General features: G+C 61.9%; 58 protein-coding genes, 1 tRNA gene and 3 pseudogenes (2 of these 62 cut by a window edge). 42 read left to right on the top strand and 20 right to left on the bottom strand.

Annotated features, from left to right (window positions below):
- On the top strand, positions 1-418 hold the 3' portion of the coding sequence (gene mobA / locus GM909_RS03095) for a molybdenum cofactor guanylyltransferase MobA (RefSeq protein WP_157014741.1). It extends 212 nt beyond the left edge of the window; only the last 418 of its 630 coding nucleotides appear in the window; the start codon falls outside the window, past its left edge; it ends in the stop codon at positions 416-418.
- 2 nt (positions 419-420) lie between these two features.
- On the opposite strand, the gene GM909_RS03090 is transcribed toward mobA, so the two are convergent.
- The 3 genes from GM909_RS03090 to GM909_RS03080 all read right to left on the bottom strand — a co-directional run bounded on the left by GM909_RS03090 (position 421) and on the right by GM909_RS03080 (position 4,654).
- Positions 421-2,370 carry a molybdopterin biosynthesis protein gene (locus GM909_RS03090; protein WP_157014740.1) on the bottom strand — a complete coding sequence of 650 codons (1,950 nt, stop codon included), beginning with the start codon at positions 2,368-2,370 and terminating at the stop codon, positions 421-423.
- Entirely contained in the window at positions 2,367-3,500 is a 1,134-nt protein-coding gene (locus GM909_RS03085; RefSeq protein WP_157014739.1) for a molybdopterin-binding protein, read from the bottom strand. The genes GM909_RS03090 and GM909_RS03085 overlap by 4 nt, the downstream gene beginning before the upstream one ends.
- A gap of 62 nt (positions 3,501-3,562) precedes the next feature.
- On the bottom strand, positions 3,563-4,654 hold the full coding sequence (locus tag GM909_RS03080; RefSeq protein ID WP_157014738.1) for a COX15/CtaA family protein: 1,092 nt from the start codon (positions 4,652-4,654) through the stop codon (positions 3,563-3,565).
- A 168-nt stretch (positions 4,655-4,822) separates the two neighbouring features.
- Between GM909_RS03080 and GM909_RS03075 the strand changes: the two genes are divergently transcribed.
- Positions 4,823-5,035 (top strand): DUF2842 domain-containing protein, encoded by a 213-nt coding sequence (locus GM909_RS03075; RefSeq protein ID WP_157014737.1) that lies wholly within the window; start codon positions 4,823-4,825, stop codon positions 5,033-5,035.
- A gap of 9 nt (positions 5,036-5,044) precedes the next feature.
- On the opposite strand, the gene GM909_RS03070 is transcribed toward GM909_RS03075, so the two are convergent.
- Entirely contained in the window at positions 5,045-6,103 is a 1,059-nt protein-coding gene (locus GM909_RS03070; RefSeq protein WP_157014736.1) for a polysaccharide deacetylase family protein, read from the bottom strand.
- A gap of 87 nt (positions 6,104-6,190) precedes the next feature.
- Between GM909_RS03070 and GM909_RS03065 the strand changes: the two genes are divergently transcribed.
- The gene (locus GM909_RS03065) at positions 6,191-7,387 is read left to right on the top strand and encodes a GNAT family N-acetyltransferase (protein WP_157014735.1); all 1,197 of its coding nucleotides are present in this window, start codon (positions 6,191-6,193) and stop codon (positions 7,385-7,387) included.
- A gap of 24 nt (positions 7,388-7,411) precedes the next feature.
- On the opposite strand, the gene GM909_RS03060 is transcribed toward GM909_RS03065, so the two are convergent.
- Complete coding sequence (locus tag GM909_RS03060) at positions 7,412-9,232, bottom strand: hybrid sensor histidine kinase/response regulator (RefSeq protein ID WP_235911600.1); 1,821 nt, start codon at positions 9,230-9,232, stop codon at positions 7,412-7,414.
- An 82-nt stretch (positions 9,233-9,314) separates the two neighbouring features.
- Between GM909_RS03060 and GM909_RS03055 the strand changes: the two genes are divergently transcribed.
- On the top strand, positions 9,315-9,974 hold the full coding sequence (locus GM909_RS03055) for a response regulator (protein ID WP_157014734.1): 660 nt from the start codon (positions 9,315-9,317) through the stop codon (positions 9,972-9,974).
- A gap of 84 nt (positions 9,975-10,058) precedes the next feature.
- Here the strand turns inward: GM909_RS03055 and GM909_RS03050 are convergent, their stop codons facing one another.
- Together GM909_RS03050 and GM909_RS03045 are read right to left on the bottom strand one after the other, a co-directional pair.
- Complete coding sequence (locus GM909_RS03050; protein ID WP_157014733.1) at positions 10,059-10,274, bottom strand: hypothetical protein; 216 nt, start codon at positions 10,272-10,274, stop codon at positions 10,059-10,061.
- Between the two features lie 183 nt (positions 10,275-10,457).
- The gene (locus GM909_RS03045; protein WP_157014732.1) at positions 10,458-12,587 is read right to left on the bottom strand and encodes a GumC family protein; all 2,130 of its coding nucleotides are present in this window, start codon (positions 12,585-12,587) and stop codon (positions 10,458-10,460) included.
- Between the two features lie 206 nt (positions 12,588-12,793).
- Between GM909_RS03045 and GM909_RS03040 the strand changes: the two genes are divergently transcribed.
- The 5 genes from GM909_RS03040 (at position 12,794) to GM909_RS03020 (ending at position 17,677) form a co-directional block, all read left to right on the top strand.
- Positions 12,794-13,354, top strand: a complete 561-nt coding sequence (locus tag GM909_RS03040) for a polysaccharide biosynthesis/export family protein (protein WP_157014731.1) — start codon at positions 12,794-12,796, stop codon at positions 13,352-13,354.
- 20 nt (positions 13,355-13,374) lie between these two features.
- Positions 13,375-14,550, top strand: coding sequence for a glycosyltransferase family 4 protein (locus GM909_RS03035; RefSeq protein ID WP_157014730.1), 1,176 nt, complete (start codon positions 13,375-13,377; stop codon positions 14,548-14,550).
- A 173-nt stretch (positions 14,551-14,723) separates the two neighbouring features.
- Positions 14,724-16,259 carry an undecaprenyl-phosphate glucose phosphotransferase gene (locus GM909_RS03030; protein WP_157014729.1) on the top strand — a complete coding sequence of 512 codons (1,536 nt, stop codon included), beginning with the start codon at positions 14,724-14,726 and terminating at the stop codon, positions 16,257-16,259.
- Between the two features lie 9 nt (positions 16,260-16,268).
- Complete coding sequence (locus GM909_RS03025; protein WP_157014728.1) at positions 16,269-17,519, top strand: O-antigen ligase family protein; 1,251 nt, start codon at positions 16,269-16,271, stop codon at positions 17,517-17,519.
- An 81-nt stretch (positions 17,520-17,600) separates the two neighbouring features.
- A tRNA-Pro gene (locus GM909_RS03020) sits at positions 17,601-17,677 on the top strand.
- Positions 17,678-18,031: 354 nt separating this feature from the next.
- Here GM909_RS03020 and GM909_RS03015 read toward each other — a convergent pair.
- Entirely contained in the window at positions 18,032-18,442 is a 411-nt protein-coding gene (locus tag GM909_RS03015; protein ID WP_157014727.1) for a hypothetical protein, read from the bottom strand.
- A 252-nt stretch (positions 18,443-18,694) separates the two neighbouring features.
- Between GM909_RS03015 and GM909_RS26240 the strand changes: the two genes are divergently transcribed.
- A complete protein-coding gene (locus tag GM909_RS26240; protein ID WP_268890729.1) occupies positions 18,695-18,826 on the top strand; it encodes a hypothetical protein in 132 nt (43 codons plus the stop codon).
- Between the two features lie 65 nt (positions 18,827-18,891).
- The gene (locus GM909_RS03010; RefSeq protein ID WP_157014726.1) at positions 18,892-19,284 is read left to right on the top strand and encodes a hypothetical protein; all 393 of its coding nucleotides are present in this window, start codon (positions 18,892-18,894) and stop codon (positions 19,282-19,284) included.
- On the opposite strand, the gene GM909_RS26235 is transcribed toward GM909_RS03010, so the two are convergent.
- On the bottom strand, positions 19,272-19,394 hold the full coding sequence (locus tag GM909_RS26235; RefSeq protein ID WP_268890728.1) for a hypothetical protein: 123 nt from the start codon (positions 19,392-19,394) through the stop codon (positions 19,272-19,274). The genes GM909_RS03010 and GM909_RS26235 overlap by 13 nt on opposite strands.
- A 754-nt stretch (positions 19,395-20,148) precedes the next feature.
- Here GM909_RS26235 and GM909_RS03005 point away from each other — a divergent pair.
- From GM909_RS03005 to GM909_RS02985, 5 genes are all read left to right on the top strand, one after another.
- Positions 20,149-20,412, top strand: coding sequence for a hypothetical protein (locus GM909_RS03005; RefSeq protein ID WP_157014725.1), 264 nt, complete (start codon positions 20,149-20,151; stop codon positions 20,410-20,412).
- Positions 20,409-20,765, top strand: a complete 357-nt coding sequence (locus GM909_RS03000; RefSeq protein WP_157014724.1) for a hypothetical protein — start codon at positions 20,409-20,411, stop codon at positions 20,763-20,765. The genes GM909_RS03005 and GM909_RS03000 overlap by 4 nt, the downstream gene beginning before the upstream one ends.
- Before the next feature lie 107 nt (positions 20,766-20,872).
- Positions 20,873-21,076, top strand: coding sequence for a hypothetical protein (locus tag GM909_RS02995; protein WP_328600440.1), 204 nt, complete (start codon positions 20,873-20,875; stop codon positions 21,074-21,076).
- A 33-nt stretch (positions 21,077-21,109) separates the two neighbouring features.
- The gene (locus GM909_RS02990; RefSeq protein ID WP_157014723.1) at positions 21,110-21,430 is read left to right on the top strand and encodes a hypothetical protein; all 321 of its coding nucleotides are present in this window, start codon (positions 21,110-21,112) and stop codon (positions 21,428-21,430) included.
- A gap of 2 nt (positions 21,431-21,432) precedes the next feature.
- Entirely contained in the window at positions 21,433-21,696 is a 264-nt protein-coding gene (locus GM909_RS02985; RefSeq protein ID WP_157014722.1) for a DUF1488 family protein, read from the top strand.
- Here the strand turns inward: GM909_RS02985 and GM909_RS26460 are convergent.
- The 3 genes from GM909_RS26460 to GM909_RS02970 form a co-directional block, all read right to left on the bottom strand.
- On the bottom strand, positions 21,590-22,435 hold the full coding sequence (locus GM909_RS26460; protein WP_407941244.1) for a phage portal protein: 846 nt from the start codon (positions 22,433-22,435) through the stop codon (positions 21,590-21,592). The genes GM909_RS02985 and GM909_RS26460 overlap by 107 nt on opposite strands.
- Positions 22,436-22,511: 76 nt before the next feature.
- Positions 22,512-22,931, bottom strand: coding sequence for a hypothetical protein (locus GM909_RS02975; RefSeq protein ID WP_157014720.1), 420 nt, complete (start codon positions 22,929-22,931; stop codon positions 22,512-22,514).
- A gap of 294 nt (positions 22,932-23,225) precedes the next feature.
- Entirely contained in the window at positions 23,226-24,215 is a 990-nt protein-coding gene (locus GM909_RS02970) for a hypothetical protein (RefSeq protein WP_157014719.1), read from the bottom strand.
- A gap of 56 nt (positions 24,216-24,271) precedes the next feature.
- On the opposite strand from GM909_RS02970, the pseudogene GM909_RS02965 reads away from it, so the two are divergent.
- Positions 24,272-24,557, top strand: a pseudogene (locus GM909_RS02965) (hypothetical protein).
- A gap of 337 nt (positions 24,558-24,894) precedes the next feature.
- Complete coding sequence (locus tag GM909_RS26230; protein ID WP_268890727.1) at positions 24,895-25,020, top strand: hypothetical protein; 126 nt, start codon at positions 24,895-24,897, stop codon at positions 25,018-25,020.
- A 21-nt stretch (positions 25,021-25,041) separates the two neighbouring features.
- On the opposite strand, the gene GM909_RS02960 is transcribed toward GM909_RS26230, so the two are convergent.
- A complete protein-coding gene (locus GM909_RS02960; protein ID WP_157014718.1) occupies positions 25,042-25,512 on the bottom strand; it encodes a RidA family protein in 471 nt (156 codons plus the stop codon).
- A 451-nt stretch (positions 25,513-25,963) separates the two neighbouring features.
- Positions 25,964-26,929 carry a LysR family transcriptional regulator gene (locus tag GM909_RS02955; RefSeq protein ID WP_157014717.1) on the bottom strand — a complete coding sequence of 322 codons (966 nt, stop codon included), beginning with the start codon at positions 26,927-26,929 and terminating at the stop codon, positions 25,964-25,966.
- 142 nt (positions 26,930-27,071) lie between these two features.
- On the opposite strand from GM909_RS02955, the gene GM909_RS02950 reads away from it, so the two are divergent.
- The 9 genes from GM909_RS02950 (at position 27,072) to GM909_RS02910 (ending at position 35,401) form a co-directional block, all read left to right on the top strand.
- A complete protein-coding gene (locus GM909_RS02950; protein ID WP_157014716.1) occupies positions 27,072-27,752 on the top strand; it encodes a Rieske (2Fe-2S) protein in 681 nt (226 codons plus the stop codon).
- Positions 27,753-27,774: 22 nt separating this feature from the next.
- On the top strand, positions 27,775-28,650 hold the full coding sequence (locus GM909_RS02945; RefSeq protein WP_157014715.1) for an aromatic ring-hydroxylating oxygenase subunit alpha: 876 nt from the start codon (positions 27,775-27,777) through the stop codon (positions 28,648-28,650).
- Between the two features lie 6 nt (positions 28,651-28,656).
- Entirely contained in the window at positions 28,657-29,286 is a 630-nt protein-coding gene (locus GM909_RS02940) for a glutathione S-transferase family protein (RefSeq protein ID WP_157014714.1), read from the top strand.
- Positions 29,286-30,260 carry a PDR/VanB family oxidoreductase gene (locus GM909_RS02935; protein ID WP_157014713.1) on the top strand — a complete coding sequence of 325 codons (975 nt, stop codon included), beginning with the start codon at positions 29,286-29,288 and terminating at the stop codon, positions 30,258-30,260. Before GM909_RS02940 ends, GM909_RS02935 begins: the two co-directional genes overlap by 1 nt.
- Positions 30,261-30,331: 71 nt before the next feature.
- Entirely contained in the window at positions 30,332-31,912 is a 1,581-nt protein-coding gene (locus tag GM909_RS02930; protein WP_157014712.1) for an ABC transporter ATP-binding protein, read from the top strand.
- Positions 31,909-33,003 (top strand): ABC transporter permease, encoded by a 1,095-nt coding sequence (locus GM909_RS02925; protein ID WP_157014711.1) that lies wholly within the window; start codon positions 31,909-31,911, stop codon positions 33,001-33,003. The genes GM909_RS02930 and GM909_RS02925 overlap by 4 nt, the downstream gene beginning before the upstream one ends.
- Positions 33,003-33,923 carry an ABC transporter permease gene (locus GM909_RS02920; RefSeq protein WP_157014710.1) on the top strand — a complete coding sequence of 307 codons (921 nt, stop codon included), beginning with the start codon at positions 33,003-33,005 and terminating at the stop codon, positions 33,921-33,923. The genes GM909_RS02925 and GM909_RS02920 overlap by 1 nt, the downstream gene beginning before the upstream one ends.
- A 112-nt stretch (positions 33,924-34,035) precedes the next feature.
- Positions 34,036-35,034 (top strand): BMP family ABC transporter substrate-binding protein, encoded by a 999-nt coding sequence (locus GM909_RS02915; RefSeq protein WP_198174106.1) that lies wholly within the window; start codon positions 34,036-34,038, stop codon positions 35,032-35,034.
- Between the two features lie 55 nt (positions 35,035-35,089).
- Positions 35,090-35,401: an acylphosphatase gene (locus tag GM909_RS02910; RefSeq protein WP_198174105.1), complete on the top strand. Its 312-nt coding sequence runs from the start codon at positions 35,090-35,092 to the stop codon at positions 35,399-35,401.
- A gap of 223 nt (positions 35,402-35,624) precedes the next feature.
- On the opposite strand, the gene GM909_RS02905 is transcribed toward GM909_RS02910, so the two are convergent.
- Positions 35,625-35,936 (bottom strand): hypothetical protein, encoded by a 312-nt coding sequence (locus tag GM909_RS02905; RefSeq protein ID WP_157014707.1) that lies wholly within the window; start codon positions 35,934-35,936, stop codon positions 35,625-35,627.
- Positions 35,937-36,061: 125 nt separating this feature from the next.
- Here GM909_RS02905 and GM909_RS02900 point away from each other — a divergent pair, with 125 nt between their 5' ends.
- Together GM909_RS02900 and GM909_RS25965 are read left to right on the top strand one after the other, a co-directional pair.
- Positions 36,062-38,029, top strand: a complete 1,968-nt coding sequence (locus GM909_RS02900) for a nucleoside-diphosphate sugar epimerase/dehydratase (protein ID WP_157014706.1) — start codon at positions 36,062-36,064, stop codon at positions 38,027-38,029.
- Between the two features lie 19 nt (positions 38,030-38,048).
- Positions 38,049-38,291 (top strand): annotated as a pseudogene (locus tag GM909_RS25965) (hypothetical protein); the annotation flags it as partial.
- A 15-nt stretch (positions 38,292-38,306) separates the two neighbouring features.
- On the opposite strand, the gene GM909_RS02890 reads toward GM909_RS25965, so the two are convergent.
- The gene (locus tag GM909_RS02890) at positions 38,307-39,332 is read right to left on the bottom strand and encodes a LacI family DNA-binding transcriptional regulator (protein ID WP_157014705.1); all 1,026 of its coding nucleotides are present in this window, start codon (positions 39,330-39,332) and stop codon (positions 38,307-38,309) included.
- 155 nt (positions 39,333-39,487) lie between these two features.
- Here GM909_RS02890 and GM909_RS02885 point away from each other — a divergent pair, with 155 nt between their 5' ends.
- From GM909_RS02885 to GM909_RS02825, 13 genes and pseudogenes are all read left to right on the top strand, one after another.
- Complete coding sequence (locus GM909_RS02885) at positions 39,488-40,507, top strand: TRAP transporter substrate-binding protein (protein WP_157014704.1); 1,020 nt, start codon at positions 39,488-39,490, stop codon at positions 40,505-40,507.
- Positions 40,508-40,601: 94 nt separating this feature from the next.
- Positions 40,602-41,048 (top strand): TRAP transporter small permease, encoded by a 447-nt coding sequence (locus GM909_RS02880; RefSeq protein ID WP_235911629.1) that lies wholly within the window; start codon positions 40,602-40,604, stop codon positions 41,046-41,048.
- The gene (locus GM909_RS02875; RefSeq protein ID WP_157014702.1) at positions 41,045-42,322 is read left to right on the top strand and encodes a TRAP transporter large permease; all 1,278 of its coding nucleotides are present in this window, start codon (positions 41,045-41,047) and stop codon (positions 42,320-42,322) included. The genes GM909_RS02880 and GM909_RS02875 overlap by 4 nt, the downstream gene beginning before the upstream one ends.
- An 8-nt stretch (positions 42,323-42,330) precedes the next feature.
- A complete protein-coding gene (locus tag GM909_RS02870) occupies positions 42,331-42,870 on the top strand; it encodes a VOC family protein (protein WP_157014701.1) in 540 nt (179 codons plus the stop codon).
- Between the two features lie 8 nt (positions 42,871-42,878).
- Positions 42,879-44,153, top strand: a complete 1,275-nt coding sequence (locus tag GM909_RS02865; protein WP_157014700.1) for a ribulose-bisphosphate carboxylase large subunit family protein — start codon at positions 42,879-42,881, stop codon at positions 44,151-44,153.
- Positions 44,068-45,396 (top strand): four-carbon acid sugar kinase family protein, encoded by a 1,329-nt coding sequence (locus tag GM909_RS02860; protein ID WP_157014699.1) that lies wholly within the window; start codon positions 44,068-44,070, stop codon positions 45,394-45,396. Before GM909_RS02865 ends, GM909_RS02860 begins: the two co-directional genes overlap by 86 nt.
- 27 nt (positions 45,397-45,423) lie before the next feature.
- Positions 45,424-45,621, top strand: a pseudogene (locus GM909_RS26375) (polysaccharide biosynthesis protein); the annotation flags it as partial.
- A gap of 37 nt (positions 45,622-45,658) precedes the next feature.
- Complete coding sequence (locus tag GM909_RS02855; RefSeq protein ID WP_328600439.1) at positions 45,659-46,414, top strand: polysaccharide biosynthesis protein; 756 nt, start codon at positions 45,659-45,661, stop codon at positions 46,412-46,414.
- Positions 46,415-46,433: 19 nt separating this feature from the next.
- Positions 46,434-46,724, top strand: a complete 291-nt coding sequence (locus GM909_RS02850) for an ATP-binding cassette domain-containing protein (RefSeq protein WP_198174103.1) — start codon at positions 46,434-46,436, stop codon at positions 46,722-46,724.
- 121 nt (positions 46,725-46,845) lie between these two features.
- Positions 46,846-48,561 carry an amidohydrolase gene (locus GM909_RS02845; protein ID WP_198174102.1) on the top strand — a complete coding sequence of 572 codons (1,716 nt, stop codon included), beginning with the start codon at positions 46,846-46,848 and terminating at the stop codon, positions 48,559-48,561.
- Positions 48,562-49,016: 455 nt separating this feature from the next.
- The gene (locus tag GM909_RS02835; RefSeq protein ID WP_235911597.1) at positions 49,017-49,805 is read left to right on the top strand and encodes an ABC transporter permease; all 789 of its coding nucleotides are present in this window, start codon (positions 49,017-49,019) and stop codon (positions 49,803-49,805) included.
- Positions 49,805-50,542 carry an ABC transporter ATP-binding protein gene (locus GM909_RS02830; RefSeq protein ID WP_157014697.1) on the top strand — a complete coding sequence of 246 codons (738 nt, stop codon included), beginning with the start codon at positions 49,805-49,807 and terminating at the stop codon, positions 50,540-50,542. Before GM909_RS02835 ends, GM909_RS02830 begins: the two co-directional genes overlap by 1 nt.
- The gene (locus GM909_RS02825) at positions 50,539-51,456 is read left to right on the top strand and encodes an NAD-dependent epimerase/dehydratase family protein (protein ID WP_157014696.1); all 918 of its coding nucleotides are present in this window, start codon (positions 50,539-50,541) and stop codon (positions 51,454-51,456) included. The genes GM909_RS02830 and GM909_RS02825 overlap by 4 nt, the downstream gene beginning before the upstream one ends.
- A 169-nt stretch (positions 51,457-51,625) precedes the next feature.
- Here the strand turns inward: GM909_RS02825 and GM909_RS02820 are convergent, their stop codons facing one another.
- From GM909_RS02820 to GM909_RS02805, 4 genes are all read right to left on the bottom strand, one after another.
- On the bottom strand, positions 51,626-52,615 hold the full coding sequence (locus GM909_RS02820) for a hypothetical protein (RefSeq protein WP_157014695.1): 990 nt from the start codon (positions 52,613-52,615) through the stop codon (positions 51,626-51,628).
- A gap of 176 nt (positions 52,616-52,791) precedes the next feature.
- Positions 52,792-53,772, bottom strand: a complete 981-nt coding sequence (locus GM909_RS02815) for a hypothetical protein (RefSeq protein WP_157014694.1) — start codon at positions 53,770-53,772, stop codon at positions 52,792-52,794.
- A gap of 174 nt (positions 53,773-53,946) precedes the next feature.
- Positions 53,947-54,669 (bottom strand): class I SAM-dependent methyltransferase, encoded by a 723-nt coding sequence (locus tag GM909_RS02810; RefSeq protein ID WP_157014693.1) that lies wholly within the window; start codon positions 54,667-54,669, stop codon positions 53,947-53,949.
- A protein-coding gene (locus GM909_RS02805) for a hypothetical protein (RefSeq protein ID WP_157014692.1) crosses the window boundary here: on the bottom strand, positions 54,666-55,456 show its 3' portion. It continues 196 nt past the right edge of the window; the window shows 791 of its 987 coding nt (coding positions 197-987); the start codon falls outside the window, past its right edge; it ends in the stop codon at positions 54,666-54,668. Before GM909_RS02805 ends, GM909_RS02810 begins: the two co-directional genes overlap by 4 nt.

The following is a 55,456-nucleotide window of genomic DNA, read 5'->3' as shown; positions in this document are numbered from 1 at the left end:
CGACCCGGTGGCGGATTTTCCAGGGCCGCTGGCCGGCATTCTCGCCGCGCTCGACTGGACAGCGCAAAACCGGCCCGGCGTCGACTGGGTGGTCAGCGTCGCCGGCGACTGCCCCTTCCTGCCGCGCGATCTCGCCCAGCGGCTCGACGAGGCGCGGCGGACGGCCAATGCGGAACTGGCGGTTGCCGCCTCGGGCGGACGGGCGCATCCGGTGATCGGGCTGTGGAAGGTCGGGCTGCGCGAGGCGCTGCGCCGGGCGCTGATCGACGAGGAAATGCGCAAGATCGACCGCTGGACGGGGCGCTACCGGCTGGCGCGCGCCGACTGGCCAAACGAGCCGGTCGACCCCTTCTTCAACGTCAACACGCTCGACGACCGGGCCGCGGCGGAACGGCTGGCGGAGCTTGCGTCGGGTTGAGCTCAAGCCGGCCGGAATCCCGCCTCTTCCAGGGCGCTGCGGCATTCGGGCGAATCGAGCGCCTCGAGGAATGCCTTGACTGCCGGTCTCTCCTTGCGCGCCTTGACCAGCGCAAAATCGTAATGCTCCTCGGTGAGTGCGATGAAGCCGAGACCGGCTGCCTCGGCAATCGGGGCGATCGTCACGCCCCAGTCGGCGCGGCCCTGCGCAACCGCTGCGGCAACCGCATTGTGCGAGCGCGGCTGGTTCCAGTAGCCCTCAGGCCGCGCATCGCCGAGAAGGCGATCGATCAGGATGCGGGTGCCCGCGCCCTGGTTGCGGTTGACCATCATGCAGGAAGGATCGGCGAGCGCGGCGCGAATGGCTGCGGCCGCGTCGCGTCCCTCGAAGCGTTCGTCACCCTTGCGAAAGACGACGCCCTGCATGCGCCGCCAGCCCGGCACGAGTTCCAGTTCGTCGGAGAGGAAGGGCGCGTTGTAGCTCTGCGTCTGGTCGTCGAAGAGATGGATCGGCGCCAGATCGCATTCGCCGCGCCGCGCCGCCGCCAGGCCGCCGAGACTGCCGACGGCGATCGAGCGCACGGCGAGCCCCCGGCGCACGAGCGGCGTGAGCACGCGGTCGAGACCCGAGCAATGGCTGCCGATGATGGCAAGGTCGGGCGCGTGCAGATGCGGTGAAAGCAAGGTGATCTCGGCGCGCGCACCCTGCGGCATATGGTCGGCCAGGGCATCGATGCGCAGAAAGCCGTCGGCCTGGCCGAAGGAGGTGATGGCGCCGGAGCCCTTGCCCGTCGGGTAGGCAACGAGCCCGTCCCGCCCCTCGACCAGCGAGACCATGACGAATTCGGTGCGTCCGAGGTCCGATGGAATGCGCACCGGCACCGTCGCGCTCACATGCGCGTCGCTGCGCGGCGGCAGGCCGGCCATGCGGCGCAGCACAGGCACGATCATCGCGTGGAAGGTGAACATGGCCGATGTCGGAAATCCGGGCAGCACGACCACCGGCTTGCCGTCGCACACGGCCAGGCAGAGCGGCTTGCCGGGCTTCAGTGCCACACCGTGGACGAGAATGCCCGGCTGTCCGAGACGCGACAGGATGCGATGCGTCAGGTCGCCCGCCCCCTTCGAGGTGCCGCCCGACAAGATCAGCATGTCGTGCCCGGCGAGCGCGGTCCACATGGCGGCTTCGAGCGCCGCCTCGTCATCGCCGCAGGCGCCGAGGAAGCGGCCCTCGCCGCCGTTCTCGCTGACGGCCGCGGCAAGGATGGCGCCGTTGGTGTCGTAGATGCCGACCGGCGGCAGCGCTTCCCCCGGCTGCACGAGTTCGTCGCCGGTGGACAAGATCGCCACGCTCGGTCGCTTCACGGTCTCGACCGACGCGATGCCGCACGCGGCCAGCATGCCGATCTCGCGCGCCCCAATCGGCGTTCCAGCGCGCAGCAGCGTCTCGCCGCGCGCCATGTCGGAACCGGCAAAGGCGACGAAGCCGCCGGGGGCGATGCTGCGCCGGACCTCGATCGCATCGTCGCCGGCCGGGTCGGTGTGCTCGATCATGATGACGGCGTCGGCGCCGCGCGGCACCGGGCCGCCGGTCGCGATCGGCGTGGCGGTGCCCGGCGTCACCGGCAGCCGGGGCACAACACCGCAGGCAACGCTTTCGTCGTTGAGGGTCAGCCGGCAGGGATTCGCCTCGCCGGCCGCGGCAAGGTCGGCGGAGCGTACGGCGAAGCCGTCGACATTGGCCCGGTCGAAAGGCGGCACGTCGATGGGCACGGCCACATCGTCGGCGAGCACCGCGCCGAGCGCCTCGGCAAGCGGCCGATCTTGCCGCGCCAGTTGGCGCGGGAAAAGCGCGGCCTCGAAGCGGGCCATCGCCGTTTCGGGCGACACGACATCGAGAAACTGATCCTGGGCGCGATCGCCCGAACCGCGCGGCGTGAACTGATCCGTCATGCAAGAGCCTTTTCACGCAACCGAAAGGCGCCGACGACGCTTCCCGCAGAATGGCCTTCGCTGGCGGCGGGCACCAGCAGCCAGGCGTCGGCGGCGCTCAACGCGCCCAGCGGCAGATCGCCGACCGCAAGCGGCATCCAGCCGTCATCGTGCCGCCGGACAAGGGCGACCTCGGCCATGCCGACCGTCGACGTGATCTTGCGCGCCAGCGGCAGCGCGAGCGGCCGCGGCGCGGCTATTGCGGACAGGCGGCGCAAGACGGGATCCACGAGCGCGAGGCAGGCGCCAAAGGCCTGTCCCGGCAGGCCGGGCAGCGCAACGACCAGGCGTTTGCCGGCGCGCGCGACGGCGGTCGTCTGCCCCGGGCTCAAGGCAATGCCGTGAGCGATCAAAGTGCCGTCGGCGGCAAGCGCCTGTGCCGTTTCATCGCTCTTGCCTGCGCCGGTTCCCCCGACGAGAACGACCAGATCGGCTTCGCCCGACCGCAATGCCTTGGCGATCGATGGCGCATCACGGTCGCAGGGTTCGACCGGCAGGCAGTAGGCGCCCTGGCTGGACAGCCAATCAAGGACAAGCTGCGCCGTCGGCCCGCCCGCGCCCGACGCCACGTCTACGATCCGCACGACGGGCCGGCGCACGCTCAGCGCGTCGACGCCATGGCTGCGCGCCAAGAGGAGATCGATCGCGGCAATCCGTCGGCCCGCCTCGAGCAGCGGACGGCCGGCGGCGAAATCCTCACCCGCCCGGCGCACCCCCTGCCCCGGCGCTGCTTCGCCGATTGCCTGCCAGTGCGCTCCGGCCCGTTCCACCAGCGAAGGGTCGAGCACGCAATCGCAGCCCTCCGGCAGCGTTTCGCCGGCCTCCACCCAGACGGGCGGCGCCGCGAGCGGCAGCGGGGAGAAGGCGGACGATCCGGTCAGGTCGAGCGAGCGAAAGGCCCAGCCGTCGATCTCAGCACGGTTCGCCGGCGGCAGCGGCGGCAATTCTTCCTGCCGGTCGGAGGCGACGCAGCCGACGGCATCGGCCAACGACACCAATTCCGGCTCCACCGGCGCCAGCCCTTCGAGCAGGCCGGCCAGTGCGGTTTCCAGCGGCGTCAGGGCGCCGGCTGCGGCATGCGGTTCCAACATGCCGTCTACACTGCGCAATCCGCTCCCATTTGCAAGCGCGGCGAAGGCGCAATGCCCGGCATTCAGTTTCGCACCTCGACACCGGTGGGAACGGGATAGCTGCCCCTCGTGCCGCGCCAATGGGCGGCGGCGAATATGAGCACGGCGAGCGCGCCGCCCTGGTGCAGAAGGGCCCAGCCCAGCGGCACATGCATGACTAGGGTGGCGACACCGATCGCCGCCTGGACAAGGACGAGATGAAACAGGACAAGCGCGCGGCGGGCATGGGTCGTGCCGGGCTCGGCGCGGCGCACGGCGATCATGTGCCAGAGCGCCAGGATCAACACCAGATAGGCCATGCAGCGGTGGACGAACTGCACCGTCTTCGGGTTCTCGAACAGGTTGAGCCAGACCGGCTGAAGAACGCCCAGCCCTGCAGGCACCAGACCGCCATCCATCAGCGGCCAGGTGTTGTAGGCAAGCCCTGCATTGAGCCCGGCGACGAGGCCGCCGAGATAGATCTGGACGAGAGCGGCGACGACGAGGATGCCCGCAAAACGCCGTGTATCGGCGCGCGCAGGGCCGGCGCTGTGCGGCGCCAGCCCGCGTGCCACGACCACGATGGCGGCAATGATGATGCAGGCGATGGTGAGATGCGTCGCCAGGCGGTACTGGCTGACATCGACCCGCCCGACGAGGCCCGAGGCGACCATCCACCAGCCGATTGCCCCTTGCAGGGCGCCGAGCGCCAGAATGCCGAGCAGCTTCGGCCCCAGCCCGTTCTCGATGCGGCCGGTCAGCCAGAAGAAAGCCAGCGGCAGCGCGAAGACGAAGCCGACGCCGCGCGCCAGGAGGCGGTGGGCCCACTCCCACCAGTAGATCGTCTTGAACTCGTCGAGGCTCATGCCCTTGTTGATCTGCTGATATTGCGGGATCTGGCGGTACTTGGCGAGTTCGTCCTGCCATTCCGCCTCGCTGAGCGGCGGGATCACGCCATGGATCGGCTTCCACTCGGTGATCGACAGGCCGGATTCGGTCAGCCGCGTCGCGCCGCCGACAAGCACCAGCGCGATCAGCACCAGAACGACGAGATAGAGCCAGCCGCGCGCCAGGGCGCGGTTGTGTTCGGTTCGGGCGATCACGTCGCCAAGGTCGGGCGCGGCGGTTACGGCCATGCGATGTCTGCCTCGGAAAGCTTGTCTCGGAGCGGATAGGTGTACCATTGCGCGCGCCCTGGCAAGCTTGCGCGCCGCGCGACACGCCGTCGCGGAGCTTCGAATCGGCAAAACGGACTTGCCATCGCCGGCCGGGGGCGCAATACCGGCGACGAAAGGAACCCGCCCATGCCGCTGAGGCTGAAAAAGCTGATCGGCACCATCCTTCTGGTGCTGCTGGTCATCGTCTACGCTCTGCTCGCCACCGCCTTCGCGACGGCCAAGCTCGGCGAGGCGGGCGCGTTGGTGCACCTTGCCTATTTCCTCTTTACCGGCCTGTTGTGGATCCTGCCGGCCATGGCGATCATCAAATGGATGGTCGGCCCGCCACCGCAAGCGTGACCGGCGCGCCTATACGGTGACCACCCGGCGGCCGCGATTGGCCATCGGCGTGGTGATGCCCGACAGCATCGTGTCGATGTGACGGACGTTCTGGTGGCGGCCGTTGACCGAAATGCGCGGCAATGCATGCAGGTGGTCGGCGTGCTCGGCGTGGATCAGCCCGTGCCGCGTGGTCACCGCGGTGGCGAAGCCTGCCTCGCCGGCAAGGCGCGCCTCGCGCTCGCCGGCCGCCGCCGCATAGCCATAGGGAAAGGCCAGATGACGCGGTGCTGAACCGAGCCTTTCCTCCAGGATCGCCCGGCTGCGCGCGAGTTCCTGTGCCGCCCCGTCTTCGCTCAAGCGCTTCAGATTGCGATGATGCACGGTGTGGGCGCCGATCGTCACCAGCGGATGGCGGGCGATGTCGGCGATCTGGCGCCAGTCCATCAGCCGTCCATGCATGAAGGCGGCGCAGTCGATGCCGGCCGAACGGGCGAGCGCCAGAACGGCCGCGTGCTGGTCGGCTTCGGGCACATTGCGGGTGAGATGATCCTGGATGATGCGATTGGCCTTGCGCTTGCCGGCCAGCGTCGAGCAATCGAGGCTGCGCATTCCTTCCGCACCCGGCAGGTCGACCCGATCGAGCCGGGCAACCACCTCCTCGACAACCTCCCACCACAGCACCGCATCACCGTCGATGAGCCCCGGCGCGACATAGATGGTCAGCGGAGCCCCGTGCCGTTCCAGGACCGGCAAGGCTTCAAGCAGATTGTCGCGATAGGCGTCGTCGGCGGTAAAGGCGACGAAGCGCGCGCCGCCACCGGCCGAGCGAACGCGCTCCAGGGCCTCGTCCATGGAGGCAAAAAGATAACCCTGGTGCCGCAGATGAGACAGCAGCCGGTCGAGAAAGTCGGGGTCTATGACAAGATGATCGTTGGCGCCGATGCGTGTTTCAGGCGTGGCGGTGACGCTGTGCAGCATCATGATCGCGCCGAGACCGCCAAAATGCGGTCGCGCCAGAGACGCCAGGCCTCCCGTTCCGGCCAGGCCGAGCGCCATCTCGTGCATCCATCTGCGCCCGTCGATCATTCCTTCACCTTTTCTGCCTAGCGTCGCGCTGCCGTCCTTCCGGCGGCAGGCTTCACACCCACCGACTTACAAGGGAAGGCTGAATGCATGGTTGACGCACAAGCGGCGCTGACGGCTCCAAGAACCGGAACGACCCGCGCCAGAGCATTGCCTGAAAGCCGCGCGGGCGAGGTGAGCGTGAACGTGGCCTCGGGTCCGCCGGCCCTTGAGGCCTATCGCGCCCTTTCGCGTAACGCCGTCTTTGCGCCGCCGCAAAACCCGCACTGGGTCGAATGCTGGACGCGGGAAGTCAACGGCGACTGCGCGATCGCAACCATCGTGGTCGATGGCAGGGCGGCATTCGCACTGGCTCTCGAAATCGTGCCATTCGGCCCGCTGACGATCGCCCGTTTCATGGGCGGCTCCCATGCCAACGGCAATTTCGCGATGACCGTGCCTGGCACGGCGACGCCTGCGCCTCAGTCACTCAAGTCCGCGCTGGTCGCCGCGTTTCGCCATGCGCGCCCGGATATCGACATGCTGTGCCTGGAGCGCCAGGTCCCTGGGCTGCATGGTGCGGCCAATCCGCTTGCCGTACTGTCTACGGGCCCAAGCCCCAATCCGGCACTGGCGGTCGACCTGTCCGGCGGCTTCGAGGCCGTGCTTGGACAGCGCAACGCCTCGCGCAAGCACAAAAAACATCGCTCGCAAACACGCAAATTCGAAGCGGCAGGCGGCTGCGCACTAGTCCGGCCCGGCAGCCGCGACGAGTCCGACAGGCTGTTGCGGGCCTTCTTCGACATGAAATCGACCCGCTTCGCCGACAAGGGCATCGACAACGTCTTTGCCGATGCGAAGGTTCAGGCGTTCTTTTTCGACCTGTTCGGGCGGTGCGCCGGGCAAGACCGTCCGCAATTTCTGCTCCGCGGGCTCGAGATCGGCGGCAAGCTGCGCGCGGTAAACGGCTGCAGCCGCACGGCCGACAGTCTCGTTTGCGAGTTCGGCACCTTCCGCATTGACGAGCTTGCCTCGGCGAGCCCCGGCTCCTTCCTTGATTTCGAATGCATTCAGGCCGCCTGCGCGGAAGGACTGTCGATTTACGACTTCAGCGTCGGCGACGAGCCCTACAAGCGTCAGTGGTGCGATATCGAAACGCATCATTTCGACATCATGCTCGGGCTTTCGGTCGCGGGGCGCACCGCAGCGGGGTTGATGCGCGCCAATGCGGCAGCCAAGCGCCGCATCAAGGCAAGTCCCGCGCTCTGGTCCCTGGTCAAGCAACTGCGAAAGCTGCGCGGCGCCTGACATCTCAGGCCGCCTGCTGCAGCATCACGAGGCGGGCTGAGACGTACTCGCCGTCAGCGGAGGGAAGACCGCCACCTGGATGGCTTTGCGCAGCGCCTCCCCGTCCACCGGCTTGTGCAGCACCGTGTGGCCGCTGGCCATGATATCCCGCAACCGGGCTGGCGACGTATCGCCGGTCATTATGATCGCTGGAACGGAACGGCTCAGATGGCGGTCGAGAACGCGCACCGCATCCAGGCCGGTGCTGTCGGGGCCGAGCCGGTAGTCGACGAGCAGCAGGTCGATCTCGGCGGGCTCGCCACCGCCTTCGGCCGCAAGCGCGCGCACGACCTCGTCCGCCGACCGGCCCGCATAGACGCGGTGGCCCCAGAGCCCCAAAAGGTCGGCCAGCGCATCGAGCACATCGCGCTCATCGTCGATCGCCACGATGGCCAGCGGCCTGTCCGTGGCCGACGGCGCGGTCCGGTACCGTTCGACCGGCATGCGGACGAGCGGCACGGTCACCGAGAACATCGTGCCCTTTCCCGGGGTCGAGACCAGCCTGATCCGGTGACCGAGGAGCTGCGCCGTTCGCCGCACGATCGAGAGCCCCAGCCCCAGCCCCTTTTCACGATCGCGCTCGGGATTGTGAAGCTGATAGAACTCGTCGAAGATCGCCGACTGCTGGTCCGCCGGGATGCCTATGCCGGTGTCGTAGACCTGGATCTCGATCTCCGCCCCTCTCCTGCGGCAGCCCAGCAGGACCCGGCCTTCCGGCGTGTAGCGGAAGGCATTGGACAGGAGGTTGCCGAGGATGCGCTTCAGCATCATCGGGTCGCTGTCCACAAAGGCGCTGCTACCGACCGCACGCCAGTCAAGGCCGCATTCCTCGGCCATGCCGGAATATTCGGTACGCAAACCGTTTATCAGGTCGCGCAGGCAGACCGGCTCGCGCGCCGGCGTGGCGACGCCGGCATCGAGGCGCGAAATGTCGAGCAGGGAATCGAGCAATCCGGCAAGGTTCGATGTCACCGATTTCGTCCGTGCCGCCAGGCTGCGCGCATCCTCGGCGCGCACGTCGCCGCGTTCGGCCAGTGCGCCGAAGGTGGTGTTGAGCAGGCCAAGCGCATGGATCGGCTGGCGCAGATCGTGGCTGGCCGCGGCCAGGAAGCGGGTCTTGGCGCGGTCTGCCGCCGCGGCCGCGTCGCGCTCCTTTTCGAGGCTTTCGATCAGACCCTCGTTCTCGAAGCGCAACCTGATCGTTTCGTAGAGGGACCAATAGGTGTTGCGGCAGTAGTAGAGATTGACGCCGGCAAGGCAGGCAAGAAAGAACAGATAGGCGTGGTAATCCTCTCCCTCGCCCGCGATGCAGCGCAGCACGGCCGGTGTGAGCATGGCGGCGATCGAACCGAGATAGGCCGGAGGAAATGCCGACAGCGAGGGGATCGCGCCGCACAACAGGCCGGTCAACACCACCACGGTGAAGGTGAACAGATGAGGCGTACCGGGATCGAAACCGACCCAGCCGACCGCGCCCCACAGCATGCTGGAGACCCAGGAAAAGCCAGCGGCCAGCCACGCCCAATGCATCGCCGAGCCGGCGATCGATTGCCGCCTGGCGAAAAGGCGGATGGCCAGGAGACGGACCGTGGTAACCGCCACCATTGCGGCAAGCCAGTTGACGAGCCACGTCCGGGGAACCGCATCGCGGAAGATATAGGCCACAACGAACGGTATGGCGAAATTCGCGAAGATGATCGCCCTGGACTGGCGATAAAGGAACTCAATGAGCGCGTCGCGAATCTTTACGTTGTGCACAGTGCCCCACGCTGCAAAATCGTCCGTCTCGAAATCTATGGCGTTCATACGTAACTTGCTGAACCAGCAGCCAGCCTATATAGCGTCAAAATCCAATTCACCACTGCGCCCCCCGGAACTCGTGCACAGAATGCGCCAGCCCATAACGGCAGTGATCGCCGACGATCATGCCATCGTCCGCGACGGATTGCGGCTCCTCTTGTCCGCCATCGGCGCGGTGAGTGTCGTGGGAGAGGCCCGCGATGCGCAGAGCCTCGTCCCGCTGCTCGACGAGACGAAGCCGGGCCTGCTGATTCTCGACCTTGGCATGCCCGGCTTTCCGGGTTTCCAGTTCATCGAGGAAATGCGCACGCGACATCCGCAAACCCGGATCCTGGTTCTTTCGGCCAATGTCGAGCCGCGGTCGGTCAGGGCGGCACTTGCCGCCGGCGCCAGCGGATATGTGGCCAAGGACGGTGCCTCGGACGAAATCGCCGCCGCCATCGAGGCAATCCGCACAGGCGAGACCTATGTGGCCGAAAGCCTGCGCTTTGCCGTTGACAACCAAGGCGATGCCAGGGCGGTGGAACCCGCCGCCGGAATCCCGGCCCATGTTTCGCTGTCTCGCCGCGAGCAGCAGATTCTGGCGTTCATTTCGCATGGCGTCACCTCGCAGGCGATTGCCGACCGTCTCGGCATCAGCCCCCTTACGGTGCGCAAACATCGCGAGAACCTGATGCGCAAGCTCGACCTGCACAGCAGCGCCGAGCTTGCCGCCTATGCGGTCAGGCTCGGGCTGCCGGCCGGTTGAAGGCGGAGCGTGCCCCGCCTTCAAATGGACATCCGGCATGGCGTCAGGCGTCTCCCGAGTCGCCTGGCGCAGGCCGATGTCCCATCAGGATCCGCACATAGGAGACAAAGATTTAGGACACCACCTGCGCACAAAGGTTCTCCGCACCGGTCCCTTGGCCAGAATGATGCTCTCCTGCGCGGCGGCCTTCGCCGCGACGGTGTCCTTGGCCAGCCCGGCGGTACCGGCCGGCACCGCCGCGCTTGCCGCACCGGACAACGCCAGAGACATGCCCATGGCGATCAGTATTTTTCTGGTCATTGCATTTCCTTCCATTTGTCTTGTCAGACACATGGCGCATTGTGAGGGCGCGTGAAAACGCCCGGCCCGCCCGCACCCATGACGGCTTGGCGGCAGAAGCTAGAGAAGGGCGAGGGGAAATGGCATACGGCAAATGCCGTATTTCGACAGACGAGAGTGCTTTAGCGTTAAGAAATCGTCGCTTCAGGCAAGTGGCGCCGATCGCGACCGGGCCGTGTCATGCGGCGCGGGATTGGCATTGGCGCCCGGCAATACCAGAGCGGCCCTGCCGAAGCCCTCCGCCACAAGCGTCCTTGCCGCCGCGACCACCGTCTCGTCCAGGTCGTCGATGGCGCTCAGCATCACTTCCGCGCCGTCGCCGACAACCCGCCGCAGCCGCGCGGCATCGACCTCCCCGCATTCTATGACGACGAGATCGTACGCCGTCGTCAGGGACTGCAGGACGATCGGCAGCCGGTCGATCGCCCGCATGGCTTCGGCAGCATCGCCGCGGCCGGCCGGAATGACGTGGCAATGCGAGTAAAGGTCGGCATGGATGATCTCGCCGAAGGAGGCCTCGGCGCACAGGAGATCGGTAATGCCCTTCGGCGCCGCGCCGTCGAGCATGGCGGACGAGGCCGCACCCGATGTCGTCAGGTCGAGCAAGAGCACGCGCAGGCCGGCATCGGCGGCCTCGCGCGCCACCATGGCGGAGACCGCGGCGGCTTCGTCGCCTTCGGGCGAGACGAAGACGGCGCGTGGCGATCCCTTCTCGGCGAGGCGCCGCGCGGCCGCGGATACGGACAAACGCCCCGGCCCGTCATGGTTGCCGGCACCAGCCGAATATGCGCCGCTCGATGCCCTCCCCGCACCATTCTGAGCCGGGAGGGGCATGACGATCTGCGCCACCGCGGGCGCGGCCGACGGGCGCGGCGCGGGACGCATGGCGCGACCCGAAAACAGCTCTGCCAGCAGCGTCGCGACCGCCATCAGAAGAAGCGACCCGGCAAAGGCCGCACCGGCGATCGGCACGGGCTTGGGGAAATAGGGCTCGGCCGGCACCGTGGCGCGCGAGAAGATGCGCGCATCGACCGGCAGGTAGCTGCGGTCCTGGCGCGAGACGGCCTCGCGGTAGCGCGCGAGATAGGTTTCGAGAAGCTGGCGCTGCGCGGCCGCTTCGCGCTCCAGCGCCCTGAGCCCGACCTCTTCCTGGGCGACGCGGTTCGATTCGACCTTCAGCCGATCGAGCTCGGCGACGAGCTCGGTTTCGCGCAGCGCCGCCGCCCTGGCCTCCGTCTCGAGGCCCTTGAGCACCTTCTCGGCTTCGGCGCTTATCTGCCGGTCGAGATCGGCGAGCTGCGACCGCAGCGCCCGGATGCGCGGATGATTGCCGAGCAGCGTGGCCGACAGATCGGCAATCTCTGCCTTGAGCTGGACCTGGCTCTCGCGCAGCCGCTGCACGAGCCCGTTCGACAGGACCTCCGGCAGGGAATCGATCGGCGCACCCGCCGCGAGCGCGTCGCGAACGGCGCGCGAATCCGCCTCGGTTGCCGCACGATTGGCACGCACACGCGACAGTTCGCTCGACAGTTCGGACAGTTGCTGCGTAGCGAGCGCCGAATTGTTGTTGCCGATCAGGAGATCGGAGCTGGCGCGAAAATCGGCCACCTTCGCTTCGGCGTCGCTCACCTGGGCCCGCAATTCGGCGATTTCCGGTTGCAGCCATTCGGTCGCGTCGGCGTTGGACTGCAGTTTCGCGCCCTGCTGCATGGCCAGATAGGCATCCGCCACGGCGTTGGGCACGAGCGCGGCGAGTTCGGGGTTTTCGGAGGAAAACTCGATGACGATGACGCGCGATCCCTCGACCTTGTAGACCGTCAGTTGCTCGCGAAACGCCTGCAGCACGCGTTCTTCTTCGGGAACATCCGCATTGCCATCCTTCAGCCCGGCAACGCCCAAGAGGCGCGACACAAGCGACGTGTCGTCGGCGGCGTTGAATTCCGCCCGCCCGGCCAGATCGAGCTCGGCGGCGACGGTCTTCAACAGATCGCTCGAGGTGATGATCTGGACCTGGCTGGTCACGCCCTGGTCGTCGAGCACCGGCGAGGCGGCGCCTGCCGTCTCCTGCGGCCGCGTGAACACCGATTCCCGGGTCTCGATGACGATGCGCGTTTCGGCTTTGTAGTGGCGCGTCGCCATCGTGGCGAGCATGAAGGCCACCGCCGCGACGCTTAGGGTGACGACCAGGATGCGCAGCCAGTGCGCGCCCAGGCTTGCAAACAGCGCCCGGACGTCGATGTCGATATCCTGGTCGTGGCTTTGAACGCCGGCCATGCGATGGAGCTCCCGATAATCGGGCGCAAGCCTAAACCGGCATGGTAACCGGCCGGTTAATCGCCGCCCCTTCGCGTCAAGCACACGAATCCGTCCATACACGACGAGCCGCCCCTTTACCGCGCATTAACCCTGACGACCGGATAACGGGGCCGATCACGCGTCCTTGGGGGGCCGCGACATTCAGGGGTAGGCAACGCTTGACCATGCGCCCAACATTGAGATCGGCAGCGCTGCTGGCCGTGCTTGCGGCGTCCGGGTGCTCGGGCTACCGGCCGGCGCCGGCGGCTTTTCACGAATCGCTGACGCAGTCCTATGTCATCGATTCCGGCGACCGCATTCGCGTCACCGTGTTCGAACAGGAGGGGCTGACCAACAGCTACAGCGTCGACCAGGCCGGGTATATCGCGTTCCCGCTTGTCGGATCGATCGCCGCACGCGGCCATACCGCCGATCAGATCGAAACGCTCATCGCCGACAAGCTGCGCAAGGGGTATCTGCGCGACCCCGACGTCTCCGTCGAGATCGACCGCTACCGTCCCGTCTTCGTGATGGGCGAGGTGGGCGCTGCCGGCCAGTACGCCTATGTGCCGGGTCTCACCGTCTACAAGGCCGTCGCCATGGCCGGCGGGTTCTCGCCGCGCGCCAACCAGGGCGATGTCGACATCACCCGGGACATCAACGGCAAGGTCATGAACGGCCGGGTGCCGACATCCGACCCGGTACTGCCCGGCGACACGATCTATGTTCGCGAACGTCTGTTCTGACCACGGCGGGGCGGGGAAACGTGGAAGGCAAACTGCGCATCGTACACTGCTTCCGCTCGCCGATCGGCGGCATCTTCAGGCATGTGCGCGACCTGTGCGCCGCGCAGGCCGCTGCCGGACACGATGTCGGAATCGTCTGCGATTCCTCGACCGGCGGCGCCTATGAGGACGCGCTTTTCAGACAGATCGAGCCGACCGTATCGCTGGGCGTGTGGCGCACCCCCATGCAGCGCCAGATCGGACCCGGCGACCTCGTCGCGGCCCGGCACACCTTCACGATCCTCAAGCAATTGCGGCCCGATATATTGCACGGACACGGCGCCAAGGGGGGCTTTTATTCACGCCTGTTCGGCTCCTGCCTGCGGGTTTCCAGGGTTCGCGCCGCCCGCCTCTATTCCCCCCATGGCGGCAGCCTGCACTACGATGCAGCAACGCTGTCGGGTCGCTTCTATTTCCTGCTTGAGCGTATGCTGGGGCATCTGAGCGACCATGTGCTGTTCGTCTCGCGCCACGAGATGGAGACCTATCGCCGCAAGATCGGCACGCCGGCCTCGCCTTACAGCGTCGTCTATAACGGATTGGCGGCAAGCGAGTTCGAACCCGTGCCGCTGGCGCCGGATGCGGCCGATTTCCTCTATATCGGCATGATGCGCGACCTGAAGGGCCCGGACATCTTCATCGAGGCGCTGGCAAGGACACAGGAGGCACTCGGGCGCCCGCTCAGCGCCGCCATGGTGGGCGACGGCGACGGCCTGCCGCGCTATATCGAACGGGCCCGGGAACTCGGGCTTGCCATCCGCTTCTTCAAACCCATGCCGGCACGCGACGCCTTCGCGCTGGGGCGCATGATCGTGGTGCCGTCGCGCGCCGAGGCGATGCCCTATATCGTCCTGGAGGCGCTGGCTGCCGGCAAGCCGATGATCGCAAGCGCCGTCGGCGGCATTCCCGAAATCTTTGCCGGCCACGCGAGCGGCCTGATCGAGCCGGATGTCGCCGATTTGAGCGCGCGCATGGCACACGCACTCAGCGACGAGGCCGCTTTTGCCGCTGCCATGCCGCCGGCGGACAGTCTGCGCTCGCGTTTCGGCGCCGACGTCATGGCGGCGCGCATTGAGGACATCTACCGCGGCACCCTTCCCCCGGCGCGCCTGAAACCGACCCGTCGGCCGCAGGACGCCTCGCAGCCGGCGGAATGATTAAAAATCGCCGCTTTGTCTTGAGCGCCGTTTAACCAACCCTGCCAGATCCGCTGCCTCAACGGCGGCGTTCGCATCGCCACCCCCGCGCCATCAATGGTTTCTTAGCGTGCCGGCGCTAGGCCGATCTCAATGCGGACGAACGATTGCGGTTTGCCGCGGAGGGCGGGACAATGAACACAATCGATCCGGCGACCCGGTTCGAGACGGATTCCAAACGTCATCATGACAATGACGAGCCGACGGCGGATGACGGCGGGCTGAGCCCGGACGCGCGCCAGGTCGCCCGGCACTATCGCCGCGATACCTTGTCGCCCATCATGGTCAGCGGCGTGCTGCGCATCCTCGAATGTGCGCTATTCCTGCTTCTGGGCGGCGCCATCCAGGCCGTCTATGTCGGCTATATCCCTGAAATGGCGTGGGAATATGCGATCGCGATATGTGCCGGATCGCTGATCGCGGTTGTCCTGCTGGAGATGATCGACGCCTATCAGATGCCGGCGCTGCACAACCCGCTCGGCCATGCCGGCAGGATCATTCTCGTCTGGACGGCGACCTTCGCATTGCTGGCGCTCGCCGGCGTCCTGTCGAAGACGGCGCAGGAGTTTTCGCGCGTCTGGTTCGCTGGCTGGTATTTGTGCGGACTGGCGAGCCTGTTTGCCATCCGGCTCGTCGTCTCCGGCGTCCTCCGCCGCTGGACGCGCAACGGACGCATGGAAAGGCGCGCCGTGATCGTCGGCGGCGGCACGGCTGCCGAGACGCTCATTCGCTCCATCGAGCAGCAACCCTTCAACGATATCCGCATCTGCGGCATCTTCGACGACCGCGACAACCGACGCTCGCCACCGATCGTGGCCGGCTATCCCAAGCTCGGCACCATCGCCCAGCTCGTCACCTTCGCCCGCATCGCGCGCATCGACATGCTGATCGTCTCGCTGCCGATCACGGCGGAGGCGCGGGTTCTGACGATGCTGAAGAAGCTCTGGGTATTGCCGATCGACATAAGGCTGTCGGCGCATTCGAGCGAATTGCGCTTTCGCCCGCGCGCCTATTCCTTCATCGGCGCGGTGCCGCTGCTCGACATATTCGACAGGCCCATCAACAATTGGGACCGGGTGGCCAAGCGCGCCTTCGACATCGCCTTCTCGCTCCTCGGGATTGTCGTCTTCTCGCCGGTGATGCTGGCCACGGCCATCGCCATCAAGCTCGACAGCAAGGGCCCGATCCTGTTTCGCCAAAAGCGGCACGGCTTCAACAACGAGGTGATCGAGGTCTTCAAGTTCCGCTCGATGTATGTCGACGAGTGCGATCCGAGCGCCAAGCAGTCGGTCACCCGCAACGACCCGCGGGTCACACGGGTCGGACGCTTCATCCGGAAAACCTCGATCGACGAGCTGCCGCAATTCTTCAACGCGCTCTTCGGCGGCCTGTCGCTGGTCGGCCCGCGCCCACACGCCGTCGCCGCGCAATCGCACAACAGGCTCTACACGGAAGTGGTCGACGGCTACTTCGCGCGCCACCGCGTCAAGCCGGGCGTGACCGGCTGGGCGCAGATCAATGGCTGGCGCGGCGAACTCGACACCGACGAGAAGATCCGCAAGCGCACCGCCTACGACCTCGACTATATCGAGAACTGGTCGCTGTGGCTGGACCTGAAGATCCTGTTCCTGACGCCGATCCGGCTGGCCAACACGGACAACGCGTACTGAGTGGGCCAATTGAGCGCAATCAGCCGACACATGCCGCGACAGGCGGTCGACGCCAAGCTCGTCTCGATGATCGCGGCGGCCGCGCTGGCGCTCGGCGTGCTCCTGTCCGGATTCGTCATCTCCGAGCCCGCGCCCTACGAGCTCTACATGATCGCCCTGATCGGCGCGTGGTCGCTCTTCGGGCTGAAACTGTCGCGCGCCGCCTCACCGCTCATTATCCTGCTCGTCATCTTCAACATCGGCGGTATGGCGGCCATGACGCAGATGAGCGCGCTCTACGAGACGCCGCTTTATCTCGCCGTATCATTGTTCCTGGCCCTGACGGCGATCTTCTACGCCGCCGTGTTGGAAGCCAGGCCGGCCCTCTACGGGGTTGTCGTCGGGGCGTGGACGGCCGCGGCCGTGGGAACCGCATTCTTCGGCATATTGGGCTATTTCCACGCCTTTCCCGGCGCCGAGATGTTCACCAGATATGACCGCGCCGCCGGCGTCTTCGAGGATCCCAATGTCTTCGGCCCCTTCCTCGCCCTGCCCGGCCTGGTCCTGCTCCACCGCATCCTGACCGGCCCCCTCTCCCGCATTCCGCTCTATCTTCTGCCGCTCGGTGTCATCGTCTTCGGGCTTTTCCTCTCCTTTTCACGCGGTGCCTGGGGCCTCTTCGTATTCGCCGCCCTCATGCTGACATTCATCCTGCTCGTCAGGCATCGCAGCGGCGCCTTCCGCATGCGTATCCTCCTGATGTGCCTCGTTGCCGCAACTGTGTTGATCATCGGCCTGGCGATCGCATTGCAGATTCCGGCCATATCCGACCTGTTCCTTGTCCGCGCCCAGCTCGTCCAGGACTATGACGGCGCGCGGCTCGGGCGCTTTGCGCGCCACATCATCGGGTTCCAACTCGCCATGGAGCGGCCGCTGGGCATCGGTGCGCTGGATTTCGGCCGGCTCTACGGCGAAGACACGCACAATATCTGGCTGAAGGCGCTGCTCGATTACGGCTGGGCCGGCTTTGCCGCCTATTTCACCCTGATCGTGTGGACGCTCGGCGCCGGCGGGCGCATCCTGATGCGCGAGCGGCCCTGGCAGCCCTATCTCTTGTGCGCCTATATCGTGCTCATCGGCCACATCCTGCTCGGCACTGTCATCGACACCGATCACTGGCGGCATTTCTACCTGCTATTGGGCATGGTTTGGGGCGCGATCGCCCTGGAAGCGCGCCATCAGCACGATGCGGTCGCAAGCCGTGCGATGGCGCCTGCCTGAGAGGTTCGTGAGAGGTTGTCGCGATATCGGTCAGATTTCGATTGACCGGCCGCGTCAAGTGGCGATAGACAGCACCCGGTTCGGAGCGTAGCGCAGCCCGGTAGCGCACTTGACTGGGGGTCAAGGGGTCGTGGGTTCGAATCCCGCCGCTCCGACCAATAAATTCAAATGCTTAGCTACTTACCGGGAACTGGCTACAAAATTTATAGCCACATTGTAGCCAGGGGGGGCGGCTTAGCGCGTTCGCGCGGCGTACCTCTGTTTCCGCATATTTCCAGGGCGCTTGAAAAAGCCGTCGCCCGGTATTGCCTTCGATTGGGCGAACGACGGCTTGTGGCGATGCCGAGAACAACGGCGCGTGCGTGAAGCATGGGAACCTTGGCAAAGTTGAAGCGGCCCGGAGCGGGCTCAGAACGCAGGTGGTGCTTTTCATCCGCTCTCTGAGCCTCTCGCCTCGATGCATGGGGCATCTGTGCTGAAACCATGCATCCTATGCCGATATTCGGTCGTGTCTAGCCTTCGGAGGGCTGAGCCGGGGCCTCCACTTGCCGCATCGGCAATTCATCCATCGCCGCGATCTGATCGGCGCAGCGGTCGGCAGCACTGGGGATCGTATCGTCGATGCCGGCAAATGTTACCCATCCGCCGTCTTCGATGAGGTTATCGCGTTCCCAGGTCGATGCTTCCTTCAGCGCGGCAAAATGCTTTGCTGCCTCATCAGACACGACGAAGCGTTCGACGCAGAAGGTCGCCGCGAGATCCGCCTTGGCATCGCGCGCGGCCTGCTCCGCCATCAGCTTTGCCGACCCCCCTGTCGTCCATCCGCCGGCGGTGAAGCCGAGCAGGACGGTGGCAACGACCGCGCCTACAACTGACCAAAGCCAGACTGCCTTGGTGGGGCGACACTGTTCCCAGCTTTGCATGAGAACGTTTCGTTCACGCATGTTCCTCTCCTCCGCACGCAATGTTTCGTTCCGTTACGTTTTGAGGGTAACACATGACATTAGGATGTTAACCGGGTGGGGAAGCCCTTGGGTCGATTACGAAAGGTCCGCCCTAATGGGCAGTCTTCCGTTGGTGTGCTCACGCTTGCCGGTTGCTGCTTCTGGTGCTCCCATGCAATTCTCACTATCAGGCGGAGGGCTGGCACGCCGTCCAATCAACGGAGGGGAAATATGACCCAGCGCAATTGGATTATTCTGGCCGCCGTTATTGTAGTCCTGTTGATCGGCTATGCTGTCTGGCCGAGTGGCGAAGAGCCGGCCACGACCGGCGATGCGACGACCACTGAAGAATCGACGGATTAGCGGACAGGAATGGCTCGACGCGCCTTCACCGGTGGTGGGAGGTGATTATCAGCAAGGAACTTGCGATGAAATCGAGCATCATGTGGCTCATCGCGTTGATTGCCTACGGAAGCTTGCCGGCGATTGTGCATGGGAGCGACCTTGCCGAACGCGAAGTGAATATTCAGGAAGTCATAACCGCGCTTGAGACCAACGATATCAACGCGAACGAACTCCGTGCGATTGATTCCTATGTTCGTCTTGATGTCGTGGACCTGAACGCCTTCAAGTCAAGTGACTGGTATCGGGCGATCGAGGATGCTCTGGCCAAGACTGATGACGGTTGGGCGATGATGCAAACTGCGATCATAAGCAATGATTTGATCCAACAGGAACTCAGACGCCGCTCGGTCGAAATTGGACGCGTCGTCACCGCGACAATGAATGACGAAGGGGTGCTTACGATTTATATCCGCTGACGCCCGCCCGCTGTCGGCTTCTCGGCAGTGGGCCATAGAAGGAAATATCCGGCAATTACGATGATCACCGCCGCCTCCACGGCGGCGATGATCCTGTCTTGAATGCTCATGGGTTGGCCCTCCTTTACCACTCGGCCATTCGCTCGTCGCGTCAGGAGGGCCATGTGCAGAACGAGACTTTTAGGTTTTAGGTCATAAACACGTAAAGAATCGTGGCGGTCACGCCGCCGACCATGAGGATCACGAGCCAGAGCGACGGTTCTGTCCTTATTCGATCAATGTATCTCATCAGATGCTGCCTTTCGGGTAGGGCACACGCACCTCAGATCGAAAATGACGACGCGGTCGTGGAGTCGACGGAATTGCATGAGAATTCTTTCTGGGGCCGGCGCGTAGGGCGACCACGTCTTCAATGTAGCACATTTCTCACTCCACTAATAGAAAATTCACAATTATTATTCGGCAATCTAAAATATCAATTTAATAATTCTCTCATTTTCATTTCATTCCATCCAAATGAATTATTTTCTCTTCTCAAAGAAAGTCCTTCTCACACTTAAGTGGAGAAACAATTTGGTTCCATGATCGAAATTAAATTGGGACGACGCCTTGTTTAGAACAATATTTAAGTGCATTTGTGAGACACGTTTATTTGGCCGAATCGGCTTCGCGGTGTCAGAGACTTCGACCCGCCATTCACCACCGAATTCTCGACAACGAATGCATGGCGTCAATCCGGCGCGCATGCCGCCCGTTCCAACCCTGGAGCGTACCCCGCCGCTACCCGTGGCCTAGAAGTCGTTCCGGTTCGGATAGGCACAATGCAGGAGGCGCATCGGCGTGCTCTTGCGGAGACATCCGACCATGACAACACGCACCACGCAGACCGTTGCCCGGTTCTCTTCGCCCTTCCTACTGCCCGGCTTCGACACGCCGCATCCAGCCGGAGACTATCGCGTCGACCAGGACGAGGAACTGATCGATGTACCCTTCCGCGTTGCCTGGCGACGTGTCGGCGCCTTTATCCACCTGCCGGCCATCGGCACGAATGCTCCGACACGTCAGATGGTGCCGATCGACCCGGCCGTTTTAGAAGCCGCACTTGAAAAGGATCACAAGCAGTCATGACTACTGCAACCATCGGGCAAAGAAATGCCAGTCAGTTCCGCCGCGAGGCTTCAACGCATGTTTTCGCCGTCGGGCAGTCTGTCAGGCTCAAGAGTGGCTTCGGACGGACGGCGGCCGACATCTACCACATCACCGGCACGCTTCCTCTGCGAGGGAACTCACCGCAGTACCGCATCCGCAATGACGGGGAACGTCACGAGCGGGTGACGACGCAGGACGATCTCGAACCGGTCGTCATTTCGCAATCCGGTCCATCACTCATCGAAAGGACGTTCGGCCATGGCCAAGGGACAGAAACGAAGCAATCGCGAGATCAGAAAACCGAAGCAGGAAAAGGCTCCGCCAAAACCTGAAAGCACCTTTGGCAACCAGATCAAGCCCGCCGCGTACGCCAATGCCCCACGTGGCAAGCGCAAACCCTGAGGAGCATCGTGCCACTGCAATATGCAGAAGGACTGCTATGAAGATCGCGATCGAATTCCACCGCACCCGTGACGCTGACGACGCACATGCCATTGTCGGTCGCGAGTCTGTGGAAGCTGCTGATCTCGACAGCGCGATCGGGATTGCCCGGCAGCTTTCGCAGACCTCGAAATGCCACAGCGGCCGGAGTGGTGACAATCACCGACGAGAAGGGCGCAACGCTCTATTCCGGCATTCTTGAAGCTGAAGCAATGGACGAAGGAAGGCTGCAATCATGAACCTCTGCAACGATACCGAGCAAATGCGCAACGTTCTCGAGATCGGAGTCTGGGAGAATGAGGGCGGCGCATCCGGCCGCAATGCCCTGGACAAACAATATGGCCGCCGCATCGAAGCGGATCGGTCCTGGACCGTCTACCATGTCTTCACCGGCGTTCCAGGGCATGTAGACGGTCAGACCATGACTGGCCTGAGCCAGTCGTACGCAACCGATCGCATGTTGTCCCTCAACCGCCGCAACCAGGGGCGTCGCAAGGGTCGGGGCGGCCTCATGCCGCGCACCCCGATCGAACGATATCCAATAGAGGATTGCTAGCCATGACGCTGCAGTTTCCCAACCGGAGCCGCAGGTTTGACGAGGTTCGAAATGCCGTCCGCTTCATCGGCCATGACGGCATGTTCGAGGTGCCGTTCTTCGTCGAGGCAGCCGCACTAACACTGCCGGGCAGCATGGAATTGTCCGAAGCGGATTTCCTTACGGCTTTCGACGCAGCACGCGGGTCGATCCACGATGTCGCACGTGAAGCCTATTCTTATGGACGCCGCACCTCCTACACCTTGACAGAAGCCGATTTCCGTTAGGCGGTTTCGGGAAACGACATTCTCCCCGACTTTCCGGTATCAACCTGCCGCGATTACAGACCGGCGCGGTGCAGCGTTTCGCGTTCCGCGGCGCCAATGACGCGGCGCACCGTGCCGTAAGCTGCGCATCTGACCAAGAATCGAGATCAGCGAGCCGCAAAAGTACGGGCGCAAACCAGCTTATTCCGCGTACCTGGCCGGGCCAGTCACGGCGGAAAGTGTGGATCACGTCTTCGGCCGGCACACGGCGGCGCTGACGCTGGAACCCCGCGTCCAATCCGGGTGGATGGTCGAAAATGTGGTACGCAACGCGCTGCCCGTGTCTGTCGAATTCGACGCCGCTGATGACGCGCGCGCCATTGTCGAGTGCGACGGTGTGCGAGGCATCCAACTGTTCGGGATCGAGTACCCTGATGCGCAACCCGGCCGGCGTCGAGATCATCAGCGCCAAGCCTTCGCCGGTCGTGACCATTGATTTGAACAGGTCGGCTTGGACGCCGTAAAAGTCCGTTCTGCCCTCATCGTCAGCCTGATCGGTCCATTCGGTGAACCTTGCGGTAAGGGCATCACGCGTGCCGGCATCGGCATGCAGGCTGCTGGGTTTGATACCCACGCCGACCGCCTGGCTGACCCACGCCTGGACGCCAGCGGCGGCAAGCGGGTTATTGCCGACCAAATATCGCGCACGTGCCGCAAGCGTTCCACGGGCCGCGTGTGCGGCGGTGACGGGTGCGCGCATGGACGGCGTACCGCGCCAGCGTCTGCCTCCTTGTGCGGCGTCGTAACTGCGAAGGCCAAGGAACTTGCGGAGACGTTTAAGCATGGCTGCCCTCCCTGACATTGGCCATCATCTTCACGGTGGCATCGAACAGCACGTGCGCGCTGACGAACACGGCGGCCACGCCGGTTTCATCCCCCTTGATGATGAACGGCTCGGTCGGCGGCTCCGGCGCTTCCGCGAACTTGACGATCGCATTGAGCACTTCGTGGCCAACCGGGTAGCGCAGGCGCTGCAGCGCGGCCGCAATATGGAAGGCGTAAAGTTCGCGGGCGCTGAAGTGCCATTCGCCGCGGAACTTGGCGCCGAACTCGTGGCCGGCCGCGCGGATCAATCGATGCCACGTGTACAGCGTATCAAAGGCCGTACCGGTGGCGTGCGATAGCTCCGCGAAGTTGATGTCCCTTTCGGTCCACCATTTGGGTATTGCCGCAGGGTGCGGCAGGTCTTGCGGCATAGTCTGCTCCATTTTGATGTGGGTTGCTTTGCGGGCTCAAAATGATGAGCCCAAAGAAAAGGCAGCCCCGAAGGGCTGCCAAAATTCAACGCCCGCGCAGCGGGACGAGAGGCGCGCGCGGGCGGAACCGCGCGGCAACGGCGATGAAAACGGCCGCGATTGGGGAATTGGTGCCGCTGCGGAAGGCAGCGCAGCGGCTGCGCTCGGAACAAGGAGGAGGAGACCGAGCGCGAAAACTGGTTGGGGATCGTTGCCCTTACATATTATACGCGCCCGCTCGGCGCGATTTGGCACCTACGCCGCGATTTTTTTCATCGCGTTATCGTTTGCGGTCACCATCTTCTTGGCTTCTGCAAGAAGCGCCCGTTTGCCGGCCCGATCCGCATAGCCGCCACGATAGCCCAGCAGCCTGCCGATGCTCGTCAAATTTCCCCGCGCCGCGACCTCCTCTATGACCGGCGACAAGGGTTTTGCCTCCGGCTCGTGCCATGCCGGCGCCGGAACGGAAGCCGTCTGTTTCGCGCCGACAATGCCGGCTATGAACCGTGCGCCCTTGGCGATCGCCGGTGGGCATTTCGTTACCGCCGGCGTGTTGTCGTTGGCATATGCTTCGGCAAGCACGGCGCGTGCCTCCTCGACGCCAGGCAACGGGTCGTACATCGCCGGCAATGCCGGCGCGCCGGACATGGGGCGCTGGTAGCCTTCCGTGCGCAAGGGCGACGCAGCGGCTGCAGGCCGATCCAGGTACGCCTGCACGGCCGCCTTGGTGCGATGTGGGCGTTTGCCGCCACGCGGCTTGTTGGCGGCGTATGCGGGCCGCCGAACGTTACCATCAGCGTCCGTGTAGGAAAGCATCATCCCGCCCTCGACGCCGCGTCGGACTTTCGGGCGTAGATAGAACGTCATGCCGGCCAGGAGGCCCGTGTCGCCGGCGAAGGTGGGCTCGGTCGCCATGCCGTCGACACGATGAACGATGCCGTCCGCAAAGCGCGTGACGCGCACGCGCAGTAGGTCGGCCAGCATGTCGTTGATGGAAGGGCCGATCTCGTGCAGCCGCTCGGGCGCGATTTCATCCGGCCCATCGTTCCGCGGCTCGGCCAAGGTTTGAGGGCAAAACGTCAGGTGCAAAAGAAGAAGAGTCGGGAGTAAGGCCAAGAAAATGACGAGTGAACCGCCGCAGCACAATCTCACGGCCATACTCGCCGATATTGCGGTCAGGCTCCTGTTCGTCGGTGCTGGCTGGTTCCTTCTGTAGGCGACCGATGGACTTTTGCTCAGCGCCATGATGATATTTCAGCCTGGGCGTAAATAGGGGCTAAGCGCTGAATGGAGAGGGACGTATGGAAGGACTTATTGCACAGCTCGTTGGCGGCGTGATCGGCGGTGCTGGCGGAGGAAAAGCCGTCAAGGATTCCGATCTTGGAAACATGGGTAACATGATCGCCGGCGCGGTTGGTGGTGTCGGTGGTGGCACACTTCTCAGCTCAGTCATGGGCCTCGCCGGTGGCGCTGGCGGAATGGACATTGGAGCCATGGTCGGCCAATTGGTCGGAGGCGGCGTTGCAGGGGGCGGTTGTCCAGATCGTGGTGGGACTCATAGTCAACAAGGTCATCCGCAAGGGCTGATTTGACGTAACGTCACCGAATCGGTCACGGTCAGGTTGCGGCGGACTTGAGGGGGTAAGTCCCGCCGGGCCGGCGCTTCATTTCTCCTCCCAGGGCGTCGGCCCGTTTATTTCTGGAAGCCGCTCAGTGGCTCACAGAAGCCCGCTGACAGGATTGCCTGAGTGGGCCTCTCTCCCGCTGATCCCGGCCCTTGCTGATAGGGCACATTGAAGGTCGTAGAATCGTTGGCCTTCTGATAGTTGCCCCATGTACAAGACCCTGTCGCGCTTCGTCGCCCGATAGACTTTTGCTCATTCCCGTGGTGATATTTCAGCCCGAGCGCAAATAGGGCTGAGCAATGAGCAAGACTGTATTCTTCCTGTTGGCAGTTGTTGCGGCCGGAGTCGGGGTCGGCATTGCCGAAATCCAGATACGGTATGGCGACCAGATAGCTGATTACGCAATGACACTGGCAAGTCGCTGACGACGGCCCATCAGTAGGTATTCAATTGTCCTTTGCCGCCACCGCGCGTAACTCCACGAGGCCGCCTGGAACGATCAACTCGCTCACCCCGACGGCCGTCCAGGCTGGATAGGGTTCGCCTATGTAGCGATCTTTTATCTTCACGAAGGTATCCATGTAGCGTCGAATTTCGACGTGATAGGTCACAAGCTCGACGACATGGCCAAGTCCTGCTCCTGCCTCGGCCAAGATTGCCGCGAGCACCTCGAAAGCGGTGCTAAACTGCTGTTCGGGGTCATCAACGGCCTTGAGATCGCTCAAGGAGGCTCGACTATCCTGCAGTGTTGACCGGACTCCGTCGAACGCGCTGGCATCGTCTCCTGCCTGCCCGTCCGCGCTCGTGCCAATGATGCCCGAACAGTAGATCATCCCGTTTGAGATCACGGCTGGGGCGAAATGCCAGTTCGCGTAGACGGCTTCGAGCTCGGTTGGGATGATGGTCTGCCTTGACATCGCGCTCTCCTGTCCGCCGAGAAATGCGGGAAGTAGCAGAGAACCTGTTCCGCGTCGATCTTACGGCAGGAAGGCCCGCTTTCTTTCTCCTTCCCGGTCTCCCACTGGCACCTGTCACGAATTCAACGTTGAAATCCTGGACCAATACGATGCTGGATCTTGTATTTGACGTAACGTCATCGAATATTTCACGGTTAGGTTGCGGTGGCCTGAGGGGAAACCGTCGGGCCGGCGCCCTTTAATCCTCCCAGGGCGTCGGCCCGCTTATTTCTGGAAACTGCTCAATGACTCACAGAAGCCCGCTCTGAGCCCAAGGCAGTCGCTTTGCTCATGCCCATGCAAATATGCAAATTGAGCAGAAAGCTTACATCGCGCGTTGCACGGACAGGAGGGCGCAGCATCTGATGTTGCGGAAAAGTCGCTGTTTGCAGACAGGGCTTCCCTGCAAGCGTCATACGCGTTCCAAACGATTGTCGCTGTTGGTCAGCGCGTCGTTTCTGCAAGCGTAGTAGTCGTAGTCGAATATTTCCTGAAAATTTTGAGAGACGGAGTCAATCAATGTCCGCAAATTCGGGTTTGCCATGCGATGGCTGGCAAACAGCGCATACATCGGTACCTCTGGCGAGCGCCATTCCGGCAGGACGGGTGTCAACAGGCTGTTCGCGACTTCGAGACTGGCAAAAAATGTCGGCATGAACGCGATGCCGTGATCGTGAATGGCGGCGAGTTTGAGCACCCAATAATCGTTGGTGAGAAATTTCGTGCTGGGGTGAAGACTGAATTCCCGCTCCCCGTCCTTCAATTCCCACAAAGTGGTGCTTTCGCCGTTGTGGAACCCGATCAGCTCATGCGTCCTCAGTTCTGACGGCGACTGCGGCACGCCGTTTCTGGCCAGATAGCTGGGGCTTGCATAAAGGCCGAAGGAAAATCGGCCGAGCAGCCTTGCCGTCAATTCTGCCACTTGGGGCATCGGCGGTTCGCCGAGATAGAGAATGCAGTCGAGACTGTCGCGCGAACGCAACAAGGCGTCGCCACGCAGCACCATGACCTCCAGCCGCAATTGCGGATGATGCCGCGCGAAGTGAAGGACAAGCGGGCCGACGAGGTTCGACGAAAATTCCCCAGACGATGCCACCCGCAGCGTGCCGAAGGTGATGTTGCGACTGCGCCGGGCGGCGTCGATTCCGCGCTCGCACGCGCGGCGGATGTTCTTGGCGTGATCGAGAAAGCTCAGGCCGGCATCGTTGAGCACGAGCTTGTTGGCCGAGCGCGTGAACAACTCCGTGCCCAACTCCTCCTCGAGCCTCCGGAGCTGGTGGCTGATGGTCGCCTTCGGCTTGTAGGCGGCGCGGGCAGCCGCCGACAGGGAGCCCGTCGAGGCGATTTGAAGGAAAACAAGAACGTCGTCGATCTGCATCAGGATAAGAAGTGTTCAATGTTTTCGTACATCCGTTTCAAAATATCCATCTGTGCGCGGCGGTCAATCATTCATAGGCTCGGTCAAACACCAAGAATCGTGTCGGCAAGCGACAGGCGCGACAAGTGAAGGGAACAAAGCGTTGGGAGAATTCCGCGATCGGTGGACTGCCGTCGGCCTTGAGCATCAGGTCGAGCCCGGCTCATCCAACCCGGCAATTGTCGACGGCCATCCGCTCGCCATCTGGCGTGGTGAGAACGGGCAACCGAATATCTGGCACGACCGATGCCCGCACCGTGGCATGCGCTTGAGTTTCGGCTTCGTACGCGGCGACACCTTGCGCTGCATCTATCACGGCTGGGGTTATGAAAGCGGCGGCCAGTGCGTCTCGATCCCGGCGCACCCGGAATTGACCCCGCCCAAGACGATTTGCGCCAAGGTCTACCCGGCGACGACGCGCTACGGCATCTTGTGGACGAATCTTGCCGACGAGCCCTCCTCTCCTCTACCCGATCTCGGCCCGGAAGAGGGATGGCACCCCCTGCGCAGCCTCTATGTCAACTGCCCGGCCGAAACCACCGCTGACCGGTTGCGAGGCGCCGACTGCGGCGTTCCCGACGCCAAAGCAGGCAATGGCGGCGACGGAATCGCGACGATCGAGACCGGCAGCGGCCTGACCTTGCTGATCGCCATCCAAGCCGTAGGGGCGGACAAGGCCGGGCTGCATGTGGTTGCCAGAGGCGAGGATGCCCGGGCATCCGGGCAGCGCCTGGAACTGGCACGAAAGATGCAACGCCTGCGCTGCGCCCTGGAAGCGCAATAGCGACCTGAAGAAGGAGGCTGATATGGCGGTAACGACGGACCAGGTCGTGCTCAACGAATGGGTCGCCTGCGGCTGGCACGGCCAGGTGCCGATGGGCCAAAGCTACGACACGGTGATCTTCGGACAGGAAATCTGTGTCTCGCGCAAGGGCGCGGAGGAATACGAGGTGGCCGTCATTGAGGAAAACGGCGCCACCGGGCGCACACTTCCTGTGCAGGTGCGCTACACCTGCATCTTCACCACGCTCGGCAACCCGACACGGCCGCTACCGGTCATCGCTGAATTCGACGAGGATGATCGCCGCATCATCGGTTGCGGCAGCGTCGGCGTGCGCACCAGCCCCTACCGCATCATTGAGAATTTTCTCGACATGGCGCATTTCTCCTTCGTGCACACCAATGTGTTGGGCGCGCCGGATCAGACGGAGGTGCTGGCCTACAAGACCGAGCACCGCAAGGATGTCGACGAGATCTGGGCGCTCGATTGCAAGTTCTATCAGCCGGCCGCGTCCACGGCTTCGGCCGGCGGACAGATGACGGACTATGTGTACCGCGTCATGTCGCCCTTCAGTGTCATGCTTTACAAGAACGTGTTCGGTGATCCGGCACGCAACGACGCCATCTGCCTCTTCGTGCAGCCGATGGCCGAGACCGAATGCCTGGCCTACATGCCGATGGCGCTGGTCGACGAGATCAGCACGCCGGAGGGCATCATCGATTTTCAGCAGGGCATCTTCCTGCAGGATCGGATCATTCTGGAGAACCAGCGCCCCACCCTTTTGCCACTTGACCCGACGATCGAACTGCCGACCAGGGCCGATGCCAGCTCCATTGCGTTCCGGCGATGGCTGAAGGCGATGAATCTGCAATTCGGCATCTACGAGAAACAGGCGGCCTGAGGGACCATGGCAATCAAGCTTCATGACTATGGGCTTTCGGGAAGCTGCTATAAGGTGCGCCTGCTGCTCGATTTCCTCGAACTCGATTACGAGGTCGAGAAGATCGACTTCTACCCCGGCCGCCAGCACAAGAGCCTCGACTTCCTCGAAATCAATCCGCTCGGCCAGATTCCCGTCCTCGACGATGATGGCACAAGGCTGCGAGACGCTCAGGCGATCCTGTGCCACATCGCCAACAAATACGATGCAAGCGGCCGGTGGCTACCGCACGATCCTGCGCGCTTCGGCCAGGTGATGATGTGGCTGATGTTCGCCGGCGGCGAGCTGATGGCAGCATCCGCAGCGCGGCTTCACGACGTGATGGGTTACAGGCTCGATATCGAGGCTGCGCGCCGGAACGCCCATGCGGCCTTCCGAATCCTCGACGACCATCTGACGGAGCGGGAGATAGAGGGCGGCCAGTGGATCGTTGGTGAAGAACCTACCGTCGCTGACATTGCCTGCTTTCCCTATACGGCGCTTGCCGGCGACGGCGGCATCGGCCACGAGGACTATCCGGCCCTGCGCAACTGGATGCGCGCCTTTCGCCGGCTGCCTCGCTTCCAGCCCATGTCCGGAATTGCGGAGTTTACCTGATGGCCGGGGAGGCGGGCGAACTGGAGGTCATCGTGAAGCGGGTCCGAGCCGAAACCTCGGAGATCCGCAGCTTCGTGCTTGCACCGGTGAATGGCGGTGCACTGCCGCCCTTCGAGGCGGGCGCCCATATCGACGTCTATCCCATGCCTGGCCTGCAGCGGCAATATTCCCTGGTCAACGACCCGGCCGACTGCTCCTGCTACGTTCTCGGCGTGAAACGCGAGGAAAACGGACGTGGCGGCTCCAATGCCATGCATAGCCGGCTTACGGAAGGTGCCACGGTGCGCATAGGTCGGCCCAAGCACAATTTCGCGCTGAGGCAGAACAGGGGCCGCAGCCTGCTGCTGGCCGGCGGCATCGGGGTTACGCCGCTCCTCAGCATGGCGCAGGCGCTGGCCGCGCGCGATGCGGATTTCCAGCTTCACTATTTCGCCCGCTCCAACCAGGAGCTTGCCTTCCAGGATCTGATCACCAAAAGCGCGTGGGGGGAGCGCGTCTTCTACCATTTCGGCCTCGTGCCGCCGCTCCTGAACGACGCGCTCGATGAAATCCTGAGCAGTCCGGCCGAAGACGACGCGATCTATCTGTGTGGGCCGAATCCGTTCATGGACGTGGTGCGCGGTTCTGCCGAGGAAGCCGGCTGGCCAGCGGGATCGATCGTACTTGAGCATTTCTCGGCCGAGCCGCCGAAACTTGAGCCTGGCAAGGGCGAGTTCGTCGTGCGGCTTGCTAAGCGCGGGATCGAGCTTCTCGTCCCCTCCGACAAGCCGATCATAGAAGTGCTGCGCGAAGCCGGAGTGGAGATCAAGACGAGTTGCGAACAGGGCGTGTGCGGCACATGTCTCACCCAAGTGATCGAGGGCGAGCCCGAACACAACGACCTCTATCTGACAGACGAGGAACATGAGAGCGGACGGCTTATGACGCCATGCGTGTCACGGGCAAAATCGAAATTTCTGGTGCTGGATTTGTGACAATATGCACGTTCCCACCGGCGATAAGAACACAGACCTGCCGGCCGTGAAGGGAATGGGAGACTGAGAGAATGAAGGCGGATGTGGCCACGCGTGAACGGATCAAGGCTCCCGAACTCCGTGAGCCGCTGCTCGAACTGGCCGGCGTGACGAAATCGTTCCCCACGGTCGTCGCCAATGCCGACGTCTCGCTCACCGTCCATCCGGGCGAAATCCACGCCATCCTCGGCGAGAACGGCGCCGGCAAAAGCACGCTGATGAAGATGATCTACGGGGTGCTGACGCCGGATGCCGGCAAGATCCGCTGGCGCGGCGAGGACGTCTCGATCCGCAATCCCGCCCATGCGCGCAGCCTCGGGATCGGTATGGTGTTCCAGCATTTCTCGCTGCTGGAAACGCTCACGGTCGGCGAAAACATCTCGCTCGCCACGCGTGACACTGCGGCCAGGCTTGCTCCGCGCATCGTCGAGATTGGCGAGCGCTTCGGCCTGCCGGTCGACCCGCGCTCGCTCGTCCACTCCCTTTCGGTCGGCCAGCGCCAGCGGGCCGAGATCATCCGCTGCCTATTGCAGGAGCCGGCTCTGATCATCATGGACGAGCCCACCTCGGTCTTGCCGCCGAACGGTATCCCGCCACTCTTCGCGACGTTGCGAAAGCTTGCGGCGGAAGGCTGCGCCATCCTCTTCATCAGCCACAAGCTGGAGGAGATCCGCGCTCTCTGCCACACGGCCACCGTGATGCGGGCTGGGCGGGTGGTCGCCAAGGTCGATCCCTCAAACGAATCCAACGAGACGCTGGCCCGTCTCATGATCGGCCATGATCTGCCGCGCTCGCATCGCACCGCGCCGCATCCGGGAGACCGGCCAGCGATGGAACTTCGCAATCTGAACCATCAGCCGGAAGATCCATTCGGCACCAGACTGAAAGAGATCGACCTCCCGCTCTATCCAGGCGAGATCGTCGGCATTGCCGGCGTTTCGGGCAACGGACAGAGGGAGCTTGCAGCAATTCTTTCCGGCGAAACGGTGCTGCCTGCCCTTGAGCGCGCAGCCCTCGTCATAGACGGCAATCCGTGCGGCGATGTGGATGCCGGCGCACGCCGCAAGCTCGGCTTGGCCTTCGTACCCGAGGAGCGCAATGGGCGTGGCGCTGTTCCTGAAATGAGCCTGACGAAGAATGTTCTTCTGACGGCACACCGGCTTGGCATGGTGCGGCGCGGCATGATCGCCTTCGATTCGGCGCGCGCATTCGCGGAAAAATGCATCAAGGAGATGGACGTGCGCTGCGGCGGATCGGATGCCGAGGCGCAAAGCCTTTCCGGCGGCAATCTGCAGAAGTTCATCATTGGGCGCGAAATCCGGCTCAAGCCGAAAATCATGATCGCCTCGCAGCCGACCTGGGGCGTCGATGTCGGTGCCGCGGCTTCCATCCGCCAGCAGCTCATCGACTTGCGCGATCAGGGCACCGCCATTCTGGTGATCAGCGACGAGCTCGAGGAACTGCTGGAAATGGCCGACCGCGTCCATGTGCTCTTTCGCGGCCGGCTGTCGCCGCCAATCGCGCGGAGCGAGGCCAGCACCGGGCTGGTCGGCAGCTACATGACGGGCGATTTCCTGAGCGCAGAATCTTCCCGGAAGGCCGTGCTGGCATGACCCGCCTCCCCTGGATCGTCGACACCAGAGTCCATCGTACCCGCTACACGGCGCTGCTCGCGCCCTGCACCGCCATTGCCGTCACCATTGTCGGCGCGCTTATCCTCATGAGCATCATGGGCGTACCGCCGCTGCGTGCGCTCTACTATCTCTACGCCGCGCCGCTGTCGGGCCGCTACAACATCGGCGAAGTGCTATTGAAGATGTCACCGCTGCTCCTTATCGCCCAGGGCCTGGCGATCGGCTTTCGCGCCAAGGTCTGGAATATCGGTGCGGAGGGGCAGCTCATTCTCGGCGCCATCGGCGGCAGCCTGTTACCGATCTATTTCAACGACAGCCAATCGGCGCTGATGCTGCCGGCCATGGTGCTCGTCGGGGCGAGTTTCGGCATGGCCTGGGCCGCGATGGCGGCCTTCCTGCGCGCCCGCTTCAACGCCAACGAGATACTGGTCACACTGATGCTGAACAGCATTGCGCTGCAGCTTCTCTACTACCTTGTCTCCGGCCCGCTGCGCGATCCCTTCGGATTCAATTTCCCGCAGTCCGCCCTCTTTCCAGACGCCGCAATGCTGCCGATCCTTGTCGGCGGCACCCGCGTCAACGTCTCGTTTTTCATCGCGCTGATCGCCACGGCGCTGGCATGGTTGCTCGTGCGCCGGAGCATGATCGGCTACAAGCTCGAAGTGGGTGGAACGGCGCCGAATGCGGCGCGTTATGCGGGCTTCAGCGAGAAGCAGGCGGTGTGGCTGAGCCTCCTGATCGGTGGGGCCGCAGCCGGCCTCGCCGGCGTTTTCGAGGTCGCGGGACCGCTTGGCCAGCTCCAGCGCGTGATTTCGCCGGGATACGGCTTTGCCGCCATTATCGTGGCGTTTCTCGGCGGGCTCAACCCGGTTGGAATTCTGTTCGCCGCCTTCTTCATGGCCGTTATCCTGGTCGGCGGTGATATTGCACAGACCGCCGCCGGCGTGCCCTATGCACTCAACACCGTGCTGCAGGGAATCCTTCTCGTCACTTATATCGCCGCACGGCTCTTCGTCGACTATCGCGTACGCCTGAGACCCCCCGCCCCGGCAAGCGAGGCACAGATCTGATGCAGACGATCACCTTCGTCCTCGCCGGTACCATGCTCGCAGCCACGCCGCTGCTAATCGCCGCTCTGGGCGAGCTCATCGCCGAAAAGTCAGGTATCCTCAATCTCAGCGTCGAGGGCATGATGGCACTTGGCGCGGCCATCGGCTTCATCGTCGTTATGGAAACAGGGAGCTACTGGCTGGCCTTCCTTGCCGGCGGGCTTGTCTCGACCCTTCTTGCCGCCCTTTTCGGCGCCGTTGTGTTGCTCGCGCTCGGCAACCAGGTGGCGACTGGGCTTGCCGTCGGCATTCTCGGCGTGGGGCTCGCCGCACTGATCGGCAAGCCCTACGAGAGCAAGACCGTGCCGCCGATGCCCAGGATGCCGATCCCGTTCCTTTCGGATATCCCGGTCATCGGTCCGGGCCTCTTCAATCACGTGGTGCTGGTCTATCTCGCCCCGCTCGCCGCCCTGGGCCTGTGGTGGCTGTTCAGATATTCGAAGCTTGGCTTGATCATCCGCGCCGTCGGGGAATCGCCGGAGGCCTCCCATGCAATCGGACACAACGTCATGCTCGTCCGTCTCCTGGCGGTGCTGGCCGGCGGATTCCTTGCCGGGGTGGCCGGCGCCTTCATCTCGGTGGCCTCGACCACGCTGTGGTCGGACGGCATGATCGCCGGACGTGGCTGGATTGTCGTGGCACTGGTCGTCTTCGGCACCTGGCGCGTCGGTCGCGTGATGATTGGCGCCTATCTCTTCGGCATCGCCTCCATCGCCGAGCTTCTGGTGCAGAGCACCGGCATCGGCGTGCCCTCGCAACTGCTAACCAGCATCCCTTACGTCGCCACCATCGTCGCCATCGCCCTTTTGTCGATGGATGGCCGCCGTATCCGGCTCAATGCTCCCGTTTCCTTGGGCCGTGTTTACAGAGAGGCGCAATAAAGCGTCCTTGAGACCATCAGAGGAGAACGAAATGAGATTAAGAAAGAGAATAGTTGCCTGGCTCGCAGGCGCCGCAGCCGCGTTTGTCGCTACGGCCACTCAGGCGGAACCGGTGAAAATTAGCTTTCTCTACCCCTCTCCGGTGGCCGATGTCGGCTGGGCGAAGCAACTCGACCTCGGCCGCGAGGCGATCGAGGAAAAGTTCGGCGATGCGGTGGAGTCGATCGTCGTGGAGAATATTCCCGAAGGTCCCGACGCCGCACGCATCATGAACCAGATGGTCACAGATGGCGCCAAATTCGTGATGCTGGGCTCCTTCGGCTACATGAATGATGGCTTGCGCCTGGCGCGCCAGCATCCGGACATCGCGTTCATCCACGCCAGCGGCTTCAAACAAACCGACAATTTCGGCACCTTCACTGCCCGTAACTATGAAGGTTTCTATCTCGGCGGACTCGCCGCCGGCATGGTGACCGAATCGGACACGATCGGCATCGTCGCCGCCTTTGCCATTCCGGAAGTCGTGGCGGCGGTGAACGCCATCACGCTCGCAGTTCACAAGGTGGATCCCGATGCCAAGATCAAGATCGTGTGGCTGAACTCCTGGTTCGACCCACCAAAGGCGCAGGAAGCCGCCCGCGCCCTGATCTCGCAAGGGGCCGACGTGCTCTTCTCGCTACATCAGGATACGCCCTCGGTCGTCAACGTGGCCGAGGCCGAAGGCGTCTATGTGGTCAATACCTCGTCCGACATGAGCGCCTATGGACCCAACAGCGTTCTGGCATCGGTGATAAACGACTGGAACGACTATTTCATCGAGAGCTTCCAGGCCGCGCTCGACGGCGATTTCAAGGGCGCCGACTTCCGCGGCGGTCTGGCCTCCGGTGCCGTGAAGGTAGCGGCCTGGAACGACGATCTGACGGAGGAACAGCTTGGCACGATCAAGCAGGCCGAAGCTGATCTTGCCAGCGGAAAGACGCATGTCTTCGCCGGCCCACTCAAGGATCAGGACGGCAATGTCAGGGCCGAGGCCGGCACCACCCTGCCCGATCAGGAGATCTTCGGCATGAACTGGCTGGTCGAGGGCGTGAGCGGCTCGTTGCCGAATTAGGTGCGCGTTTTGGCGCTGCTGGTGCCCGCGGCCGCGCCGAAGGGAGGCATTCGAAGTGGACTATCTGACCGGCGATCTGGGCAAAGGCGGAGCGCACAAATGCGCAATCGAGTTGCGGTTCGAAGGCAAGCTGGGCGAGGCCTTTGTTGCCTTCGCCGTGGCGAGAGCGCAGCGGCTTTGTCTGAGCGGCTGGGTCGAGGTGCGGGGGGCCGACGCCGTTACGGTGGTTGCAGAAGGTCCTGAAGCGCTGGTCGATGCATTTGAAATATCCTGCAGCCTTGGTCCCATAGAAGCACATGTAGAAAGATGGGTGCGTGCCGACCGCAACATCGGCCTCAATTTGAACACCTTCAAACGCCGTGGTTGATGTCGGGGCGCCCCCTCGCCCCGCGACCTGGTGCTACGTCGCCACAGCGTCCTCCGAACCGGGCCAGACCTCGGGCACCGGCTCATTCCATTGAGCCGAGGTGAACTCCATCCGATCGCCGACAAGGTAGTGTTTGATCGCCATCAGGTCGGTCCATTTCCTGCGTCTGACGCGAGGGCAAAACGTGCTGCAAGTGCATTCTGTCCACGCCTACCAGTTGGCGCTACGCAGCGGCAGGAGCATCGACTGGCTCACGAGCCGCGTTGCGTGCCTTTCGCTCCTCGTCGGCACGCTCGCCGCCATTGTACTGGCAAGAGCCAGTCTCGCTGTCGATCTCATCGCTGTGGCCGGCGGCATCATGGCTACCGCGCTGGCTGTTTTCGTCATGCATGGGTCGCCCCACCGGCACCTGGCGCGGACGGGTGTCAAGTTGCGGCTTGTCTTTGGCTGCCCAGTTGTGGTTTGAGTATTTTTCCGACAATCCGCGAAGGGAATCGTTGTACGCTGACGCGGTGAAGCTGGGCTGATTGGCCATTTCACAATCGAGGGCGACGAAAATGCGACAGCGTAGCAGTTGGATACTGACGTGCATTTTGGGGCTGGCACGCTAAACGGGGACGAGATCAAAGGGTGCCAATTGCCCGAAGAGCGTTTTCAGAGATGACCAATCTGCTGGAATTCATCTCCAAATTGAATGCCAAGGCACGACGCTGGCTGATCATGCTGCTGGATGTCGCGATGGTGCTCGTCACTATCCCGATCAGTCTGCTGCTTTCGCGCTCCAATCTGGCATTCGATCCATTTTCGGCCGAAGGCTTGGCCGTTTGGACTGGCGTAGCCCTGTTCAGCCATCTGCTGTTCCGCTACAGCGGCTTTTACAACACTGTGTGGCGCTTCGCGTCGACACCTGACTTCTTCAGGATTATCACCAGTTGCGGCATTCTGTCGCTCGCGCTTTATCTGGCGACACATGCGGTGAGCAACATTATCCCGCAGACCGGTCTGAACGAACGCCAGTTCATCGTCTTTTTCCTGGTCGCCTTCACCGTCATCTCGGCACCCCGTCTCATTTACCGTTATCTGCGCGAAGGCGCGGGCTGGCACAGCCTCGGGCTCGACCGGCGCAGCGATCGGCGCAAGCGCGCCCTCTTCGTGGGTAAGCCGGACGAGGCGGACGTGATCATCCGCTTTGCGGAAGCCAATGTGCAGGACGGCAATCGAATCGCGGGGATTCTGGCGACGAATGACGATGTGTCCGTTGGCACCCGTCTGCGCGGCGTGCCGGTCGTCGGCAGCCAGCCGCGGCTGCGCGAAGTGCTCGACGACTACACGAAAGGCACGAGCAGCATCGATCTCCTGATCTTCGGCCAGGGCGTCGAGAAGGAGCTCAAGGAATTTTCCGAGCTCATCCGCATCGCGCGCCAGAACGACGTTCCAGTGGTCCAGTTCTCGGGTTTCTCGCAGGTGCCGCGCGGCGGAAAGATGGTACTCGAAGCCATCGAGATGGAAACGATCCTGCGCCGTTCGACGGTGCCGACCGACGTCGAGCGGCTTAGCAAGTTCCTCAAGGGCAAGCGAATCCTGGTCACGGGCGGTGCCGGCTCGATCGGCCGCACGCTTGTCCGGCGAAGCCTCGAGATGCAGGCGAAATCCGTGCTGGTGGCTGACATTTCCGAATTCGGCATCTTCCAGCTCAAGGATCATGTACGACAGCAGGATCTCGACCGCTTGTCCTGCCGTATCCTCGACATCGGCGACCGGCAGCAATTCACCCGCATCGTCGGCGAATTTCGTCCGGATGTGATCTTTCACGCCGCCGCGCTGAAGCATGTGCCCATCCTGGAGCAGAACTGGGAGTCGGCGATCAAGACGAACGTCTTTGCCACGCTGGCCTGCGCAGAGGTGGCAGCCGAATGCGGGGTGCCTCATTTCGTCATGATTTCCAGTGACAAGGCGGCCGATCCGACCTCGATGCTGGGCCTGACGAAACGCCTTGCCGAGCAGATCGTCAGCGCGCTGCACTACACGAAGCGTGGACCGCGCAAATCCGGCCAGAAGCGCACCAATTTCGTGGCGGTGCGCTTCGGCAATGTCTTCGGCAGCGATGGGTCGGTGGCGACTATATTCCACAAGCAGATCCAGGCCGGTGGTCCCGTCACCATCACCGACCGGGCGATGACACGCTATCTGATGACGATCGGAGAGGCCGTCGATCTGGTGCTGATGGCGGCCGCCGATTCGCAGACCCGCACCCGCTTCGACGATTTCAGCGTCTATATGCTCGACATGGGCGAGCCGGTCTCGATCCTCGATGTCGCCGAGACGATGATCCGGCTGGCCGGCAAGAGGCCCTACAAGGATATCCAGATCAAGTTCACCGGCATCCGCCCGGGAGAAAAGCTGCACGAAGCGCTCAGCGCACAGGGTGAAAAGGTGATATCGATCGACGTGCCTAAGGTCTTCGGACTGCGCACGGGGCTTTTCAACTGGCACGAAATCGCCTGGACGATCGAGCAACTTGCCAAGGCGATCGAACGCGACGACAAAAAGGCGGCAGTTGGCGCGATGAGCAAGCTCGATCGTCCCATTGCCGATGATGGCTCCGAACCCGTTTCGGTCGCTGTCTGAAGCCTTTTCCGTCGTCCGCCTCGATGCCGATATCGACCTCAGCGTGATCGCCCTCGCCACGGCAGCAGCGGACCCGGCGGGCCACTGCTCACGGCCCGATGTCACGCGGCTGTTGCTGCACAAGACGCCGGGCAACCGGGTCACTACGAAGTGGAACGTATCGGAGGAAATGCAACGAAGCGGTGAAAATGCGCCGACGGTTGCATCTTCTCGCACCAAGGTCTTGTCAGGGAAATCGGAGCAGGCTGCCGACGTGACATAGCATTCTACTGCGTCGCTATTTGAGTCGCGTCGGAATGTTCTCGCGAAAGATCACTTCCATGCCGAGCGGACGCTGATGTGTGTCGCCGTTTGTCCGCATATCCGGCGCGCGCGCGAAACGGGCGAGCGTCTGGGTTATGATCTGATCGGGATCGGAATTGATCACCACGTCCATCGTACCCTCGATCAGCAGGCGCCGGGTATCCGGCGTTAGGCCGTGACCTATGAAGACGATGTTGCTCCCCCTGCCCTGTTCGCGAAGAGCCCGGCCAATACCGTCGGACGAGCCGCCGACATTGTAGATGCCGACGAGATCGGCATTCTGCTCGAGCAGCGAAAGCGTATGGCGATAGTTCTCATTGCGGTCGTCGTGACCCTCGCGCATGCCCACCACGCGCAGACCGGGATGTGCTTCTTCGAGCAGGCTCAGAAAACCCATCTCGCGTTCGGCGTGGGCGCGGTAATTGCGGCTGCCTGCGACCAGGGCGACACTGCCCTCGCGCATCTGGCAGAATCGTCCCAAAAGAAACGCCGCAGTCCTGCCGGCGGCCTGGTTGTCGAGCCCCACATAGACCTCCCGCCCTGGATGCGGCAAGTCCGAAACGATGGTGACCAGCCGCGTGCCGCCAGCGCTCACCTCCTCGGCCGCCTCGCGCACCAGCGGATGGTCGATTGCCATGAAGGCGATCCCGTCCGCCCACCCTGCGTGATGACGCAGGGCCGTGGCCAGCGCCTCTGCATCAAAGCCTTCTATGAAGAAGCAGCGCACCGGGATCTCGTCGCGCAGCCTCGTTTCAGCGATGGCGCGCACTTTCTCGCCCAGCAGCCGCAGGTAAGGATTGGCACCTTTGGGCAACAGAAATGCAATGTTGGGTGGGCGCGGCTCGGACAACAGCTTGCGTTCCTCGACCTCGATATAACCGAGTTCCACGGCAGACTTGAGCACGCGGTCGACCGTGCGCGGTTTGACACCCTTGCGGCGGTTGAACACGCGGTCGACCGTTGCCAGCGACACTTGTGCCGCGGCCGCGACATCCGACATCGAAGGCAGGTTTCCACGATCTGATGACACGTCAAAAAACCTCAAAAATGAATGTTTGACGTGAAGCATGACGCTTCCTAGCCTTCTGTCAAGAGGAGGAGAAGTGGCTCGACCCCGCCGTCGAGGCCCCTCCAAACACATCAAGGGAGGTTCGCATGACAAGGCACACGAATTCATTGACCCGTCGCGGAGCGATGGCTCTCGGTCTCGGCGCGGGTGCACTCGCGATGACTCCGCGTTGGGCGGCTGCGCAAACACTGACCCTTCGCTACGGTCACAATAACGAGCCGGCGAGCGTTGCCGGCGCACAGGCAGACTGGTTTGCCGAAGCCGTCGCGAGGCATTCGGGCGGCGACATCGCGGTTCAGGTATTCCCGTCCTCGCAGCTTGGCAAGCTGCAGGAACTGGCCGAAGCGGCGTCGCTCGGAACGATCGCTTTCTCGCACAACACGGCGGGCGGCATCGGCTCGCTCTATGAGCTTTTTGGTGCCCTAGACACGCCCTATCTTTACCGCGATGTCGACCATCTGATGAAGGTCATGGACGTCAACTCGCCGGTGATGCAGGAACTCAATCAGGGCCTGATCGAGGCAGCCAATATCCGCGTCATCTACGCCCACTATTTCGGGCGCCGGAATCTGACCTGCAACAAGGCCATCTACAAGCCTGCTGACCTTGCCGGCGAAAAGATCCGCGCCGTACCGTTTCCGATCTATCAGACCGCCGTGGAGGGTATGGGCGCCGCCCCCGTGCCGGTCGACTGGTCGGAGGTGCCGACCGCGCTCGCCACAGGCGTGGTCGCGGGCCAGGAGAACCCCGTCAACGTCATCCTCAATGTCAAGCTCTACGAGGTTCAGTCGCATCTCATGCTGACGGGCCATATGTCCAATGCCGAGGTGGTCGTCATGAACGAGGACGCCTGGCAGGGGTTGACCGATGCGCAGAAGGATGCGGTTTCCACGGCTTCGCTCGAGATCCGCGAACGCGCGACGAAGGCTATCCAAGAGAATGAGGAAAAGGAAACCGAAGAGCTGCGCAAGCTTGGCATGACGGTGATTGGTCCCGAAGACGGGCTCGACATCGAAGCTTTCCGCGCGTCCGTCTCCAAGCTGGTCGATGAGCGTTTCGGTGAGAAGTACGGTTCGCTGTACGAGAAGATCCGCGCAATCGGCTGATATTTGCTGAGGAGAGGATGCGGCCATGAACGATGGTCTCACGGATCGAGGTGGCGCTCTCAACAGGGCGGTAAGTGCATGCCGCGTGCTGGCGATGCTCCTGCTCGCTCTCATCTGCGTGCTCGTCGTCGGCCAAGTGATTGGCCGCAACCTATTCAACACCGGCATGCCGTGGGCCGATGAACTGTCGCGCTTTTGCGGTGTGGCAATCGTCTTCCTCTGCGTTCCGCTTCTAGCGCTTCGCGATCAGCACGTCGCAGTCGATATGGTTCCAATGATGCTGCCGGAGAAACAAGGCCGATGGATTTCATATTTTACCGAACTGATGGTGCTGGCATTCGCCTGTCTCATGCTGTGGAGTCTCTACGCCTTTCTCGGCCGCGCCTGGAAATTTGCAACGCCGACGCTCAGCATCCCCAACTGGGTATTCTATGCGCCCGCAATCATCAGCTTCACGCTGCTTGCGATCGTCACGATATCGCGGCTCGCAACGCCTTCCTCCAGGCGCTCGCCTGAATCTCCCGACAGAATGTTGCCATGAGCCTTGTCCTGATCGCCATATTCGCCGTCGGTCTGGTCGCCGGCGCGCCGATTGCGGTTGCGCTGGGCCTGGCTTCGGCCGTCACCATCGTGGCGTTCGGATTGCCGGTGCATGTGCTCGCACAGCGATCGGTCAACGCATTGGATTCCACGCCCCTGCTCGCGGTGCCGTTGTTCATCCTTGCAGCCAGTCTGCTCAATGCGATGGGCGTCACCAGGCATATCTTCGAACTGGTACGGCTCGTCGTCGGACGCATTCGCGGCGCCGTAGCGCAGGTGTCAATCCTCGTCAGCCTGATCTTTTCCGGTGTCTCCGGTGCTGCACTCGCCGATATCGGCGCGCTCGGCAAGATCCAGATCGATCAGATGGTCGCCCAGGGTTACCGGCGCGAATTCGGCGCGGGTCTGACCATCGCGGCCGCCACCATCGGTCCCATCTTCCCGCCATCCATCCCGCTCATCATCTACGCCAGCGTGACCAATGTCTCGGCGGTTCAACTGCTCATCGCAGGGATCGTCCCGGCGCTGCTGATCACCTTGTTCCTGATGGCGCAAGTCGCCGTCATGGCGCGCCTGGTCGATCTGCCGCGCGATACAGTGAGCCCCTCGTTGCGCGCCGTCGCGAAAAAGGCATTCATTTCGCTGCCGGCGCTCGCTGCCCCGATCTTGCTCATCGGCGGACTTTTGAGCGGCTATTTCGGGCCGACCGAAGTCGCCGGCGTGACGGTCGCCTACGCGCTGCTCATCGGCTTTTTCGTCTACAGGACACTCACCTTCAAGGCAGTGTGGGAGAGCCTGCGGGAGACCGTGGAGGCGACCAGCGGCATACTCTTCATCGTCGCAACCGCCGCAGTCTTCGCATGGGTATTGACGCTCGATCGCGTGCCGGCGGTGGTCGGGGAATGGCTGCTCGGCATCTCGGACAATCCGTTGGTGCTTGTGCTGCTGGTCAATCTGCTGCTGCTCGTCGTCGGCATGTTCCTGGAATCGATCGCGGCAATCCTGATCATTGCGCCGATCGTCGCGCCGGCGCTCCACGCTGCAGGCTTGGATCCGCTGCAACTCGGAATCGTGTTCGTCCTCAACCTGATGATTGGCCTGCTGACGCCGCCGATAGGCATGAGCCTCTACATGATGTCGATCATAGCGCGGATGCCGGTGCACAGGGTCATCATAGGTGTCTTGCCCTTCTTCCTTCCCCTTCTCCTTTCGCTGCTGGTCGTATCGACGGTTCCCGCCGTCTCGACCTGGCTTCCCCAACTTCTCTCACGGTAGGACTTCTGATGAGCAGGTTTCTGGGCGCTATCCGCCAACTCGGTTATGTCGTCGACGACATCGAATCGGCCATGACGCATTGGCACAAGATGATGGGCGTCGGCCCGTGGTTCTACAACCCGAAAGTGCCGATTGAGGACTATTGCTACGACGGCAAGGCGTACGAACCGCACAATTCGGTCGCGCTCGCCAACAGCGGTTTCATCCAGGTCGAACTGATCCAGTGCCGCAACGATGCGCCGTCGATGTACCGCGACTTTCGCGAGGCCGGCCATCGTGGCCTGCAGCATGTCGCCTATTGGACCCAGGATTATGACCGTGATCTCGCCCGCATGGAGGCCGACGGTTTTCGCCCGAAAATGAGCGGCAAGGTCGGCGAGAACGGCCGTTTCGTCTATTTCGATCGCGAAGCGCACCCGGGGACCGTGATCGAGCTCTCCGAGGTCGTGGGCCCGAAAGGCCGCATGTTCGACATGATACGGGCGGCATCGGACGATTGGGACGGCAGCGACCCAATACGCCCCTTCCCCGATCTATCGGCTATTTGAGGCAAGCCATGCGCCCTGACACGATCGAAGCGAGCTATCTCGTCGAGACCCCGCTGGACCCGGAAAGGGTGGCAGCGATCATGGCCGGCGAACAGTCGAGCGGCACTTTCGTGCGCGTTGCCGGCGAAACGGATGCGTTGCGGGAACGCGCTGCGGCGAAAGTCCTGTCCGTCGAGGAAATTGAAGGCGCCTCATCGCCAAGCCTGTCGAGCGCATATCTCGAACGCAAGCAATTACCGGGCCCCTGGCGGCGGGCAATTGTCCGCATTGCCTACCCGGTCGCCAACATCGGCACCAACCTTCCGACACTTGCCGCCACCGTTGCCGGAAATCTCTACGATCTTGGCGAGGTGACAGGGCTGCGTCTCATCAAGGTGGCGCTTCCGCAGGCTTACCGCGATCGCTTCGAAAGGCCTCTTGTCGGCATCGAAGGCACGCGCAAACGCGTCGGCGCATATGAGCGGCCGCTCTTCGGCACGATCATCAAACCCAATGTCGGCATGCGCCCCCGCGAGATAGCCGATCTGGCCGAATTGCTATGCGAGGCCGGCGTCGACTTCATCAAGGACGACGAGATCTGTGCCGACCCCGACCATGCGCGGCTCGCGGAACGCGTGCCGGCAGTGATGGCGAGGGTGCGGGCCTTTCGCGACCGCACCGGCCGAAACGTCATGGTGGCTTTCAACATAACCGACGAAACGGACGCCATGCGCCATCATGCCGATCTCGTCGAAAAGGAAGGCGGCACCTGCGTGATGGCAAGCCTCAACTGGTGCGGGCTCTCGGCCATGCAATCGCTGCGCCGCGCCACGCCCCTGGCGGTTCATGGCCACCGCAACGGGTTCGGCGCCTTCGCCCGCCATCCGCTGCTGGGCATCGGTTTCGACGCCTATCAGGCGCTCTACCGCCTCGCCGGCATCGATCACATGCATGTCCATGGCATCGGCGGCAAGTTCTCCGACCGGGCCGAAGAGGTCGAGGCGGCGGCACGCCGCTGCCTTCAACCGCTGGCCGTCGATGCTCCAGATGCTTCGGATGCGGTGATGCCGGCATTCTCGTCCGGACAGTGGGCGGGGACCTTGCCGGTCACGGCAAAGGCAGCGGGTTCCGGCGATTTCCTGTTCATGGCGGGCGGCGGCATCCTCGCCCATCCGGACGGACCGGCGGCGGGCGTGAAAAGCCTGCGGCAAGCCTGGGATGCAGTCGCGGCCGGCGAAGATCTCGACACCGCGGCGGCCAACAGGCCGGAACTGGCGGCCGCGATCGACTTCTTCGGCCATTGACATGGCCGACACCGTTTTCATCGGTGACGATTTCACCGGCGCCTCCGACACGCTCGCCACGTTGGCCGAGCGTGGCGCCAGGGCCCGCCTGTTTCTCGACGCGCCCGAGGAGAGCGAGACTGCAGGCCTCGATGCGGTCGGTATCGCGACTGACTTGCGGGCCCGCTCGCCCGAAGAAGCAACGCTGCGGCTCAATTTATTGGCGCAAGCAATGCATGGTCTGGCGCCGCGCTACATTCACTACAAGGTCTGCTCGACCTTCGATTCCGCGCCGCATGTCGGCAGCATAGGCGCTGCGGTGTTGGCACTTGAAGCCGCATTCGCGCCCTCCCGCACGATCGTCCTTGGCGGCCAGCCGAGCCTCGGCCGCTACTGCGTGTTCGGGACCCTATTCGCTCGCGCGCCGGATGGTAAGACATATCGGATCGACCGACACCCGATCATGAGCCGGCACCCGGTGACGCCGATGGACGAAGCGAACTTGCGTATACATCTGCGCAGGCAGGGTCTCGACAAGATCGATCTCATCAGCCGGTCACAACTGCAATCTGCATCGAACGAGGTGGCAGAGACGATCAGGCTCTCGGGCCGCGTATTGATCGACGGGCTCGACCTCACCGATATGGAGCGGATCGGTGAAATCCTGCGCCGGATCGACACCGAAGCCGCACCGCTGCTCCTCATTGGCGCCAGCAGCGTTGCCGAAGCACTCTATCCGCCGTCCGACGCGACGCCTTTACAAAGCGCAACCAAACGAGCCGACGGTCCACGTCTGGCGGTAGCCGGCAGCCGGTCCTCGGCGACTGCCGCTCAGGTCGCAGCGGCAACAAGCTATAAGTGCCTGCCGCTTCATCGCGATCATCTCGAAGCCGGCCAATCACGCTTTGCAAAATCCTGCGCAGAACTGCTTGCCTCGGGTCGAAACGTGCTCATCCATCTCCGGCCCGATCTCGACTACGGCCTGGCGTCCGCGGCACTCTCCGAGCGTTTAGCGGCCCTGACGGCGACGATCGTGCAACTCCAGCAGGTGGCCGCCATCGCAGTCGCCGGCGGAGACACATCCAGCGCGGTCGTCAAACGTCTTGGTTTCCGGAGCCTTTCCTTTGTCGAACGCGCGGGCGCTGGCGTGGCTGTCTGCCGCGGGGATGCGGCTGGATGTGACGTTGACGGAACGCTTCTCCTTCTCAAGGGTGGCCAGGTCGGCGATGTCGGCATGCTCGAGCGCTTTGCAACTGACAAATGACCCAGCAATTGTTGGTGCTGCAGCCAGTTGCCCATCCATGGCATTTTACGACGTCGACACGAACCGCTCGCCCGTCTTCTACGTCGGGCCAAACGACCGAGGCTGCGCCGCGTGTGGATGGCGCTCGCACGTGGGGATATCGGCGACCGGCAGCAATTCACCCGCATCGTCAACGAATTCCGACCGGATATGATCTTTCACGCCGCCGCGCTGAAACACGTGCCCATCCTGGAGCAAAACTGGGAGTCGGCGATCAAGACGAATGTTTTTTGCCACGCTCGCCTGCGCCGAGGTGGCAGCCGAATGCGGCGTGCCTCATTTCGTCATGATTTCCAGCGACAAGGCGGCCGATCCGACCTCGATGCTGGGCCTGACGAAACGCCTTGCCGAACAGATCGTCAGCGCGCTGCACTATACGAAACCTGGACCGCGTAAATCCGGCCAGAAGCGCACCAATTTCGTGGCGGTGCGCTTTGGTAATGTCTTCGGCAGCGACGGGTCGGTGGCGACCATATTCCACAAGCAGATCCAGGCCGGCGGTCCGGTCACCATCACCGACCGGGCGATGACACGCTATCTGATGACGATCGGAGAGGCCGTCGATCTGGTGTTGATGGCGGCCGCCGATTCGCAGACCCGCACCCGTTTCGACGATTTCAGCGTCTATATGCTCGACATGGGCGAGCCGGTCTCGATCCTCGATGTCGCCGAGACGATGATCCGTCTGGCCGGCAAGAGGCCCTACAAGGACATCCAGATCAAGTTCACCGGCATCCGCCCGGGCGAAAAGCTGCATGAAGCGCTCAGCGCACAGGGCGAAAAGGTGATATCGATCGACGTGCCCAAGGTCTTCGGACTGCGCACGGGCGTTTTCAACTGGCACGAAATCACCTGGACGATCGAGCAACTTGCCAAGGCGATCGAACACGACGACAAGAAGGCGGCAGTCGGCGCGATGAGCAAGCTCGACCGCCCCATTGCCGAAGATGGCCCCGAACCCGTTTCGGTCGCCGTCTGAAGCTCTCTTCGTCGTCCGCATGCGCCACCTGACTCGGGGCCAGACCGCGCCACGAAACATTCCGGCGGAGCGTGTCGACGAGCCCTCGATCGGGCTCGAGCCGCGATTCATCGACATGATCTTCGCGATCCTGCAGGATCTCCAGCGGCGCAACGGCAAGTCGATCCTCATGGTCGAGCAGAACGCCAAGAATGGCCTGGAGTTTGCCGATGTCGGCTATGTGCTGGTTTCCGGCCAGCTTGCCCGTGCCGGACACGGCGCCAACCTTGCCGCCGACCCGGAGGTCGACCGCCTCTTCCTTGGAGAGTAGGTTATGCATGAAATTTTGAACGCTCGCGACAGCTCTGGCCCAATACTGTCGCCTTGACTTCGTACCTCCAATGCCAAAAGCTTTAAACTTAAAGCAATGGAGTTTGATGGGAGGAACGAATATGACGGTTCATACCTTTCTCAGGAAAATGGCCTTGCTCAGTTTTGTGAGCGCTGTCGGCATTGGTAGCGCACACGCTCAGGACGGTGCGTCCGACCAGGCCGCTGACATGATCCTACGAAACGGAAATATCCTGACGGTCGATGGTGAGTTCAGTGCCGCTTCGGCCGTGGCGATCGATGATGGCAAATTTGTTGCCGTGGGGTCGGACGAGGAGATAGCGACTTACAAGGACGATGATACTCGGGTCATCGACCTCCAGGGCAAGACGGCCATTCCTGGTCTGCTCGATAACCACCTTCACCAGAACCGCGCAGCCCTGAATGCGCCGCTCGTCTCGCTGCTCGAAGCCAGGTCGATTGCGGATGTTGTCGACGCAATCGGCAGTCGCGTTGAACAGGCCGAGCCGGGCGAGTGGGTCCAGGCCTCCAGCGCCTGGCATGAGAGCACGTTGGAGGAAGGCCGGCTGCCTACTCGAACAGAACTCGATGAAGTCTCCCCGGACAATCCTGTCTTCATTCCCAGAGGCGGGCACGTCGTAACCGTGAATTCAGCGGCATTGGAACTCGCCGGGATAACGGCTGAAACGGAGGACCCCGAGGGCGGTGTCATCGTGCGCGATGAGAACGGCGAACCGACGGGTGTGCTGCTCGAGCACGCGACCGAGCTCGTTGAAGATGTGTTGCCGCCCCCGCCTTCGATCGCGGAACAGACAGAATTGCTGAAGGACTTCATGGCCCAGCTGAACGCGTACGGCGTTGTTGGCGTTGTGGAGCCCGGCCTCAATGACGATCAGATCGCGACCTATCGGCAGCTCCATGAGGCAGGCGAAATGTCGGTACGCACGCATATGCTCTATCGAATACAGGGCATGGAAGGTGCGCAGCATTTTGTCGACACCTACGATCGCAGCGGCAACGACGGCATGCTTTCGATAGATGGTGTGAAATATCTGCTCGATGGCGGCGTGGAAGGCGCACGTCTCTACAAGCCGTATCAAGTCGTCGAAGGCGAGCAGCCGGACCCGAATTACCGGGGCGTGTTGCTCCTCCCGAAGGGTGGAGAGGAAGAACTGGTCAACGCACTTAGCATGGTCGCGAAAGACAACTGGCAGGCTCAAATCCATGCTGTTGGCGACGAGACGATCGATACGGCCCTCAATGCAATCGAAAAGGTCGATCAGGAGATCCCGGTTGAAGATCATCGGTGGGCCATCATGCACATATTCCTGCCCACCGACGAAGCGATGCAGCGCATGAAGGATATGGATATCCTGGCCACCGTTCAGGACCATGCCTTCCTACTCGGGCACAACCAATTGCGCTATTGGGGCGATGAGCGTGCCGGCTATGCGATTCCAATCCGTTCATTGCTCGATGCCGGCGTGGAGACCAGCGGCGGAACAGACGCCCCTGTCCTGCCCGCAAATCCCTTCTACTCCATCTCGTGGATGGTGACGCGCGAACTCCTCAATGGAGATGTTCTCGGTCCGGAGCAGGCGATTTCGCGTGAGGAAGCGCTCAAGCTGTGGACTATCCGCAGCGCCTATCTAATGGGTGTCGAGGATGAACAGGGCTCGATCGAGCCTGGCAAGCGAGCCGACATCGCCGTGCTTTCTGATGACATCATGTCGGTACCCGACGACAAAATCGCCGACATCAGTGCTGTCGCGACGATCCTGGACGGCGAGATCGTCTACGGAGAAGACCGCCTCTAAATCATGAGATCGTCAGCATTCATTGCGTCGGCCTCCACCAGCTTACCACATTGGCCGGCGGCAAGGTGATCGCCGCGCCGGGAAACAAGGTTGCATGAGGATGGGTAAGGCCAACCGCCGCGCCGCCGATTGCAACCTTGGTGCCGAGTTCCGAGGTGCCGATTTCGACAGGGTTGGGGAAACACAGCGGCAGCAACGCGCGCACGCCGATACGAGTTCGGCCCGACCGCCGATCGAACCGCCAAGCACCACCTTGCCGGGATTGGTGATGGCACAAATTGCGACCACCGTGCGCGCAACGTAGCGCGCCGTCTCGTCAAGCACCTTGATGACTTGCGCGGGTTGTAGATCGTCGGTGAAGACGATGGCCAATACGGCTCGGATTCTGTCTGGATATGCGCTTTGCAATCCGTCCTGCCTATGCTACCTGCCCGCAGCCCTTTACGTGAGGACGAATGGCCAAGGTAATTGCAAGCGCGCTCGCGGATATCGGCGCCGGCCTCAAGATGAGGCGGGTATGGATGGCGCTGGCGCAGGAAGATATCGGCGACCAGCATCGGCGCACGGCACTTGGGCCGGTCTGGCTGCTCCTCAACTATCTCGCCTTCGCCGGAACCTTCATCTTCGTCTTCCAGCGCGGCGACTCCAGCGCACCGCATTATGCCGCCTATGTGGCCACCGGATTGCTCGTCTGGTTCTACATCATGGAGACCCTGACCCAGAGCGTCACATTGTTCGTGCGCGAGGAGAATTTCATCAAGGGAACGACCCTGCCTTTGTCGGTCTATATCATGCGCATGGCGACCCAATCGGTCATGCGGGCTGGTTATGCGCTGATCGGATGCCTGGCGATCCTCGCCATGAGCGACGTTGCATTCACGCCGATGTGGGCGTGGTCGGCGCTGGCTGTTCTCCTCATTATATTCACCGCTCCGGCAGCGATTACCACCTTCGCCTTTCTCGGCGGCTATTTTCCCGACAGCCAGTTCCTGGTGTCGAATCTGATGCGCATCGGCATGTTCCTGACCCCCGTCTTCTGGACGCCCGGCGGCCACGGCATCCGCAACGCCTTCTACTACTTTAACCCCTTCACCTATTTCTTGGAGATCGTGCGGATCCCCATCATCGCCGCCAATGTGCCGGTGCGTTCCTTCATCTTTTGCGCCATTATCAGCGCATTGTTGTGGGGTGTGGCGCTCATCCTGCTCGGGCGGCTGCGCAAACAGGTGGTCTTCGTTCTGTAATGGTTTCCATTCGCGTCGAGAACCTCAGCCTTATCTACCGGCTGCGCCAAAAACTCACCTTCAGGCCGCGTGACAATCGCATACCTGCGGGCGGACGCATCGGCGGCAAGGGGCGCACACGCTTCGTCACAGCACTAGATGGCGTCAGCTTCGCGCTCGAAGCCGGTGACCGGCTGGGCCTCGTCGGCTCAAATGGCGCGGGCAAGACAACGCTCCTGAAGGTGCTCTATGGCATCTATGAGCCGACGTCCGGCACGGTCGACATCGACGGTCGGGTTGACGCTCTATTCAATATCAATCTCGGCTTCCGACGCGAGGCGACCGGCCGGCGCAACATCGAGTTGCGCGGCCTTATCAACGGCTGGAGCCCCGAGCAGATCGAAGGGCGCATGGCAGACATCATCGAGTTCAGCGAGCTCGGCGACTTCATCGACCTGCCATTCAAGAGCTACAGCCAGGGCATGGCCGCACGCCTCGCCTTTTCGATCGCAACGGCCATGGAGCCGGAAATCCTGCTCATGGACGAATGGATCGGCGCCGGCGACCCGGCCTTTCAGGAAAAGGCGAGGGCGCGCATGGGCGAATTGGCCGAGAAGGCGGGCATCATCGTACTAGCGAGCCACAATCACGGGCTCTTGAGTAAGACGTGCAATAAGGTGCTGGAATTGGGGAACGGAAGGTCAAACTATTTCGGATCGTCGGATGACTTCTTTGAAGGGAGGAACGGCGCGACATGATCGGAGTCTATGGCGCAAACGGTTTCATCGGCCGTCATCTGGTCAGGCGTCTCGTCGCGACCGGCCACCCTGTTCGGGCAGTTTCCCGGCGATACGACAAGCCATTCATCGAAGAGTTTGAAAGCCGACTCGAGCGTGAGGAAGCCGACCTGCGCCAGCCGATCGCGATGGCTTCATCACTACAGGGTATCGAAACCGTTGTACAGCTTGTAAGTACATCAAGCCCAGGGCTTGGAAACGATCACGCTGTCTCTGACATTAACGAAAATGTGGTCCCGCACGTCGAATTCCTTCGAAATTGCGTAAAGGCCGGCGTGAAGCGTTACATATTCCTGTCTTCCGGCGGTACGGTGTACGGTCCAGAAGCGCCGGTCCCCACGCCCGAGACTGCGCCAACCGATCCAATAAGTTCGCATGGGCTGACAAAGCTCATCGTGGAGAAATACATCCAGATGCATGGCCATGTGGATGGGCTTGAGTATGTCATCTTGCGTCTGGCAAACCCGTATGGCCCCGGCCAGGAATTCCGTAAAGGGCAGGGTCTGATACCAGCCATTTTCGACCAGTATCGAAGGCGATTGCCCGTTCGTATCCTTGGTGATGGCACCGCCAGGCGCGACTATGTCTTCATAGAGGACGTTACCGACGCCATAGTTGCGTCGGTCGAACTGTCCTTTGCTCCGCAATTGGTGCTCAACATCGGTAGCGGCGAGACGAAATCGGTAATCGACGTGATTGAGACAATCGAAGACGTTACCGGTCACCGCTTCGAGCGCAACTACGTCGATGCGCGCAAGACCGACGTCACCATCAGCAGGCTGGAGATTGCTCAAGCAGTCAGAGTTCTGGGGTGGATGCCTCGAACCACTTTCCGGGAAGGCATAGCGGAAGTTTCAGCAAACATGGCGCGGTAAGCATGGTCGGTACGGGTTTTGACATGAGCCAGGGCAAGAATGATCACTGCGTCGTATTGCCAGCCGAGCACCATGTTCCGCTTGGCAACTCATCGGATGGGATGACGATCAGATGTAGCATGTAGGTGGCGAAGCTGCGAAGTTGATTTCGCCGAGCTTTGAACGGGCATTAGTTGGCTTGGCCGACCAAGTTTAGAACCTGTGCGCGACTGTAGAGGCGCTCAACGATTGATGGCCTCAATGCTCGTTTCATTGCCTTTACGTCAGGGGAAAACGGAGCCCAAAGCGGGTCGTCGTCGTACCGCTCCAGGTCGAAAAACTCTCTAACGTTGCCGAGTTCGAATTCTTGAACCACCTGCCGATAGTGAGCGTCGAATGTATTGTTGAACCTCCTGCGATCACTTGGGGAACGGAAATAGCGGGCCGGGTCCTTCGGCAAAATGGTGGGGTTGCTGGATATCCTCTTTAGAACGGATCGCTTCTCCTGTATTGGCGTACGAGATAGGAGGTGGATTGCGGGTCTACTGAGCATCGCGTTGACCTTGCTCCCCACCAAGCTATTCACATCCTGCCAGACTTCAGGACGTCCAATTGCGGCAAAGAAGTCTGCGCCGATGGATCCATTTGGCCAGAGTGCCTTGCTGTAGGGACGAATTACGATGTTCGGCTTGCCAACGGCACGGACGAATGGGTCGAGTTTCGCAAGAACATTAGTCGGATAGAATACCTCGCTGATGCTGCCACAAAAATTGACCTTAACCACCTCTGAATAGACACTCTCGATGATGTGGTCGAATCTCCTGAGGTAGAAGATGAACCGGACTTTAGCATTTGGGAAAAGCGCAACGAGCCGATCGGCCGCCTGTGCCTGGAGCGCGGGCTTGGCAAATCCTTCTGCCGAAAGGAGCAAGGTATCACATTCAGATTCCAAATCGAGCCGTTTGGCGATATGCACAGCAAAATCTTCGCCAGCTGAGTAGGTGATGAACGCAATGCTATGATTGCCTTGGTGGCGCTTGGATGGCTCTATGGCGGGGTAATGGATTGAATGCCGGGCCAAATGAGAAGTGTTATGTAGAAACAATCGCTGCAAAAAGGAGCTTCCTGTCTTAGGAAGTCCACAATGCACAATTACTTGCTTGTATCGATCTGTCTGCATTGGCCGTCCCCATGTGCCGATAACAGACGTCTTGCATAGGTAACGTCATATTTCAACTCTTGACTGTATATTAATGTCTTTGATCGCAGGCGGCAAGATCGGCGGTGAGCATAGGGTTATCTGGAGAAATCTTTGAGTTCGATCACTGGTTCCTGCTCCGCCCAATTTGGCTTCTGTCATAAGCGCGGGAATACGGATAGCGGCTCCGCGAGTTGGTCTGCGAACCCCGCAAGGTAGATCATCAACCTCTCCTGGGACGGCTCAAACGGTGTCCAGTCGGGATCGTCGGAATAGTCGTGGAGGTTTAGAAATTCCGCGATGCTGCCAAGCCGGAATACGTCGGCGAGATGCTGGTTCGCGGCCTCGAGAGTCTTGTTCATGCGCTGCCGATCCTGCGGAGAACGGAAGAACCGAGCCTTGTCGCGGTAGTCAGCAAGCGGATATTCGACCAAGCGTCGCAGAAGAAGTTTCTTCGCAGCCGGTGATCTCAACCGGGACAGCAGGAACGTCTCGGGCCTTGTTAAGGCCTCGTTGACCCGATCGTCCTTTGCTTGCTCCATCTCGGTCCAGGCCTCCGGCGCGCCGATGGCCCCGAGGAAATCAGCACCGAGGGAACCGTCTGTCCAAAGCAACTTGTTGTAGGGGCGCAAGATGACATCGTCCCTGCCGAAGGCGGCGATGAACGGTGCAAGCAGATCGTTGAAATTCAGCGGATACGGTGCATCCGTGATGTCGCCGCACAGGTCCTGTTTGGCGCGCTGGATGTAGACGCCTTCGATGAGGTGGTCGAAGCGGCGCAGATAGAATATCAACTGGATTCTGGCATTTGGCGCTGATCTCCTCAGGCTTTCCAAAAAGGCCGAATGGTTCTCGATCTTCAGGAACCCTTCGCCAGAAATGAGCAGGCAATCACAATCAGACTCGAGGTCGAGTGACCGTGACAGGGTCGCTTCCACTTGGAGCGATTTGTTGATTCCCGCGACCGTGACGCTGTGATTGCCTTCGTAAATGTCGCCGGCAGGCGACTTGAAAGACGGATAGTGGATGGAGTGCCTAGCAAGCGCAACGCGATTGGCGAAAAACATCTGCTGCAGGTAGGATGTGCCTGTCTTGTGCAGGCCGCAATGGATGATGATATCTCTATAGTTCCCAAGCATAGGTCCCGGTCACATCTTTGCTCGATGCCGCAAACATCCAAACATCTGGTAACTCTAGCCTGTAGGTGACCGCATGCTAAATCACATAGTTGCATGGCGACTACAGAGAAGAGGCAGCGCAGGCCGCAACGACCCTATCGCCCCAACAACGCCGTCTGACGTCGGAATAGTCAACTAGATTATCTGCAATTTGCGTCCTCGCAAATCCGAATGCCCGCGATCAAGATCGATGGTCCCTTTCGCTTCTCCAGCCTTCTCAACAACTACCATATCGCGAAGGACGGTTATCTTGTCCATCAGATGACTGTTTGGCATGTTTATCACGAGTTCCAAGACGAGATTTGTCAGTGCTGGTTTGTCGTGCCAAGGATGCGTCTCTAGTTGGGAAGAATGTTTGTGTGACCAAGACCAGTCCTCCAGAACGTATAGTCCTCCTGGCTTGAGAAGTGGAAATGTCAGTTGAAAGGTGTCGCGCGACAGCGTGTAGTGATGCGACGCGTCGTCAACAATCAGGTCGATACCTTCGGGGAAATGACGACTAAGAATTCTCGGAAGGTCCGCACTATCCTGCGACACGCCATATAAAGTGTCAATGTATGGCCTGTCTCTACGGTATTCATCAAGCGCGGGAATAGATTTGCGGATATCGATGCCCACCAGCTTATCAGGGTTGTAAAGCTTGTCGAATAGCACCATAGAGCCGCCTTCAAACATACCAACTTCAAGGACGTGTTTTGGTTTTCGGCTTCGTAGACCTCTGTAGAAATCAAGAAAAATATCTGTCTTTACAAGGATAAATTCGTGACATGTGGACTTTCCGCGATCCTTACCAGCACGGTTGTCCTGGACGAAACGAATACCATCCATTTCAAAGGTTTTAAGCTGATTGGCCGTCATTTCTTTCCCTTTTTGTGCATTCCGTATACAAGTTCAGTAAGAAATTCTAATTGCTGACGCTGTACATCGCTATCTGAAACATGGTAATAGTCGCCTTCGACTACTGGTGAGAATAACTCTCCTGGCGTGTCGGGAAAATAGCTATCCTTTACCCAACGATTCGAAACAGCATATTTCTGAACGATAGCGTGCCGCTGAGAAAATGTAAGCGATGATTCCTTGCTGTTCTTAAAAAACCTGTCACCTGTCATTGCCTGCACGAAATTGTAAAAATCATTGTCATGCGCATCCCTAAAGATCGCACTGTTTCCTTTAACCAAGTTCATTACGGCATCGGCGTAACTTGGGTTGATTTGCTTTTTGGGATACGACAATTCTGAAAAGGGGATCGATAGATCAAGTAAGCCGTAGAAGTCAGCGACAACATCGCCATCCACAAGTTTCTTGCGGTCAAAAATACGAACTTTAATATTTTTTCGCGGGACGACTGTCTCCCATCTCTCCAAGTAGGTGCGCCAGTTGCCGAATTGGCCGATTGCGCTGATCGCCCAGGCCCAAAAATCGCTATTCGTCTTGGAATGCCATTGCTGCCAGCTTGACGTGAAATAGTCATCCTGACGCCGAATATAGATGACGATTTCAATGTCGTACTGCTGCGCCAGCTCCTTGAAAAGAGCAGGAGCGACCGGATTGGCCGTCAGGTTTTCGGCGCTAAGAAGCACTGCAGATGCGTTCGGTTCAAGTGCGAATATGTCATGTAGGGCGCCTGAAAGAACTTTTGCACCTT

Origin of the sequence: Mesorhizobium xinjiangense, from assembly GCF_009749525.1 — a bacterium.
Classification (GTDB): Bacteria; Pseudomonadota; Alphaproteobacteria; order Rhizobiales; family Rhizobiaceae; genus Mangrovimarina; species Mangrovimarina xinjiangensis.
This window is presented reverse-complemented; position numbering and strand designations above follow the sequence as displayed.

Bases quoted from the DNA above. Each gene is read 5' to 3' on its own strand.
- GM909_RS03090 (WP_157014740.1), bottom strand. From the start codon at position 2,370: ATGACGGATCAGTTCACGCCGCGCGGTTCGGGCGATCGCGCCCAGGAT.
- GM909_RS03085 (WP_157014739.1), bottom strand. From the start codon at position 3,500: ATGTTGGAACCGCATGCCGCAGCCGGCGCCCTGACGCCGCTGGAAACC.
- GM909_RS03080 (WP_157014738.1), bottom strand. From the start codon at position 4,654: ATGGCCGTAACCGCCGCGCCCGACCTTGGCGACGTGATCGCCCGAACC.
- GM909_RS03075 (WP_157014737.1), top strand. From the start codon at position 4,823: ATGCCGCTGAGGCTGAAAAAGCTGATCGGCACCATCCTTCTGGTGCTG.
- GM909_RS03070 (WP_157014736.1), bottom strand. From the start codon at position 6,103: ATGATCGACGGGCGCAGATGGATGCACGAGATGGCGCTCGGCCTGGCC.
- GM909_RS03065 (WP_157014735.1), top strand. From the start codon at position 6,191: ATGGTTGACGCACAAGCGGCGCTGACGGCTCCAAGAACCGGAACGACC.
- GM909_RS03060 (WP_235911600.1), bottom strand. From the start codon at position 9,232: ATGAACGCCATAGATTTCGAGACGGACGATTTTGCAGCGTGGGGCACT.
- GM909_RS03055 (WP_157014734.1), top strand. From the start codon at position 9,315: ATGCGCCAGCCCATAACGGCAGTGATCGCCGACGATCATGCCATCGTC.
- GM909_RS03050 (WP_157014733.1), bottom strand. From the start codon at position 10,274: ATGACCAGAAAAATACTGATCGCCATGGGCATGTCTCTGGCGTTGTCC.
- GM909_RS03045 (WP_157014732.1), bottom strand. From the start codon at position 12,587: ATGGCCGGCGTTCAAAGCCACGACCAGGATATCGACATCGACGTCCGG.
- GM909_RS03040 (WP_157014731.1), top strand. From the start codon at position 12,794: ATGCGCCCAACATTGAGATCGGCAGCGCTGCTGGCCGTGCTTGCGGCG.
- GM909_RS03030 (WP_157014729.1), top strand. From the start codon at position 14,724: ATGAACACAATCGATCCGGCGACCCGGTTCGAGACGGATTCCAAACGT.
- GM909_RS03015 (WP_157014727.1), bottom strand. From the start codon at position 18,442: ATGCAAAGCTGGGAACAGTGTCGCCCCACCAAGGCAGTCTGGCTTTGG.
- GM909_RS26240 (WP_268890729.1), top strand. From the start codon at position 18,695: ATGACCCAGCGCAATTGGATTATTCTGGCCGCCGTTATTGTAGTCCTG.
- GM909_RS03010 (WP_157014726.1), top strand. From the start codon at position 18,892: ATGAAATCGAGCATCATGTGGCTCATCGCGTTGATTGCCTACGGAAGC.
- GM909_RS26235 (WP_268890728.1), bottom strand. From the start codon at position 19,394: ATGAGCATTCAAGACAGGATCATCGCCGCCGTGGAGGCGGCGGTGATC.
- GM909_RS03005 (WP_157014725.1), top strand. From the start codon at position 20,149: ATGACAACACGCACCACGCAGACCGTTGCCCGGTTCTCTTCGCCCTTC.
- GM909_RS03000 (WP_157014724.1), top strand. From the start codon at position 20,409: ATGACTACTGCAACCATCGGGCAAAGAAATGCCAGTCAGTTCCGCCGC.
- GM909_RS02995 (WP_328600440.1), top strand. From the start codon at position 20,873: ATGAAGATCGCGATCGAATTCCACCGCACCCGTGACGCTGACGACGCA.
- GM909_RS02990 (WP_157014723.1), top strand. From the start codon at position 21,110: ATGAACCTCTGCAACGATACCGAGCAAATGCGCAACGTTCTCGAGATC.
- GM909_RS02985 (WP_157014722.1), top strand. From the start codon at position 21,433: ATGACGCTGCAGTTTCCCAACCGGAGCCGCAGGTTTGACGAGGTTCGA.
- GM909_RS26460 (WP_407941244.1), bottom strand. From the start codon at position 22,435: ATGCGCGCACCCGTCACCGCCGCACACGCGGCCCGTGGAACGCTTGCG.
- GM909_RS02975 (WP_157014720.1), bottom strand. From the start codon at position 22,931: ATGCCGCAAGACCTGCCGCACCCTGCGGCAATACCCAAATGGTGGACC.
- GM909_RS02970 (WP_157014719.1), bottom strand. From the start codon at position 24,215: ATGGCGCTGAGCAAAAGTCCATCGGTCGCCTACAGAAGGAACCAGCCA.
- GM909_RS26230 (WP_268890727.1), top strand. From the start codon at position 24,895: ATGAGCAAGACTGTATTCTTCCTGTTGGCAGTTGTTGCGGCCGGAGTC.
- GM909_RS02960 (WP_157014718.1), bottom strand. From the start codon at position 25,512: ATGTCAAGGCAGACCATCATCCCAACCGAGCTCGAAGCCGTCTACGCG.
- GM909_RS02955 (WP_157014717.1), bottom strand. From the start codon at position 26,929: ATGCAGATCGACGACGTTCTTGTTTTCCTTCAAATCGCCTCGACGGGC.
- GM909_RS02945 (WP_157014715.1), top strand. From the start codon at position 27,775: ATGGCGGTAACGACGGACCAGGTCGTGCTCAACGAATGGGTCGCCTGC.
- GM909_RS02940 (WP_157014714.1), top strand. From the start codon at position 28,657: ATGGCAATCAAGCTTCATGACTATGGGCTTTCGGGAAGCTGCTATAAG.
- GM909_RS02935 (WP_157014713.1), top strand. From the start codon at position 29,286: ATGGCCGGGGAGGCGGGCGAACTGGAGGTCATCGTGAAGCGGGTCCGA.
- GM909_RS02930 (WP_157014712.1), top strand. From the start codon at position 30,332: ATGAAGGCGGATGTGGCCACGCGTGAACGGATCAAGGCTCCCGAACTC.
- GM909_RS02925 (WP_157014711.1), top strand. From the start codon at position 31,909: ATGACCCGCCTCCCCTGGATCGTCGACACCAGAGTCCATCGTACCCGC.
- GM909_RS02920 (WP_157014710.1), top strand. From the start codon at position 33,003: ATGCAGACGATCACCTTCGTCCTCGCCGGTACCATGCTCGCAGCCACG.
- GM909_RS02905 (WP_157014707.1), bottom strand. From the start codon at position 35,936: ATGGCCAATCAGCCCAGCTTCACCGCGTCAGCGTACAACGATTCCCTT.
- GM909_RS02900 (WP_157014706.1), top strand. From the start codon at position 36,062: ATGACCAATCTGCTGGAATTCATCTCCAAATTGAATGCCAAGGCACGA.
- GM909_RS02890 (WP_157014705.1), bottom strand. From the start codon at position 39,332: ATGTCGGATGTCGCGGCCGCGGCACAAGTGTCGCTGGCAACGGTCGAC.
- GM909_RS02885 (WP_157014704.1), top strand. From the start codon at position 39,488: ATGACAAGGCACACGAATTCATTGACCCGTCGCGGAGCGATGGCTCTC.
- GM909_RS02880 (WP_235911629.1), top strand. From the start codon at position 40,602: ATGCTCCTGCTCGCTCTCATCTGCGTGCTCGTCGTCGGCCAAGTGATT.
- GM909_RS02875 (WP_157014702.1), top strand. From the start codon at position 41,045: ATGAGCCTTGTCCTGATCGCCATATTCGCCGTCGGTCTGGTCGCCGGC.
- GM909_RS02870 (WP_157014701.1), top strand. From the start codon at position 42,331: ATGAGCAGGTTTCTGGGCGCTATCCGCCAACTCGGTTATGTCGTCGAC.
- GM909_RS02865 (WP_157014700.1), top strand. From the start codon at position 42,879: ATGCGCCCTGACACGATCGAAGCGAGCTATCTCGTCGAGACCCCGCTG.
- GM909_RS02860 (WP_157014699.1), top strand. From the start codon at position 44,068: ATGCAGTCGCGGCCGGCGAAGATCTCGACACCGCGGCGGCCAACAGGC.
- GM909_RS02855 (WP_328600439.1), top strand. From the start codon at position 45,659: ATGTTTTTTGCCACGCTCGCCTGCGCCGAGGTGGCAGCCGAATGCGGC.
- GM909_RS02850 (WP_198174103.1), top strand. From the start codon at position 46,434: ATGCGCCACCTGACTCGGGGCCAGACCGCGCCACGAAACATTCCGGCG.
- GM909_RS02845 (WP_198174102.1), top strand. From the start codon at position 46,846: ATGACGGTTCATACCTTTCTCAGGAAAATGGCCTTGCTCAGTTTTGTG.
- GM909_RS02835 (WP_235911597.1), top strand. From the start codon at position 49,017: ATGGCCAAGGTAATTGCAAGCGCGCTCGCGGATATCGGCGCCGGCCTC.
- GM909_RS02830 (WP_157014697.1), top strand. From the start codon at position 49,805: ATGGTTTCCATTCGCGTCGAGAACCTCAGCCTTATCTACCGGCTGCGC.
- GM909_RS02825 (WP_157014696.1), top strand. From the start codon at position 50,539: ATGATCGGAGTCTATGGCGCAAACGGTTTCATCGGCCGTCATCTGGTC.
- GM909_RS02820 (WP_157014695.1), bottom strand. From the start codon at position 52,615: ATGCAGACAGATCGATACAAGCAAGTAATTGTGCATTGTGGACTTCCT.
- GM909_RS02815 (WP_157014694.1), bottom strand. From the start codon at position 53,772: ATGCTTGGGAACTATAGAGATATCATCATCCATTGCGGCCTGCACAAG.
- GM909_RS02810 (WP_157014693.1), bottom strand. From the start codon at position 54,669: ATGACGGCCAATCAGCTTAAAACCTTTGAAATGGATGGTATTCGTTTC.